Raw genomic sequence first — 54298 nt, forward strand, 5'->3', positions numbered from 1 at the left:
GCGTTGAACGCGGCCAACCTCGCCCGCTTCGACCTGGTGGTGCTCGACGAACGCGCGTGGTCGGCGCTCGGCGACGCGCCGCGAGCCGCGCTGGTCGAGGCACTGCGCGGCGGGCTGGGGGTAGTGCTGCGCGTGACCGCGGCCTTGTCGGACAACGAGCGCCGCCGGTTGCGGGCGCTGGGTTTCGCACTCGACGCCGGCCGCGACGCGGCCGTGGTGCAGCTGCCTCACACCGCGCGCGACGACGATGCCCAGCGCGCGCGCATCGGCCCGGGCACGCGCGATGCGCCGCGCAGCCGCGATGACGCGATCGCCGAAGCCCCGATGCTGACCCGGCGCGCGGTGCGCCTGGCCGCAACCGATGCCAGCCCGCTGCTGCACGATGCCACCGGCACCTGGCTGGCCGCCTGGCGCGCCGAAGGCCGCGGCCGCATCGCCGTGTCGACCCTGACCGACAGCTACCGGCTGGTGCTGGCCGGGCGCGATGACCTGCACGGCGAGTTGTGGAGCACGGTTTTCGCCACGCTCGCGCGCGCGCAATCCGAGCGCCTCGCCGTCGTCGAAGGCGAGGCCCGCCAGGGCCAGCGCGTCGCGCTGTGCGGCGTCACCGCAGCAGCGCGCGTGGTCACCCCCAGCGGCGCGGCGGTGACGCTGCTGCCCGATCCGAGCACCGGCGCGCGCGCCTGCGCCGGCTTCTGGCCGCGCGAAGCCGGCTGGCATCGGCTGCAGCAAGGCGACCGCGCACAACTGTTCGCCGTGATCGCACACGGCGATGCGCCGGGCCTGCACGCCGCCGCGCTACGCGACGCCACGCTGCGCCTTGCCGGCGCGCCGGGTGGCACGACGGCCGCCGCGCCGGCGCGCCATCCGGGGCCACGCTGGCCGTGGTGGCTGGCGTGGCTGCTGGCAAGCGCGGGCCTGTGGTGGCTGGAGCGTGCCCGCGCCGGCCACGTCGGCGACGCCTCGGCTCGGGCCGCAGATGGGTGACCGCGGAGGGGTACCTGCCGCAGCATCGCCCGGCCGTCGTTTCGTATATTGGCCAGCTGGCCTGCGCCCCGGCGGACCTTCATGCGCCCCACACGTCCGCGGCCACAGGCTGCGGCCACCTGCTCACCTTCCGGAGAAGCCCCATGTCCCGCATCGCCCTGCCCGCCGCCGTCCTGCTGCTGTCCCTTTCCGCCTGCACCAGTGCGCCGCCGGTCGCCGGTGGACCGCAGCCGCCGAGCGGCGTGTGCAATGCCGAAGGCGCGCGCTGGGCGATCGGCTCGGGCGTCAACGATGACGTGGTCAACCGCATCCTGCGCGACACCGGCAGCCGCGACGCGCGCGTGCTGCGCCCGGGCCAGGCGGTGACCATGGACTTCCGCCAGGACCGCGTCAGCATCGACGTCAACGACCGCGGCGCGATCACCGGCATCCGCTGCGGCTAAACCGCCCGCGCAGCGAGCGCGCGGCGATCGACCACGCGTGCCCGCTGCGTTGTCGGCGGCGTGATCGGCGCGGCCTGCGGTCGGGCGCCGTGTCGACGACAAACATCCACTGATGCAGGCGCCCCTGCATGGAGACCCCGATGCGCCGTCCCGTGTGGTTGATCGCCGCGATCGTGCTGCTCGGCCTGTGGGCCTGGAGCCAGCGCACCGACCGCAACGCCGTGCCTTCGCCGCCACCGGCGCCGTCGGAGGCCGTGGCAGTGCGCGACGGCGCCGCGCGCGTGCCCGCACCGGCCGAGCAAGCGCGCTACCCCGCCTTCCTCCCGCGCGAAGCCCACGACGTGCTCGCGCGCATCGCCCGCGGCGGGCCGTACGCCTACCGCCAGGACGGCGGCGTGTTCCAGAACCGCGAGCGGCGCCTGCCCAGGCAGCCGCGCGGCTACTACCGCGAGTACACCGTCGACACGCCGGGTTCGGACGACCGCGGCGCTCGCCGGCTCATCACCGGCGGCGGCATTGCGGGTGAAAGCCCGCCGGTCGAGTACTGGTACAGCGACGACCATTACCGCAGCTTCCGCCGCTTCGCCTGGCCCACCGGAGACGCACCGCCATGAACGCCACCGATTTGCGCTCGGTGCTGGCCGATGCCGAGCACAGCGGCGCCTACTTCGTCGCCGACACCGACACCGAGGCGATGGCGCAGGCCGGAGCCGCGCTTGGTTACGCGGTGCTGCGCATCGACCTGGCCGGCTGCACCGACAAGACCGAGCTGATGCGGCGCTTCGCCACGGCCGGGCAGTTTCCGGGCTGGTTCGGCGGCAACTGGGACGCGCTGGCCGACGTGCTCGGCGACCTGTCGTGGCTGCGCGGCGACGGTTACCTGGTGCTGGTCGAGCACGCCAGCGACTGGCGCGCCGCCCACGGCGAGGACTTCGACACCCTGCTCGACCTGCTCAACGAGGCCGCCTTCCGCTGGGCCGAACAGGACACCGCGTTCTGGGCGCTGCTGCCGTTCCCGGCCGAGCAGCTGGCGGCGCTGGACGACTGAGCCACGGCGAACGCCCCACCGCACGCGTCGCGGTCGTGCCCGTGCTCAGATGCGGTCGTCGATGCCTTTGACGCCGGCCTGCTTGGCGCAGTGCGCGCAGCAATAGAAGACGCCGTCGTGTTCGGCGCCGTGGCCGACGATGCGGCAATCACAGTGCGCGCAGCGCGGCGCCAGCGCGTGGATGGCGCACTCGAACGAATCGAAGGTGCCGCTGCCGCGCGGCATGGTGACGGTGAAGGCCTTGTCGTAGTCGTTGCCGCAGACATCGCACTTGGCCATGGCGCACCTCATCGACCGGGAGAGAGCCGGCAGTGTCGCGCGGGCGGGCGTGATGCCCGGTGAAACCCGGCCCGCTTGCGGCCGGTGCCGCGCCGCCGGTCGGGCGCGGTTCGCAGCGGCGAATGAATATTTTATTTTTCTAACCGTGTCGACGGTAATCGAATAATCGCTGCCGTAGAAAGGACGGGCAACACCGGGAACCGGCGGAACCGGAGGTCGGATCCGTCCACCCGCAGGCAGTGCCAGTGGACCGCTTGCACCGCACGGGTACGACGGTAGGACGACCGTTCCGGGTTCCCACCCTCTCTCATAGACAAGGACATGGATGATGAAAACGTCTTCGATACGGATGATATCTGCAGTGTTGGGCGGGGTATTGGCGTCCAGCGCGATGGCGGCATCGCCGCTGGTGCCGGAGGACCAGGCGCTGGCGACGCGCCTGCAACTCGAGGAAACCCGGCTGCGCCCGCAACGTGCCGCCTTCGCCGGCTACTTCAAGCAGGCGTACGCCCGCTACCCGGCGATCCCGGCCGGCACGCTCGAGGCGATCGCCTACGTGCAGACCCGCTGGGTGCATCTGAGCCCGACGCCGCTCGCGCAAAGCACTAACCATCACCACATGCCACAGGCCTTCGGTGTGATGGGCCTGTACCACGGCGACGGTTTCGCCGATCAGGTCGGCGACGCCGCACGCTTGCTGGCAGTACCGGTGTCGAAAGTGATCAACGACCCGCGCACCAACATCCTCGGCGCCGCGGCGTTGCTTGACCGCGACATCCGCGCCACCAGTACGGCCACGCGGCCCGGTAACGACGAGATCACGCCGGCGCTGGCGCGTTACGCCGGGTTTGCGCCGGGCGTGAGCCAGGTGCAGGACTTCGCCCGCACCGGCTTCGCCTTCGACGTGCTGCTGGCGCAGGACCGCGGCGTCAACGACCGCGGCATCCAGGTGCCCGAGCGCGCGGTGCGGTGGGAGCGTGCGTTCACGCCGAGCCAGCTGGTGCAGCAGCAGGCGCCGTTCGTGCGCCTCGATGTCGAGAACGACAACGTCCTCACCGAACAGTTTTCCATCGACCCGCGCACCGAGACCCTGCGCCGCACGGATACTGGCACCGACGGCCGCGTCCAGGCCGCCGCCACCGACATCGGCATCCTGAGCACCGACTACGGCCCGGCGATCTGGGATCCGGCCAGCGCCTCCAACTACACCGCCTCGCGCAGCCAGGCGGTCAGTGCGGTCACCATCCACACCGCACAGGGCAGCTACGCCGGCACGATCTCGTGGTTCAAGAACGCGGCCGCCAGCGTCAGCGCCCATTACGTGATCCGCAGCTCCGACGGCCAGGTCACGCAGATGGTGCGCAACGCCCACACCGCCTGGCACGTCGGCAACCACAACGGCTACACGCTGGGCATCGAGCACGAGGGCTACGTCAATAACAGCTCGTGGTACACCAGCGCGATGTACAACAGCTCGGCGGCGCTGGTGCGCTCGTTCTGCGCCACCTACAGCGCCATCCCCTGTGCCAGCGCCTACAACGGCGCCGCCAGCAGCGGCATCAATGTGCTGCCAGCCAGCACCAAGATCAAAGGTCACCAGCACTACAGCGGCCAGACCCACACCGACCCCGGCATCAACTGGGACTGGCGCCGTTACTACACCCTGCTCAACCCCGGCAGCGGCGGCACCACCAAGGTGCTCGACGGCTTCGAGAGCAGCGTCGGCCACTTCGACACCAGCCCGGCCTATTCGGGCAGCACCACCGGCATCGCCACGACGTCGACGACCACGCGCGACTGCACCACCCGCAAGAACGGCAGCTGCTCGCTGCGCGTGCTGCTCGAGGACAACAGCGCCACCACCGCCGACTGGGCCGTGCGCCTGCTCTCGTCCAGCGGCAACCCGGCCAGCAACACCGCGCTGACCCGCGCCAACGGCCGGATCGGCTTCTGGGTCTACAGCGGCGGCAGCGGCATGAGCGTGGCGGTCGGCATCGATGACAGCGACGGCACCGAGCGCTCGGTCAGCCGCGCACTGGCGGCCAACACCTGGACCTATGTCGAGTGGAACCTGACCGATGCTGCGCAGTGGGGCGCCTGGGTTGGCGGCAGTGACGGTGCGATCACCGCCGCCACGGTCAAACTCGATGCGATCTGGCTGTACCACGCGCAGACCAGCTACGACGTCAACGTCTACATCGACGACGTGCAGATCAAGAACTGAGGCATCGCCATTGCAGCGCAGGCGCCCACGCGCCTGCGCTGCTCAGGTGCCGTCGTCGCCCTGGCCGGACAGGTCGATCGGACGCGCCGCATCGCTGCGGCGTGCCTCCACCTTGCGCTCGCACCAGGCCGGGCCCGGATCGTTGGGGTGATCGGGGTGGCTGGCACACTCCGGGCGCGCGTCGACGAGCGGATTGGTGTCGTGGTACTCGACGCCACTGCAACCGGCGAGCACACCGACCACGGCACACACGACTCCCAGGCGCATCGCGCTTCTCCTGTCCCTGTCTGGCCGGCGCAGTATCGACGGACACCGGTGCCGGCGCCAAGCGGCGCTCAGGCCGGCTCGGTCGCCGCAGCCGCCGCGCTGGTCTGTGGCGTGCGCGCATAGCGCCAGGCGATCAACACCGCGACGACGAGCAGCAGCGAGGCGATCAGGAACGGCGCGCCCGGCAGGCGCACCGGCGCGCGCGTGTCGATGAAGTAACCGAAGCTGCCGGCGAAGACCGCCGGGCCGATGATGCCGGCCAGGCTGACCAGGCTCATCAGCGCGCCCTGGATGCGGCCCTGCACCTCCGGCCCGACCTGGCGCGTGATCAGCGCCTGCGTCGACGGTGCCGCCAGGCCCCACACGGCCGAGATCGGCAAGCCGACCAGGAACATCCAGCCGACCTCGGCGAAGCCATAGATCGCGAAACCCACCGCGCCGCAGCCCAGCCCGAGGATCAGCGCGCGGCGTTCGCCCAGCCAGTGCACCGCCTTGCCGACCAGGCCGGCCTGCACGATCACGCTGAACACGCCGACCAGGGCGAGCACGTAGCTGACCTCGCGCGGGCCCCAGTGGTACTGGTAGTCGGCGAACAGCACGAACACGCTCGGGTAGACGTAATGCGCCAGGTTGGCGATGAACACCACCGCTGCCAGGCCAAACACCTGCGGGTAGCGCTTGAGCAGCACCAATGAACCCAGCGGATTGGCATGCGACCAGTCGAAGCGCGCGCTGCGTTTTTCCTTCGGCAGCGATTCGGGCAACACGAACCAGCCGTAGCAGAAATTGACGATGGCCAGGCCGGCGGCAAACCAGAACGGCAGGCGCAGGTCGATCTCGCCCAGTTGCCCGCCGATCAGCGGGCCGACGATGAAGCCGACGCCGAAGGCGGCGCCGAGCAGGCCGTAGCTCTTGGCGCGCTGGTCGGCCGGGATGACGTCGGCGACGTAGGCATTGGCGGTGGTGAAACTGGCCGAGGTGATGCCGGAAATGATGCGGCCCACCAGCAGCCAGGCCAGCGACGGCGCCAGCGCCATGAACACGAAGTCCAGGCCCAGGCCCAGGCACGACAGCAGGATCACCGGGCGCCGGCCGAAGCGGTCCGACAGCGCCCCCTGGATCGGCGCGGTCACGAACTGGATCGCCGCAAACAGGAAACCGAACGCCGCCACCCAGTACGCCGCGTGCGCGGTGTCGCCGCCGGCGAACTGTTCGATCAGGTGCGGCAGCACCGGAATGATCAGTCCGAACGCGAGGACGTCGATCAGGATGGTGACGAAGATGAAAGCGAGCGCGGCACGGCGAACGCCCGGCTTGGCGGCATGGTCGGACACGGGCGGCAAGGCTCGAATGCGCGGAAACGGGCGCGCAGTCTAGCGCGTCGACGTGGGCCGCCCACCGGCGCCGTCGGGCGGGCTTCGTCCTCGCGCTGCATGCCGGTGTGACGGCGCGGCGCACGCACGTTCAATGACAGTGCGTTCACGACGCCGCATCCCGTGACCTCTTGGCCCTGCGGCGTGTCCATTGGCTGGCGCCGCGAGACTCATCGCGCAAGCGCTATCGCGATGGTTTCACGCGTTACTAAATCGCCGCGCTGGCACGCGCTTTTGCCTACGTCGATCAAATACTTAGACGTGTCTGCGGATGAATGCGCGGGTACCGGGGCGGGCAAATTGCCGCATCGCACAATTTGTGATTTAGTCGGGAAACACAGGTGGTGAAGCAGGCCGGACCGCGCAAGCGAACCGTGCTGGCGCGTCCGCGCTCGCCGGCTGTGTCCGCCAGGTTTCGTTGTCCACGATATCCCCGCTTCGGAGTCACGATGGATCAGCAGCACCGCACCGGTCCCACCGGTTTGTACGACGCCCGTGACGAACGGGACGCCTGCGGCTTCGGCCTGATCGCGCAGCTCGACGACAAACCGAGCCGTGCCCTGGTCGATCGCGCGATCGAGGCGCTGGTGCGGATGACCCACCGCGGCGGCATCGCCGCCGACGGCCTGTCCGGCGACGGCTGCGGCCTGCTGATCCGCCAGCCCGATGCGTTCCTGCGCACGCTGGCGCGCGAGGCCGGCATCGCCCTGGGCTCGCACTACGCCGCCGGCCTGGTGTTCCTGCCGCACGACGAGGCCGCCGCCGCGCACGCGCGGGCGACGTTGACGCAGGTGCTCGAGCACGAGCGCATCGCCGTCGCCGGCTGGCGCACGGTGCCGGTCGACATCAGCGCCTGCGGCGAACTGGCCAAGCGCACGATGCCGCGCATCGAGCAGGTGTTCGTCGTGCCGACGTTCGCGTTCGATGCGGCGACGTTCCAGCGCTCGCTGTTCCTCGCCCGTCGCCGCGCCGAGCAGCAGTTGCACGACTCGCCCGACTTCTACGTGGTCAGCCTGTCGGCGGCGAGCATCGGCTACAAGGGCATGGTGCTGCCCGAGCGCCTGCCGCAGCTGTACCCGGACCTGCAGCGCGCCGAACTGGCCGCCAGCGCGGTGGTGTTCCACCAGCGCTTCTCCACCAACACCACGCCGCGCTGGCCGCTGGCGCAGCCGTTCCGGCTGCTCGCCCACAACGGCGAGATCAACACCATCGCCGGCAACCGCGCCTGGGCGCAGGCACGCGCGCACGTCTGGCGCACGCCGGCGCTGGACCTGCGCGAGTTCGACCCGGTGATCACCACCCATGGTTCGGATTCGCAGTCGCTCGACAACATGCTCGAACTGCTGCAAGCCGGCGGCATGGACCTGCTCAAGGCGATGCGCATCCTGATCCCGCCGGCGACGCAATCACTGGAATACAAGGACGCCGACCTCGCCGCGTTCTACGAGTACTACGCGCTCAACACCGAGCCGTGGGACGGCCCGGCCGGGATAGTGACAGTCGACGGCCGCTACGCCGCCTGCACGCTCGACCGCAACGGCCTGCGCCCGGCGCGCTGGCTGCGTACGCGCGACCGTCATTTCCTGATCGCCTCCGAGGCCGGCGTGTGGGAGCTGCCCGCCAGCGAGATCGACGCCAAGGGCAAGCTCGGCCCCGGCGAGATGATCGCCGCCGACCTGTACTCGGGCGAGCTGCTCGACAGTGACGCGATCGACCGCATCAACCGCGCGCGTGCGCCGTACAAGCGCTGGCTGCAGCAGGGCATGACCTACCTGCAGACCGAGCTGATCGATCCGGCGCTGGCCGCCGAACCGTTCGACAGCGAGACGCTGGCGCGCTTCCAGAAACTGTTCCAGCTGACCCGCGAGGAGCGCGAGCAGGTGCTGCGCCCGCTCGCCGAGACCGAACAGGAAGGCATCGGCTCGATGGGTGACGACGTGCCGATGGCGGTGCTGAGCCAGCAGGTGCGGCCGCTGTACGACGGCTTCCGCCAGGCCTTCGCGCAGGTGACCAACCCGCCGATCGATCCGTTGCGCGAGGACTGCGTGATGTCGCTTGCGGTGCAGCTCGGCCGCGAGGGCAACGTCTTCGTCGACGGGCCGGACAACGTCCACCACGTGCACCTGAACTCGCCGCTGCTGTCGCAGCGCAAGCTTCGCCAGTTGCTGGCGATGGCGCCGTTCGAGGATGCGAACGCGCTGATCCACCTGTACTACACACCCGAGGAAGGTCTGAAAGCCGCGCTCGAGCGCATCTGCGTCGAGGCCGAAGCCGCCGCGCGCACCGGCAAGGTGCTGCTGGTGCTCAGCGACCGTTATCCCGAGCGCGACCGGCTGATGGCGCACGCGCTGCTCGCCACCGGCGCGGTGCACCAGCACCTGGTGCGCACCGGCCTGCGCTGCGAGGTCAACCTGATCGTCGAGACCGGCACCGCGCGCGACCCACACCACTTCGCCTGCCTGGTCGGCCTCGGCGCGACCGCGGTGTATCCATACCTGGCGTACCAGACGCTGCACGACCTGGGTGTGCGCGGCATCCTCAAGACCAAGCACGGCGAGGTCGCGCAGATCGGCCGCAGCTACCGCCGCGGCATCAAGAAGGGCCTGCTGAAGATCATCTCGAAAATGGGCATCAGTACCATCGGCAGCTACCGCGGCGCGCAGTTGTTCGAGATCGTCGGCCTCGACCGCGAGGTCGTCGAACTGTGCTTCACCGGCACGCCGTCGCGCATCGGCGGCGCCGGTTTCGCCGAGCTGCAGGCCGACGACGCCCGCCTCGCCGCGCACGCCTGGGACGCCTACGCGCTGCCGGAGATCGGCGGCCTGCTCAAGTACACGCCCGGCGGCGAATACCACCTGTTCAATCCCGACGTGGTCACGCGCCTGCAGCGCGCGGTCGGCAGCGGCGACTGGGCCGATTGGCAGCACTACGCCGAAGCGGTCAACGAACGCCCGACCGCGGCGCTGCGTGACCTGCTCGACCTCGACATGAGTGTCGTGACGCCGATTGCGCTGGACGAAGTCGAACCGGTCGAAGCGATCGTGCGCTGCTTCGACTCGGCGGCGATGAGCCTGGGCGCGTTGTCGCCGGAAGCACACGAGGCGCTCGCCATCGCTATGAACCGCCTCGGCGGCCGCAGCAACTCCGGCGAAGGCGGCGAAGACCCGGTGCGCTACGGCACCGACAAGGTCAGCAAGATCAAGCAAATTGCATCCGGCCGCTTCGGCGTCACCCCCGAGTACCTGGTCAACGCCGAGGTGCTGCAGATCAAGGTCGCGCAGGGTGCCAAGCCCGGCGAAGGCGGCCAGCTGCCAGGCCACAAGGTCAACGAACTGATCGCGCGGCTGCGCTACGCGATGCCCGGCATCGGCCTGATCTCGCCGCCGCCGCACCACGACATCTACTCGATCGAGGACCTGGCGCAGCTGATCTTCGACCTCAAGCAGGTCAACCCGCAGGCGCTGGTGTCGGTGAAGCTGGTCAGCCACGCCGGCGTCGGCACCATTGCCACCGGCGTCGCCAAGGCCGGCGCCGACCTGATCACGATCTCCGGCCACGACGGCGGCACCGGCGCCAGCCCGCTGTCGTCGATCCGCTACGCCGGCACGCCGTGGGAGCTGGGCCTGTCGGAGGCGCGCCAGGCGCTGCTCGCCAACGACCTGCGCGAGCGCGTGATCCTGCAGACCGACGGTGGCCTCAAGAGCGGCCTCGACGTGATCAAGGCGGCGCTGCTCGGCGCCGAGAGCTTCGGCTTCGGCACCGCGCCGATGATCGCCCTGGGCTGCAAGTACCTGCGCATCTGCCACCTCAACAACTGCGCCACCGGCGTGGCGACGCAGGACGACGGCCTGCGCCGCGACCACTTCACCGGCCTGCCCGAGCGCGTCGAGAACTTCTTCCGCATGCTCGCCGAAGAAGTGCGGCAGTGGTTGGCAAAACTGGGCGCGCGCACGCTCGGCGAGCTGGTCGGCCGCACCGATCTGCTGCTGCAGTACGACGGCGATGGCGCGCGCCAGCAGAAGCTCGACCTGGCGCCGTTGCTGGCGCGCAGCGGCCTCGGCGACGGCGGCCACTGCGGCGTGCCGCAGCCGGCGGCGGCGGTCACCGGCCTGGCCGCGCAGCTCGATGCCGAGTTGGCGCAGGCCATCGCCGACAAGCGCGGCGGTGACTACCGCTACGCCATCCGCAACACCGACCGCAGCATCGGCGCGCGCCTGTCCGGCCGCGTCGCCCGCCTGCACGGTGATCGCGGCATGAGCGACGCGCCGCTGACGCTGCGCTTCGACGGCACCGCCGGGCAGAGCTTCGGCGCGTTCAACGCCGGCGGCCTCCACTACGAACTGGTCGGCGAGGCCAACGACTACGTCGGCAAGGGCATGGCCGGCGGCCGCATCGTGATCCGCCCGCCGCAGGGCGCGCGCTATGTCGCGAACGAGACGCCGATCCTCGGCAACACCTGCCTGTACGGCGCCACCGGCGGCGAGCTGTACGCCGCCGGCCGCGCCGGCGAACGCTTCGGCGTGCGCAACTCCGGCGCCACCGCGGTGGTCGAGGGCGCCGGCGACCATTGCTGCGAGTACATGACCGGCGGCGTCGTGGCCGTGCTCGGCCGCACCGGCCTGAACTTCGGCGCCGGCTTCACCGGCGGCATGGCCTACGTGCTCGACACCGAACGCGATTTCGTCGACCGCTACAACCACGAGCTGATCGACATCCTGCGCATCGCCCCGGACGGCTTCGAGCACCACCGCTCGCACCTGCGCGAGCTGCTGGAGGCGCACGTGCAGTTGACCGGCAGCGCATGGGCGCGGGGCATCCTCGACGAGATGCGCGATTACCTGGGCAAGTTCTGGCTGGTCAAACCCAAGGCGGCGAGTCTGGAGTCGCTGGCGGAGAACCTGAGGAGAGCGGCGTGATGTCCGTGCTTCGCACGAACACCACCCCAAAGTTTGCTATGCAAACTTCGGGCCCCGCTATGTGTATCCAATCCCTGCCCCTTCGGGGCGCCCCCTTACTAAGGGGGCTTTCCTCCAGCGAAGGCAACGCCAGGTGAAAGCGTGAGCAAGATGGACAGCAACAAGCCCGTATTCGCGTTTCGCGACACGCCCCGGCAGATGCCGGCGCGCATTCCGCTGGAGTTGCGCCAGGGCGGCGACTGGGGCGAGCTGTACGGCCGCTTCGGCGAGGCCGAGGCCAAGCACCAGTCCGGCCGCTGCCTGGACTGCGGCAACCCGTACTGCGCCTGGAAGTGCCCGCTGCACAACTACATCCCGCGCTGGCTGGAGTTGGCGCGCGAGGGCCGCGTGCACGAGGCCGCGGCGCTCGCCCACGAGACCAACCCACTGCCGGAGGTATGCGGCCGCGTCTGCCCGCAGGACCGCTTGTGCGAAGGCAGCTGCACGCTCAACGACGGCTTCGGCGCGGTCACCATCGGCGCGGTCGAGAAGTACATCGTCGACCGCGCGCTGAGTGAGGGCTGGCGCCCGGACCTGTCGCGCGTGGCCGCGACCGGCAAGCGCGTGGCGGTGATCGGCGCCGGCCCGGCCGGGCTGTCGTGCGCGGACCGCCTCGCCCGAGCCGGCATCGAGGCGACGGTGTTCGACCGCTACGAGCAGATCGGCGGCCTGCTGCACTTCGGCATCCCCAGCTTCAAGCTGGAGAAGTCGGTGCTGGCGACGCGCCGCGAGGTATTGGAAGGCATGGGCGTGCAGTTCCGCCTCGGCGTCGAGATCGGCCGCGACGTGTCGCTGGACGCGCTGCTGGTCGAGTTCGACGCGGTGTTCCTCGGCCTCGGCAGTTACCGCTACACCGACGGCGGCCTGCCCGGGCAGGACCTCAAGCACGTGCTGCCGGCGCTGCCGTTCCTGGTGCACAACGGCCGCCTGGTGCACGGCGACGACGCAGCGCACGCCAAGCCGATCGCCGGCTGGGAAGACCACATCGCCCTGCCCGACCTGCGCGGCAAGCGCGTGGTCGTGCTCGGCGGCGGCGACACCGGCATGGACTGCGTGCGCAGCGCGGTGCGGCTGGGCGCGGCGCGGGTGACCTGCGCCTACCGCCGCGACGAGGCCAACATGCCCGGCTCGGTGCGCGAGGTCGCCAACGCGCGCGAGGAAGGCGTGCAGTTTTTGTTCAACCGCCAGCCGCTGGAGCTGATCGGCGACGAGGCCGTCACCGGCGTGCGCGTGGCCGAGACGCGGCTGGGCGAACCGGATGCGCGCGGCCGCCGCAACGCCGAGGCCGTGCCCGGCAGCGAGTCGGTGCTGGCCGCGGACGTGGTCATCATCGCGTTCGGCTTCCAGCCCGATCCGCCGGCGTGGCTGTCGGCCCACGGCATCGCGCTGGAGGACAACGGCCGCATCCGCGTGACGCAAGCGGCGGGCGGTTGCAGCTCACGGCGCCGGGGCAACGCCGATGACAGCGTGCCGTACCAGACCAGCCACCCGCGCGTGTTCGCCGGAGGCGACGGCGTGCGCGGGGCGGACCTGGTGGTGACGGCGGCGTACGAGGGGCGTGAGGCGGCGGCGGGGATCGTGAAGCTGTTGCTGGGGTGAGAGACCTACCCCTCTCCCTGGCGCTTCGCGCCTGTCCCTCTCCCACAAGGGGAGAGGGAGAAACCCTATGGCTGTAGTTGGTACTGGAAGCTAGCTTTCACCTCTCCCCTAGTGGGAGAGGTCGACGCGCGTGGCGCGTCGGGAGAGGGGACATCGAGCGCAGCGAGATCGCGCTTGTCCACACATCGAGGAAAACACCGGACAAGGAGCGTCCGATGCCACAACGCCTACTCGGCCATGCCAAACACATGCGCCACGCGCCTACCGCAGCGGAAGCGCTGCTTTGGCGGCATCTGCGCGCACATCGCTTCGCCGGCTTCAAGTTCAAGCGCCAGCAACCGCTGGGCCCCTACATCGTCGACTTCGTCTGCTTTGTGCGGCGACTGGTGATCGAGGTCGATGGCAGCCAGCACCTCGAGGCGATCGGATACGACATGGCACGCGCGGGCTGGTTGAACGCGCAAGGCTTCCGCGTGCTGCGGTTCTGGAATGACGAGGTGCTGGTGCGGACGGAGTTGGTGCTGGAGGCGATCTGGACGACGCTGCACGAGGCGTAAGGCGCGTCCCCTCTCCCCTGGCGCTTCAGCGCCGGTCCCTCTCCCGCAAGGGGAGAGGGAAAAGCTAGGGTTGAGAGAGTTTGCTTTTGACTTGCCCTCTCCCCTTGCGGGAGAGGGACCGGCCGCCGCAGGCGGCCAGGGAGAGGGGTGAGGCCTTACCGCCCCGGCCCCACATCAATGAACTGCAAGAACTCCGCCCGCGTCCGCGCGTCCTCGCGGAAGCTGCCGAGCATCTTCGAGGTGATCATGCTGACGCCGCGCTTGTGCACGCCGCGCGTGGTCATGCACTCGTGCGCGCCTTCGATCACCACGCCGACGCCGCGCGGCTGCAGCACATCCTGGATGACCTGGGCGATCTGCGCGGTCATCTTTTCCTGCACCTGCAGGCGACGGGCGTAGGTCTCGACCACGCGCGCCAGCTTGCTGATGCCGACGACCTTGCCGTCGGGCAGGTAGCCGACGTGGGCCTTGCCGATGATCGGCGCCATGTGGTGCTCGCAGTGGCTTTCGAATTCGATGTCGCGCAGCACGATCATCTCGTCGTAGCCCTCGACTTCCTCGAAGGTGCGCTGGAGGTAGTCGCCCGGGTCTTCGTCGTAGCCACTGAACCAGTCGCCGTAAGCCTCGACCACGCGCTTGGGAGTGTCGAGCAGGCCTTCGCGGCCCGGGTTGTCGCCCGCCCAGCTCAGCAGCGTGCGCACGGCGGCTTCGGCCTGATCGCGGGTGGGCTTGTCGTTGTCGGCCATGACGCGGGCTCGCTCGCAAGGGGGGACGGGCATCCTACTCCACCGGCGCGGAGAGGAAAAAAAACGCCACAGCGCGGGGTGAGGCGCGTCGCTTGCGAGCCACTGGCTCGCAAGCGACGAACGCCGTCGGGCTGTGCCGATGGCTGGGCGGCTTGAACAGGACCGACAAGCCGATGACGGCACGCGGGAGGGAGAGGGAGTGCGCGTCGCCATCGGCCCATCGGGCAAGCGGAAAGTCCGTGGGGTTGGGGATCAGCGCACGGCAACGTCCTCGCGCAGCGGCAGCCGCGTCGGCCAGCCGCCGGCCAGCGCCTTGTACAGCGCGACCGCGCCGGTGACGCTGCGCGTGCGGCCGTCGGCAAATGCTTCCTGCGCGGTGAGCTGGGTGCGCTCGGCATCGAGCACCTCGAACAGGTCGGCGGCGCCGGCCTCGTAGCGCACGCGGGCCAGTTGCGCGGCCGTGGCGCTGTCGAGCGCGGCGCGCTCCAGGTGCTGGTCCTCGACACGGGCGCGGGCATAGCGCACCAGCGCGTTCTCGGTGTCCTCCAGCGCCAGCAGCACCGACTGCTGGTAGCGCGCGAGTTCGCCGGCGGCGTCAGCATCGGCCGCGGCCATGCGGGCACGCACGCGCCCGATGTCGAGGAACGACCAGTCGATGCCGAGTGCCACCAGGCGGGTCTCGCTGTCGCGCTCGAACAACGCGCTGGAGTCGATCGCCTGGCTGCCGATCAGCCCGCCGAGGGTGAAACGCGGAAACAGGTCGGCGGTGGCCACGCCGATCCGCGCGGTCGCCGCGTGCAGGCGGTGCTCGGCGGCGATCACGTCCGGACGACGGCGCAGCAGTTCACCGGGGGCGCCGGGCTGCAGCCGTGCCGGCAACGACGGCAAGACCTGTTGCGGGGTGAGCTCGGCAATCAGCGCGTCCGGAGTCTGCCCGGTCAGCACGGCCAGGCGGTGCATGGTCACCGCTTCCTGCGCCTCCAGCGCCGGCACGCGCGACAGCGTCGTTTCCAGCTGCGCACGGGCACGAGAGGTGTCGAAGTCGGTGCCGCGGCCGGCACTGAAGCGCGCATCGACCAGGCGCAGGGTCTCGCGCTGGTTGTCGGCGTTGGTGCGCGCCACGCGCAAACGCTCCTGCAGGCCGCGCAGCTCGACGTAACTGCGCGTGACCTCGCCGACGATGGCAACCTGCAATGCGTCAAGGTCGGATGCGGTCGCCCAGGCTTCAGCGCGCTGTGCTTCGACGTTGCGGCGCACGCGGCCGAACAGGTCGAGTTCCCAACTCACGTCGGCGCCGAGGCTGTAGCTCTCGACGTCGCGGCCGGCGCGGTCGACGCCGGGCATCTGGTCGGCACTGGAACGCGATTCACCGGCGCTGCCACTGGCCGTCACCGTCGGGTAGCGGTCGAGCTTGGCGTTGCGCAGCAGCGCGTTGGCGCGGTCGTAGCGCGACAGGGCGATGCGCAGGTCGTGGTTGGCGCTGAGCGATTCGTCGACCAGCCGCGTCAGCAGCGGGTCGTTGAAGCTGCGCCAGAACTCGGCGTCAGCCTGCGGGGTGGCCGTTGCGTCGGCTGCCACGGCGTTGTCGCCGGTCGTGGCGGCGGGCGCTTCGTCGCGGGCGAAGGCGGCGGGCGTCGACAGCGTCGGCCGCACGTAGTCGGGACCAACCGCACAGGCAGCGAGCAAAGCCGCCGCGACGGCGAGCGTGAGCGAACGAATCACCATGGCAGCGTTTCTCCCAGATGGACGAAGCCGCCGTTCGCGCCGTCAGTGCCAAGCAGGGCCATGCTGACGCTGGTCTTGGCGCCAGTGGCCACGTCGATTTCGCCGTTGCCGGCGTTCATGTCGGTCTTGACGTAACCCGGGTGCACGGCGTTGACCTTGATCGACGTATCGCGCAACTCGTAGGCCAGGTGCACGGTCCACGAATTCACTGCGCTCTTCGACGCGTTGTAGGCCGGAATGTTCTTGAAGTCGTAGATCGGCGAGGCCGGATCGTTGTGCGCGGCCAACGAGGCGAGCAGGCTGGAAACGTTGACGATGCGCGCGGCCGGCGAGGCGTGCAGCAACGGCAGGAATGCCTGCGTCGTCGCCACCACACCGAACAAATTGGTGTCGAAGGTGTCACGCCAGACCTGCAGCGACTGCTGCGAGGGTTTCACCGCGGCGTGGTCCTCGGCGACGATGCCGGCGTTGTTGACCAGGATGTCGAGGCGGCCGTGCCTGCGCGCGACGTCGGCGGCCGCGGCCTCGATGCTGGCCGGTCGGGTGACATCGAGCTCGATCGCCTCGACCGGCAGGCCTTCGCTCTGCAGCTTCAGCGCGGCGTCGACCGCCTTGGCGCGATCGCGGCCGGCCAACAGGGTGTGCACGCCGGCCTGGGCGAGTTGGCGCACCGTCTCGAAGCCGATGCCGCGGGTGGCGCCGGTGACCAGCGCGACCTTGGAACCGTTGGAAGTGGGGGACATGGGATTACCTGTGTCTGGTGGGGGGCGGGCCATGGCCCGCCGTGGGTTTGCGCAACCGGTCTCAGGCCTGGGCGACGTGCGTGTCCATGGTCGAGTGGCCGTGGCTGACCAGTGCGCGTCCCGACAGCTTGCGCAGGGCGACGTAGAACACCGGGGTCAGGAACAGGCCGAACAGGGTCACGCCGAGCATGCCGGCGAACACGGTGATGCCGGTGGCCGAACGTATTTCCGCACCGGCGCCGTGCGACAGCACCAGCGGCACGGTGCCGGCGATGAACGCGATCGAGGTCATCACGATCGGGCGCAGGCGCAGGCGGCAGGCTTCCAGGGCGGATTCGATGATGCCCTTGCCCTGCATTTCCAGCTCGCGGGCGAACTCGACGATCAGGATCGCGTTCTTGCACGCCAGGCCCATCAGCACCACCAGGCCGACCTGCACGAACACGTTGTTGTCGCCGCCGGTCAGCCACACGCCGGCCAGCGCCGACAGCATGCACATCGGCACGATCAAGATCACCGCCAACGGCAGCGTCCAGCTTTCGTACAGCGCCGCCAGCACCAGGAAGGCAAGCAGGATGGCCAACGGGAACACGATCAGCGCGGCATTGCCCTGGCTGGCCTGCTGGTAGCTCAGGTCGGTCCATTCGATGTCCATGCCGTGCGGCAGCACCTTGGCGGCCACGTCCTTGACCACGTCCATGGCCTGCGCCGAGGACATCACGCGCGGATCGACGTCGCCGGCGATGTCCGCGGCCGGGTAGCCGTTGTAGCGCAGCACAGGATCGGGGCCGTAGGTCTGCTTGATGTTGACCATCGAGCCGATCGGCACCATTTCGCCGCGGTCGTTGCGGGTACGCAGGTTGGCAATGTCCTCGACGCCGTCGCGGAACGAACCGTCGGCCTGGGCGATCACCTGCCAGGTGCGGCCGAACTGGTTGAAGTCGTTGACGTAGGCCGAGCCCAGGTAGGTCTGCAGGGTGTCGAACAGTTCGGTCAGCGGCACGCCCTGGGCCTTGGCCTTGACGCGGTCGACTTCGGCGTCGAGCTGCGGCACGTTGGCCTGGTAGGTGCTGTTGGCGTAGCCCATGCCCGGGGTCTGCATGACCGTGCCCTGGAACGCGCTGACCGCGTTCTGCAAGGCGCCGTACCCGAGGTTGTTGCGGTCCTCGATGAACATCTGATAGCCGGCGCCGTTGCCCAGGCCGAGGATCGGCGGCGGCATCAGGGCAAAGGTGAAACCTTCCTGGAAGCCACCGATCTTCTGGTTGAGCTCGGCGGTGATCTCCGCCGCGCTGCGGCTGCGCTCGCTGAACGGCTTGAGCGGCAGGAACGCCACGCCGGTATTGGGCGTGTTGGTGAACTGCACCGCGTTCAGGCCGGGGAAGGCGATCGAATGCTCGACGCCCTCGATCTGCATCGCGACGTCGGTGACCTTCTTCAGCAAGGCATCGGTACGCGCGATCGACGCACCTTCCGGCAGCTTCACCGCCGCGATCAGGTACAGCTTGTCCTGCAGCGGGATGAAGCCGGCCGGCACGACCTTGAACATCAGGCCGGTCGCGAGCAGCAGCACCGCATACACCGCGAACACCGCACCGCGCTTGCCCAGCGTGCGCGATACCGCGCCCTGGTACTTCTGCGAGCTGGACGCGAAGAAGCGGTTGAACGGGCGGAACAGCCAGCCGAATGCACGGTCGATCAGGCGCGACGGCGCATCCTTGGCCGCGCCGTGCGGCTTGAGCAGACGCGCGGCCAGGGCCGGCGACAGGGTCAGCGAGTTGATCGCCGAGATCACCGTCGAGATGGCGATGGTGACGGCGAACTGCTTGTAGAACTGGCCGGTCACGCCGGACAGGAACGCCATTGGCACGAACACCGCGCACAGCACCAGCGCGATCGCGACGATCGGGCCGGACACTTCCTTCATCGCCTGGTGCGCCGCCGCGAGCGGGGTCAGGCCTTCCTCGATATTGCGCTCGACGTTTTCCACCACCACGATCGCGTCGTCTACCACTATCCCGATCGCCAGCACCAGGCCGAACAGGGTCAGGGTGTTGATCGAAAAACCGAGCAGGTACAAAGCAGCGAAGGTGCCGACCACCGAGACCGGGACGGCGATCAGCGGGATGATCGAGGCACGCCAGGTCTGCAGGAACAGGATCACCACCAGCACCACCAGCGCGATCGCTTCCAGCAGGGTCGTGACCACGGCCTTGATCGAGTCGCGTACGAAGATGGTGGTGTCGTAGACCGCTTCGTACTTGATGCCGTCCGGGAAGCTCTTGGACAGGCGATCCATGTTGGCGATGACCTGCTCCTGGATCTCCAGCGCGTTGGCGCCCGGCGACTGGAAGATGCCGATGCCGACCGCGTTCTTGCCGTCGAGCTGCGAACGCAGGCTGTAATCACCGGCACCCAGTTCCAGGCGGGCGACGTCGGACAGGCGCACGATCTCGCCATCGGCGCCACTCTTGACCACGATGTTGCCGAACTCCTCCTCGCTCTGCAGGCGGCCCTTGGCGTTGATCAGGGTGAGGAAGTCGCTGTTGGGCATGGGCTCGGCACCGATCTGGCCGGCCGAGACCTGCACGTTCTGCTCGCGCATGGCACGCAGCACGTCGCCGGCGGTCAGGCCGCGCGAGGCGACCTTGTCCGGGTCCAGCCACACGCGCATGGCGTAGTCGCCGCCGCCGAAGATCTGCGCATCGCCGACGCCCTGCAGGCGCGCCAATGAATCCTTGACGTGCAGACGGGCGTAGTTGCGCAGGTACAGCGTGTCGTACTTGCCGTTCGGCGAGGTCAGGTGCACCACCATCAGGAACACCGGTGACTGCTTCTGCGTGGTCACGCCCTGCCGGCGCACGTCCTCCGGCAATCGCGCCAGCGCCTGGCTGACGCGGTTCTGCACGCGCACCGCCGCGTCGTCCGGATCGGTGCCCGGGCGGAAGGTGACGGTGATCGCCAGCACGCCGTCGGAACCGGCGACCGACTTGATGTACATCATGTCCTCGACGCCGTTGATCGCTTCTTCCAGCGGCGTGGCCACGGTTTCGGCGATCACCTTGGGGTTGGCGCCGGGATAGACCGTGCGCACCATCACCGACGGCGGCACGACCTCGGGGTATTCGCTGATCGGCAGGATGGGTATCGCGATCAGGCCGGCGGCGAAGATCACGATCGACAGCACCGCGGCGAAGATCGGTCGATCGATGAAGAACCTGGAAAAGTCCATGGTGTGTTCCTTGTGCGGCCCGCAGGCCGCATGAGTCCTGGCCTCCGCCGCCCGGCGGAGGTGTTGGGTCTGGCGAGTTGTCGCGTGAACGGTTCAGTCCACGCGTCGCGGCCTTAGTGCATCGCGACCTGCGGTGCCGGTGCCGGCGCACCCATCGCGATCTGCTTTGGCGCCACCGGCATGCCGGGCATGAACACCTTCTGCACGCCGTGCACGATCACCTTGTCGGTCGGCGTCAAGCCCGAGCTGACCACGCGCAGGCCGTCGATCATCCGGCCGAGCACGACGTCCTTGCGCAGCGCGGTGTTCTTCGGGCCGAGCACGTACACGTACTTGCGGTCCTGGTCGGTGAGCACGGCCTTGTCATCGATCAGGCTGGCCTTGAACTGGCCGCTGCCCTCGATCTGCACGCGTGCGAACAGGCCCGGGGTGAACACCCGGTCCGGGTTGCGCAGCACCGCGCGCGCGCGGATGGTGCCGGTGGTCGGGTCGACCTGGTTGTCGACGAAATCGACCGTGCCCTCGTGCGGGTAGCCCTGCTCGTTGGCCAGGCCGATGCGCACCGGGTTGCTGGTGCGGGTGCGCTCGCCCTTGCGCGCCAACTCCTGGTAACGCAGGAAGCTGCGCTCGTCGCTCTCGAAGTACACGTGCACCGGGTCCAGCGAGACCAGCGTGGTCAGCAGGCTCGTGTCGGCCTGGGCGAGGTTGCCCTCGGTGACCAGGGCGCGGCCGATGCGTCCGGAGATCGGCGCCCGCACCTGGGTGAACTGCAGGTCGAGCTGGGCGTTGGCGACCGCGGCTTGCGCGGCATGCACCGCGGCGTTGCCCTGGGTGGTGGCGGCGCGGCGGGTCTCGAACTCCTCGCGCGAAATCGCCTTGGCCTCGACCAGCGCCTGCGCGCGCACGTCCTGGGTCTGCGCCAGGCGCGCTTCGGCGCGGGCGCGCTCGAGTTCGGCCTGGGCCTGGGCCAGTTGCGCCTTGTAGCGACGCTGGTCGATCACGAACAGCAGGTCGCCCTTGTTCACTTCCTGGCCTTCCTGGTAGGCGACGCGCTCGACGTAGCCGGACACGCGCGGACGCAGTTCGACGGTCTCGATCGCGCTGACGCGACCGGTGAAGTCGTCCCACTGCCGCACCTCCTTCGACAGCACGGTGGCGACGCTGACCTCCGGCGCCGGCATCGCCGCAGTGGGCTCGGCCTGGCTGCTGCACGCGGTCGCGATGGCCGCGACCAGCAGGCTCGCCGCGAGGGCGAGGACGGGAATTCCGCGGTATCCGGTGTGGGCGGCGCGGTCCATTGCTTTGCGGGAAGTCATTGGGGGGAGGGTTCCTGGTTGCGGTTCGGAGAGATCAGGTTCTTGAGCAGGGTGCGCGCATCCTGCAGACAGCGTGTTGGCAGCAGACTCGTCGGGTCGTGCGGCGACGCGACGCCGGTATCGACGGGTGCCGTCGTCGCGGATTCGACGGTGGCCTGTGAATGCGTCGATCCAGCGGCTCCGGATTCGACAGGCATGGACTCGACAAACATGGATTCGACAGGCACCGGTTCGCCCGTGGCGGCAACGGCATCGTGGTCACGCGTCGATGACAACCATGGCGGCGGCGTGTAGCGCACCACGGCGCGGGCCGGCTCGCTGGACGCGGACTGTTCGATCAGCGCCAATGCGCGCTGGCCGACCGCGAGCGCGCTCGGCCACTGCGGGCAGGCGTGCGCGCGGTTGCGCTCGGTGCAGACCGGGCTGTCGATCGCGAGCAACTGCACCCGCACCGACAGCGTGCGCGCCTCGTCGTGCAGCACGCGCGCCAGCATGCGCAGCGCCGCCTCGCCGATCGAGCGGTGGCCGTAACCGGCCCACGGGTGCTCGCTGCCGGGGCCGCCGATCAGCACGTAGCTGCCGCCGCGGTCGGCCTGCGCCAGCAGCGGCAGCAGATGACGCGCGGCGGCCAGGTGCGGCAACAGGTCTTCGTCGAGCTTGCGGCGCAGGAACGCGGCGGGGTGGTCGAGCAGGCGACCGCGCTCGGTGCTGCCGCACACCGCCGCGACCACGCCGGCCAGCGGCCGGCCGAGCTTGCGCAGCGCGCGGGCGAGCTTGGCGCCCTCGGCGTCGCTGGCGACCGAGCCGGCGAGAACGGTGATATCGGCATCGCCGTAGGCGGCGCGCAGCGCCTTGAGCTCGCCCAGTTCGCGCGCCACCGCGATCACCGGCCGGCCCGCGGCGACCGCAGCGGCGACCACGCCGCGGCCGACGCTGCCGGTGGCGCCGAGGACGACGACCGGCACCCGGGTCAGCGCAGCCTTCGCGCCACTCGGGGTCATTGTCCCGTTCCCGGGATTTTTTCTCCCAGCAGCGGGACGGTCTCGTGGCGCGTCCAATGCGTCAGCAGCGCCCCCACCACCGGCAGCAGCAGCATCGCGCCGGGCAGCGCCAGGATGAAGGCCAGCACCCAGGCGAGCAGCCAGAACTCGCCCGAACCGGCCGCAAGGCCTTGACGGAACACGACCACCGCCAGCCCGACCAGGGCCGACAAGGCGATCAGCATCAGCGGCAGGAAAGCGTAACGGGCTTGGCGGGGGGTCAACATGGCAACGGCCGGTGGGGGAGGCTGCGGCACAGACTAGGCCCACGACCGGCACTTGATTAGCCGGCAATTCAGGGAATAATTGTCCCGAAGACGGGCTAATGCCCTTCTGCCTCGCAAACCGCCCGGTCACTCGCTCCATCCCCGCCGTCATTCCCGGCGCTGCGGGGGATCCGCTTTCCGCTGCACCCGGCCTACCGAACCAGCAGATCAATCCCTACTGCGTTCGCATGAAATCCCTCCCGTCCGCCAGCCCCCAGGAGCCTCCCCCATGGCCCGCGATCTCAACGACACCCTGGTTTTCGTCAAGGTGGTCGAGCACGGCAGCTTCATCTCCGCGGCACGCGCGTTGCGCCTGCCCAAGACCACGGTCAGCCGCAAGGTGCAGGACCTGGAAACGCGCCTCGGCGCACAGCTGCTGCATCGCACGACGCGCAAGCTCGGCCTCACCGAGGCCGGCAACATCTACTTCGAACACTGCCAGCGCATCGCCCGCGAACTCGACGAGGCCGAGAGCGCGGTCGGCCAGTTGCAGGGCGGCCCGCGCGGCTGGCTGCGTTTCACCGCGCCCTACTCGGTCGGCATCACCTGGATCGCGCCGCTGCTCGGCGAGTTCCACGCGCGCCACCCGGAAGTGCGCGTGGAGATGGTGCTGACCAACGAGCCGCTCGACATCATCGACAAGGAGATCGACGTCGCCCTGCGCGTCGGCAGCCTGCCCGACTCCAACCTGGTCGCGCGCAAGCTCGCCACCTTCCGCACCCAGGTCTACGCCAGTCCCAACTACATCGCCCGCCACGGCGAGCCGCTGCACCCGGATGACCTCGAGCACCACCGCACCCTGGCGATGCCGAAGTCGCGCCGCAACGGCCAGTACCACTGGACGCTCAGCGACGGCACGCGCAGCACCGACTACCGCATCGACCCGGTGCTGGTCGCCAACGACCCGGCGCCGCTCAGCGATGCGCTGTTGTGCGGCGAGGGCCTGATGCTGGCCAGCGACGTCACCGTCAAGGCGTATGCCGAGCAGGGTTACGTGCAGCGCGTGCTGGCCGGCTGGACTGGGCCGGAGTACGAGTTCAACGCGGTGTTCCCGCGCGGCCGCGTGCAGTCGCCGAAGGTGCGCGCGTTCGTCGACTTCCTGGTCGAACGCCTCAACTTCGACGCCGACTACATGCAGGTGCTGTGCCCGAACGTGCGCTCGCGCTACGAGGCCGCCAGCAAGGCCTCGGCGGATGCCATCAGCGCCGAACTGGCCAAGGTCGCCGGACCGCCGGCGACGACGAAGAAGGCCAGGTCCAAAGCGCCGCTCGAAGCCGTTGCCGCCGACACGCACGGCAGTGAGGACGCGGAACTGGTGTAACCGCTGCCGTTGCGCGTCCGCGTTTTCCGTACCGGCGCGCGCGGGCAGCGCGCCTCAGAGCACGCCCGGAATTCTGATCGCCAGCGCGGCCGCCTCGGCCGCGCAATCGCCCGCGGGTTGAGCCGCGCGCGCCTGCAGCGCTTCGACCTCGCCGCGGGCGGCCGCGAGGTCGGCACGGAACGTCGCATCGGCCTGCAGCCTGGCGACGGCGCCGGCCGCCACCGCCCGCCCTTCCAGCACATCGCTTTGCCAGTGCGCATTGCAGACCAACCGGCTCTCGCCAAAGCTGCGGCCGCGGGCGAGCAGCGGGTTGGCACGCGCCGGCTGCAACTGGGTGAGCACCAGCGCCCAGGCCCAGCCGATCGCGGTGTGGCCCGAAGGATACGAGCCGTCCTTGCGCAACGCCGCCTCATCCGCCGGCGCGCAGGTCGATTCACGGTAATGCACGAACGGCCGCACCCGCTGATAGTGGTTCTTCGCGCTGTAGGTGGCCAACCCGGCATCGACCATCGTCCGCTGCAGCAGCAGGTACAGCCGCGGCGAATCCTGCGGGCTGATCGGAACCCCCAGCGCGCAAGCGAACGCGCCGGCCGCGTGCGCAGGGTGCAGGTCCGCATCGCTGGTCGCCAGGGCGTAGCGCGCGGTGCCGCGCAACTTCCGCGCGGCGCGGCTGATCGCCTGATCCTGCCGGAAAGCAGCGGAGCCTTCGGCCGGTGGCGGAGGCAGCAGCACCAGGCTGTCGGGCAGGTCCTTTCCGAGGTAACCGGCCGGCACGCCCGGACGCAGCTCGGGCACGGGGGTGGGCGCCGCGCGATCGGGCGATGGGGCCGAGGCGCAGCCTGCCATCAGCGCGCTGCACAGGGACGCGACGATGGCGAGCCGCAGGCGCGGCGCGGAGTACGCGGGCATTCGACGCTCCTGTGCGTGTGGCGGGCTACGGGCCGTAGCGCGGGGCACGATTCGGGACTGTGCTCACCAGGCCATCAAACCGCCGTGAACAAGCTCCGCGAGTGCAGGCGCTGCAGGCGCAGCCGGCGCCGGCTCAACGCAAGCGCCACGCCAGCCCCGACACCCGTGCCGCGTGCCGCGCCAGCGCCGCGCGCAGCACCGGCTCGCTGGCGCATACGTGCAACTCGCAGCGCGCACGGGTGACCGCCGTGTACAGCAGCTCGCGCGACAGCGTGCGCGCGTCCTGGCGTGGCAGCAGCAGCCAGACCGTGTCGAACTCCGAACCCTGCGCCTTGTGCACGGTCATCGCGAAGGCGCCGGTGTGCGCCGGCAGCGAGGCCGGGTGGAAGCCGCGCACGCCGTCGCTGCCACCGGCGAACCACGCGACGGGAATGCCGGCGGCGTCGTGCTGGCACACGCCGATGTCGCCGTTGAACAGGCCGTGGCGGTAGCTGTTCTCGGTGATCAGCAGCAACCGCCCGTGGAAGTAGGGATCGCGCTGCGGACCCGCCAGCGCGTCCTCGATGCGCTGGTTCAGCACGTTGGCGCCCTGCGCGCCGTCGCGCAGCGCCGTCAGCAGGCGCAGGCGCGCGGCGTGCTGCAGTGCGAGCGCGGGATCGCGCAGTTCCATCAGCGTGCGCCACGACGACAACAGCGCATCGCGCGACGCGCCGGCCAAGGGATCGGCCACGTCTTCGTGGAAGCGCACGCCGGCCAGTCCCTCGCGCAGCCGGCGCATCGCCGCGTCGGCGTCGCCGCTGCGCAGCGCATCGGCCAGCGGCGCCAGGTCGAGCGCTGCGGACTGGCGATAACCGCGCTGCAGCTGCACGCGATGACCCGCCAGCGGGCCACGGCCGGCGGCGATCGGTACGTCGCCCAGCAACGGCGCCAGCGACTGGGCCACGGCCGCGGGCAGTGCCTCGCCCTCGCCCGCCGCGTCGGTGATCGCGGCCAGCACGTCGCCGGCCTCCACCGACGGCAGCTGGTCGCGGTCGCCGAGCAGGATCAGCCGCGCGCCGTCCGGCACGGCTTCCACCAGCTTGCACATCAGCGGCAGATCGACCATCGAGGCCTCGTCCACCACGACCACGTCCAACGGCAGCGGGTGATTGCCGTCATGGCGGAACACGGGACGGTCGGGGATCGTGCCGAGCAGGCGATGCAGCGTGCTGGCCGCGTCCGGCAGCGCATCACACCACGCGGCATCGATGCCGTCGCTGGCGCGCAGGCGCGCACTGGCCGCACGCAGGCTCTCGGCCATGCGTTCGGCGGCGCGACCGGTGGGCGCGGCCAGTGCGATGCGCGGCGGCGCACGACCCGCCAACGCCGCCTGCGCGATGAGCAGCAGCAGCACGCGGGTGATGGTGGTGGTCTTGCCGGTGCCGGGGCCGCCGGTCACCAGCAGCAACGAACGCACCAGCGCCAGCGCGGCGGCGCGCGCCTGGCCGCCGTCGTCGGCAGTGGTGCCGTCACGTGCGCGGGGAAACAACCGCGCGAACAGCGGCGACAGGGCGTCCAGCCCGGCGCCGTCCGGCGCGGCGGCGGCAATGCGGCGCAGGCCCGCCGCCAGGCGGCGCTCGTACTCGCGATAACGGCGCAGGTACAGCATGCCCTGCTCCACCGCCAGCGGTGCCGGCACGCTGGCGGCATCGGCCTGCGGTTGCGCGACCCAGCGCGAGTCGCGCAGCGCCTGCGTCCACGTATCGGCGTCCGGCCAATCGACAGCGGCGTCGCATACCAGGTGCGGGCGCGCGAGATCGACACCGGCATGCCCCTGCGCCACCGCCGACGAAGCCAGCGCCGCGGCGACCAGCACGCGGTCGTCGGTGCCGCCGCCGTCCAGGCGGCGCAGGCTCTGTGCGAGCGCGTGATCGATCGGGCGCAACGCGCCCTGGCGCAGCAGGGCATCGAGCAGGCTCATGCGACGACCTCCGTTGGCGACGTCACGCCGCGGGCGAACAGTGCGTCGAGTTCCTCGACCAAGGCACGTGGCGGCATCCACGCGTGCACGCCGGGCGACGCTGGATCGGTGGCGTCCAGGCCGCGGCAGAACAGGTAGCGGATGCCACCGAAATGCGTGCCGTAGTCGTAGCCATCGCCCAGCCGGAAGCGCAGCCAGCGATGCAGCGCCAGCGCGTACAGCAGCGCCTGCAGCGTGTACTCGCTGTCGTCCATGGCCTGCGCAAGCGCGTCGTGGTCGTAGCCCGGCAAGCGGTTGGACTTGTAATCCAGCACGTGGAAACGCTGCGCGTGCGTGTAGACCAGGTCGATCTTGCCGGTCATCAGGCCTTCCAGGCGCTGGCGCACGCCGAACGCGTGACGCTGCCGCAGTACGCCATGCGCGTGCAGCAACGCCAGCAGGTCGGCGGTCGCGGTGGGCTGCAGGGCGAAGTGGAATTCCATCTCCGACAGGCGCTGATCGACCGGCACGTCGCACAGGCGCGCGCCTTCGGGCAGCGGCGCGGTCAGCGTGTGTCCGACCAGCGGCAGCAGCACCTCGATGCCGTCCTCGATGTCGTCCTCGACATAGCCTTCGGCGTGGAGCGCGGCGCGCAGGTGCGCGCGCTCGGCATCGGACGGCGGCACCTGCGGCCACTGCGACCAGGCGCCGAAGTCGACGCGTTCGAGCACGCCATGCAGCACGTTGCCGAAGCGGCTGCCGGAGAAGCGCAGGTCGCCGTCCACCACGGCGGGGGTCGGTTCATCCAGGGCGCCGCCCTCCTCCGCCACCGCGCGCGGCGCCGCCTCGACCGCGCCGGACGATTCGTTGGCGAGCTGGGTGAAGCTGTAGACCCACCAGTCGCGCGGCACCACGCGCCGCGCGGTACGCGCGGGCGGCACCGCCGCGGCGTGCTCCGGCGGCAATGGCGGCTGCAGCGCGAGCGGCAGCGCGGGACGCTGCACCTCGACGGCATCGCCGAGCTGGGTGGACAAGGACTCCGCGTCCACCAGCATCTTCGACAGCGGGCTCAGGTCGGCACGCTCGTTCGGCACGCTGGCCAACCACAGGGCATGACGCGCGCGGGTCAGGCCGACGTACAGCAGGCGCGCGTCCTCGCCGCGCTCCTCCTCGTCCTGCTGCGCTTTCGCGTTGTTCCAGGCCGCGGCGTCGCTCGGCGTGGCCTCGCTGCGCAGTTGCAGAACGCGCCCGGCGCCGTCGTGGAACTCGCACAGGTTGCCGTTGCCGGGCTTGCGGCCGATGCCGGCGAACGGCAGGAACACGAACGGGAACTCCAGGCCCTTGCTCTTGTGCAGGGTCAGGATCTGCACGCAGCGCGCGTCCGATTCCAGGCGCAGCTGCTGCGTCTCGTCGCTGTCGTCGGCCTCGGCGATGCGGGTACGCAGCCAGTCGACCAGGCCGTGCTCGCCGACCGCGCGCAGGTCGGCCTCCTGCAGCACTTCGGCCAGTTGCAGCGTGTTGGTCAAGCGGCGCTCGCCGTCGGGCAGCGCGAGCAGGCGCGGCGCCTGTTCGGCGCCGACGTCGCCCAGCATCGCCAGCGGTCCGTGCCGTTGCCAGCGGTCTCGCCAGGCCAGCGCGCGCAGCTGCCACTGCCGGTGCAGCGCCGCTTCGCTGTCGAAGCGCGCCAGCGTGCCGGCGTCCAGGCCGACCAGCGTCGTCGCCAGCGCGCCGCGCAGGCGCGCGTCGTCGTCCGGCCGCAGCAGGGCGTCCAGCAGCGCCAGCACCTCGCGTGCCTCGTCGGTGGAGAACAGGCTGCGCCGACCGGCCGCCACCGCCGGCACGCCACTGCGCGTGAGCGCTTCGCGCATCAGCGTGGCTTCGGCGTGGTTGCGCACGAGCACGGCGATGTCGCCGGCTTGCGGCGGGCACTCGCCGTCTTTTCCACGCATCGTTGCGCGTCCCGCGCGTGCGTCGCGCAGCAGTGCCTGGACGGCGGTGACGCAGGCCAGTGCCGCCAGCTGCCTTGCCTCGCCGACCAGCCACTGTGGCTTGCGCCGGCCGTCGTCGGGTTCGGTCAGCGCGCACAGGGTGAGCGCGGGCGCGGTGCGGCCGTCGCGCCGGAAGTCCTCGTCACGCACCTGGCCACCGGGCTGCACGTCGCGGAAGCGGATGCGCGGGTCGACGAAGGCGCCCTCGCCGGCGCGTTCGTACAGGGCGGCAATGGCGCGCAATACGGACGGCCGCGAACGGAAATTGCGGTCCAGCGCCGGCGCGCGCTGCGCGCGCTCGGCAGCGGCCAGGTAGGTGTGCACGTCGCCGCCGCGGAAGCGGTAGATGGCCTGCTTGGGGTCGCCGATCAGGAACAGCGCCGGCGGCCCGGCCTCGTCCGTACCGAACACGCGCTCGAAGATCGCCCACTGGCGTGGGTCGGTGTCCTGGAACTCGTCGACCAGCGCGTGCGCGTACTGCGCGCGCAGGCGTTCGACCAATCGCGCGCCGTGCGGGCCGTCGAGCGCCTGCGCGAGGTCGCCGATGAGGTCGTCGAAGGTCTGCTCGCGGCGCAGGCGCTTGAGCGTCACCAGGCGCCGCGTCGCTTCTTCGCGCACGCGGTGCACCAGCGCGATCCGCTGCGATGCCAGCCACGCTTCGCGTTGGCGTGCGAGGTCGAGGTACGGCGCGACCGCGTCGAACAGCGGCGATTGCGGCGCCAGCAGCGGCGGGCCTTTCTTCGCCTTGTTGGTCTTGTCGGCCAGCATCTGCGGCGTCAGGCGGTCGAGGCGCTCGTGCACCGGTGTGGCCGCATCGCCCTGCGCGCACCACTGCGCCAGCGCGCGCTGGAGCTCGGCCGGCAGGTGCTTCTTGTAGTAGGTGCCGTTGAGCACCTTTGCTTCGATGGCCGCCTCCAGCGCGGCGAAGGCGTCCTCGCCATGGACCAGGAAGGCTTCGCGCAACGTGTCGGCGGCATCGTGCAGGCGCGGCAGCGGATCGGGCGATGGCGGCGGCGACGCGGGTGCCAGCCTCGGCGCGTACAGCAACCGGCCCAGGTCCGCGGCCAGGCCGTCCGGCGCGCGCCATTGCGCCTGCAGCAACTCGGCATCGGCCGGATCGGCGCCGATGGAGCGCCACAGGTCGGTGGCGACGGCGTCGACGAGTTCGCGCTCGCTGCCGATCAGCTCCGGCGCCAGCAGCGGCTGTCCGGCCTCGACGGCGTGCTCGATCAGCGCGCGCGCGCAGAAGCCGTGGATGGTGAACACCGCGGCCAGGTCCATCTCGCGCGCGGCCTGACGCAGGCGCCGTGCCAGCGCGACCGGGTCCTCGTGGCGAGCCTGCCGTTCGATCAGTTCGCGCGTCACCGCCGCTTCGCTGTCCTCGTCCAGCGACGTCGGCATCAGCGCGACCTCGTTGGCCACGCGCGCGGCCAGCTCCAGGCGCAGCCGCAGGCGCTCGCGCAGCTCCTGCGTGGCGGCCTCGGTGTAGGTGACGGCGAGGATCTGGCCGACACGCAGGCCGCGCTCGATCACCAGCCGCGTCACCAGCGTGGCCAGGGTGAAGGTCTTGCCGGTGCCGGCGCTGGCCTCGATCAGGCGCACGCCGTCCAGTGGCAGGTCGAGGAAGTCCTGCTGCGGCAGCGTCGGCGCGCTCGTGTGAGTGCTCATGCGGGCGCTCCGGGCGGGGTCGCGCGGCCGTGCACGACCGCATCGAACAGGCGCGTGGCCACCTCGCGCAGGCGCGCGCCGTCGGCGTCATCGAGGAACGGATCGCGGCCGCGCAGGGCCAGTTGCACCGCGGGCGAATCGACCTCGCCCCATTTGCGGCGTTCGCGATTGCCGGACCACTGCTCGCGCGCGGCCTTCCATGCGGCGATCTCCTCCGCTGCGTCGGCACGCGGCGCGCTGTACCACAGCCAGGCCGAGCGCGCCTGCAGCGGCTGCGGCTCGCGCAGGCCGTCACGGCGCAGCTGCAGCAGTGTGCGCAGGGCATCGCGTGCCTGCTGCGCGGGGATGGCGTCGCGCAGGCGCACGTCGGGGCCGTCCTGCCATTGCGCCAGTTGCGCGAGGGGACGCGCATCGCCCAGCGCCGACAGCACCAGCCAGTCCAGGCCGTGGGCGATCTGCGCCGGGCCGTTGAGCGTGCCCAGCCGCGCGCGCAATGCCCCGTGCGGGTACAGGCGGTCGAGATGGCCGTACAGGCGCACGCCGTCCAGGTCGAGTTCGAACGCGCGCGTCTGCGCCTCGCCCTGCCGCCACCGCTGCAGGGCCGCGGCGAAGGGCTGCACCTGCGCTTTCAGCGCGGCCAGCTGGCGCTCGCCCAAGGGGCCGGAGGGAAGCAGCGCGCGGGCACGCAGACGCCGCGCCAAGTCGTCGGTGTCGTCGTCCGCGCAGGCATCGAACACCACCTGCTGCAGTTGCCAGCGCTCCAGGCCGCGTGCGGGCGTGGTCAGCGGATCGACGTCGTCGGCGACTTCGATCTCGTCCGGCAGCCGCAGGCCCATGCGCGTGCGCAGGAAGTGGCCGGCGGGGTCGACCAGGAAGCGCCGCAACGCCACCAGCGGCAATTCCTGCTCGGCCTCGGGCGCGGGCAGTACATCGCTGAACCACGGTCCCGGCACGGCGCGCGGACCGCTCAGCGCATCGGCGGCCGGATGCCACGCCTTCTGGTAGCTGAAACGGCGCGGGTCGGACGCGCTGCCGAACGCGCGCGGCGAGAACGGCTGCAGCGGATGGTGCAGCACCAGGTCCTCGCTCGCGTCGGCGGCGTGGTGGTAGCCCGCCGCGACATCGAGCAGCTCCGACACCAGCACCGAGGGTTCGCGCGCGCTGCCATCGCGTGGGTCGGCGCCGAGCCAGCTGACATGGAACACGTCGCCCGCCGAGGCGAACAGCTGCAGGAACAGGAAGCGGTCGTCCTCGCGCAGCGAGCGGTCGCCGAAGCGGCGCGCCGGCGTGGTCAGTTCCAGTGCCATCTTGTTGAGGCCGCCGGCCGGATCGCGGCGCGGGTAGTCGCCATCGTTCATGCCGAGCAGGCAGATCACGCGGAACGGGATCAGCCGCATCGGCACCATGCGCGCGAAGCTGACGCCTCCGGTGAGCAGCGGCGCGCGCGTGTCGGACTCGGACAGCGCCTGCTGGAAGTAGGCGCGCACCACGTCGGGCGGCACCGGCCGGTCGAACGCCGCGTCCCCGGCGCCGGTGGCGAACGCATCGACGTGGCGGCGCAGGCGTTCGATCGCGCGCTGGTCGCCGACCGCGCGCGGATGCTCGGGCAGCAGCGCGTCGAGCAGCGCGAACAGCACGTCGCGCCACTGCGCTGGCGCCATCGCACGGCCCAGCAGGCGTTCGTGCCGCGCCAGCACGCGCAGCACGCGCACCAGTGCATCCAGGGCGTCGAGCGCGCTGCCTTCCAGCGCGGTCCAGGGCGCGACGCCGTCGAGCTCGGCCTCGTCGCCGCTGGCATGGCCCAGCAGCAGCCGGTCGAGCGCGAACCGCCACGTGTAGGCGTCGTCGGCCGGCGCGTCGTGGCGCGCGCGGTGGTCGGGATCCAACCCCCAGCGCGCGCCGGACTCGTGCAGCCATCCGTGCAGGCGCTCGATGCCGGCGGCGTCCAGGCCCGCCGCCTCGGCCAGCGCCGGCGTCGCCAGCAGATCGAGCACCTCGCTCACGCCGAACCGCGAAGTCGGCAAGGCGAGCAGGCGCAGGAACACCTCGGCCAGCGGCTCGCCCGCGAGCGGGCTCAGGTCGGCCAGCGCATAGGGAATGTAGTCGCGGCTGCCGCCCTGCCCGCCGAACACGGCCTCGATGTGCGGCCGGTACGGGTCGATGTCCGGCGCCAGCACCGCGATCTCGCGCGCCTGCAGCGGCGGATCGAAGCGCTGGCCCTGCGCCAGCGCGTTGTCGAGCAGCGCGCGCAGCCGATCGTGCAGCACCTGCACTTCGCGCAGGCGCGTGTGGCAGGCGTGGAACTGCAGGCTGGCGTCGTTGCGTTCGACCGCCTTGCGCCACGGCCGCGGTGCGCGCCGGTGCAGCAGGTCGCGCTGCAGCCGGCCCAGCAGGCTGTCGCGCTCGGGTGCGTCGTCGGGCCATTCCTCCGGGTCGGCATAGCGCTCCACTTCCAGCGAGGGATGCACGACCTCGTAGCTGCCCAGCACCGCCATGAAATCGCGGCCGGCCGCACCCCAGTTGGCCAGCAGCGGGTTTTCGTCGTCGGCCGCGGCCGGGTCCTCGCGCAGGCGCTGCGCGTAGCCGGGCAGATCGCCCCAGTAGCGCCGCGACGGCGTCGGCACGTAGAAGTGCAGCGTGCCCGCGCGCGCCTGGGTGGAGATCACCCGCAACACGTCGGGCGACATGTTGAGCGTGGCGAAGGCGAACAGCCGCGGCGGCAGCCCCTGGGGAAACGGACCGTCGGGCGCGCCGAAGCGGGCCAGGTAGTCGTCGATGCGGCGCGCGCGGTGGCGGCGGCCCGCGGCGACGCGGCGCCACAGCTCGGCCTGGGCATCGCCGCCCTCGCGCGTGGTTTCCCACGCCAGCAGCCAGTCGCGCCGCCACGCCTGGTATTTCTCGAAGATCGCCGCCAGTTCGCCCGCCAGCGCCCACGGCTTGAGCGGATCGCCGCCGGCCACGTACTCGCGCAACGGCGCGAACGCGCGCCCGGCGAGCATGGCCGGATCGGACAGTTGCGCATACACGCGCCACTGCAGCGCGGCCGCGTCCAGGTCGTCGCTCGCGCCGGGCACGTTGGCGTCAAGCGCCTCGCGCACGAACTCGCCGGGGGTGAGGAAGCGCAGGTTGGCGGCGATGCCGTGGCGCTGCGCCAGCGTGGACTGCAGCCAGCGCCGCATCGCCACCTGCGGAATCAGCACCACCTCCGGCACCAGCAGCGCGCGCCCGGGCACCGGCTCGCGCAACTGCGTGGCGAGCAGTTCGGCCAGCACGTCCAGGGCGTTGGAATGGTAGAGGCGGAAGTCGGGGCGGCCGGGCATCGCGGCTATCTTGCCGGAGCGCGGTCGCAGACGCCGAGACCACGGCGCACGGCCGCTCCGCCAGGGGACAACCAGCAACGGACTGATGCCGCGATCACACAAGGCGCAGGGCCCGGGCCGGGCAAGCACGGATGAACCTGCGACAATGCGGCTCCTGTTTGCCGTTCAGCTTGCTCCGGCCAAGCTGCGCAGTCCTGGCCCGACGCCGCCCTATGTACGCCACCGCATGACGAACGACGACATCATCGTCCGCCTCGCCCATGTCCGCCTCGACCGCGGCGGGCGCACTGTGCTGCGCGACATCGACCTGGCGGTGCCGCGCGGCCGCATCGTCGCGGTGCTCGGCCCGTCCGGCAGCGGCAAGTCGACGCTGCTGGCGGCCTTGACCGGCGAACTGGCGCCGGCCGCGGGCACCGTCGAGGTGCTCGGCCAGGCCGTGCCGCAGGCCAAACGCGCGTTGCTGGAACTGCGCAAGGGCATCGGCGTGCTGCTGCAGGGCAACGGCCTGCTCACCGACCTCACCGCCGCCGAGAACGTGGCGCTGCCATTGCGTGCGCACACCGACCTGCCCGATGCGGTGATCCGCCGGCTGGTGCTGATGAAGCTGCACGCGGTCGGCCTGCGCGCCGCCGCCGACGCCTACCCGCGCGAGCTGTCCGGCGGCATGGCGCGTCGCGTGGCGCTGGCGCGCGCGCTGGCGCTGGACCCGCCGCTGATGATCTACGACGAACCGCTGACCGGCCTCGACCCGATTGCCAGCGGCGTCGTGATGGAACTGGTACGGCGCCTCAACGACACCCTGGGCCTGACCAGCATCGTCGTGACCCACCACGTCCACGAGACCCTGCCGGTGGCCGACCACGCCATCGTCATCGCCAACGGCGGCATCGTCTTCTCCGGCACCCCGGCGCAGCTGCAGGCCAGCACCGACCCGCTGGTGCACCAGTTCCTCAAGGGCGAGCCGGACGGCCCGATCGCCTTCGACGCCGTGGCCCGCACCCCGGAGGCGGCCTGATGCCCTTCGTCGCCGCGACCCGCTCGCTTGGCCGTGCCGGCCTGTTCACCTTGTCAGTACTCCGGGCCTCCAAGCCGACCCGTGACTTTTTCCACGAACTGATACGCGAAATCTACAAGATCGGCGCACGTTCGCTGCCGATCATCGCCGTTGGCGGTGCGTTCGTCGGACTTTCCGTCACCCTGCTGGGCTACCGCGCGCTCGACACCTACGGCGCCAGCAACCAGGTCAGCGCGATGCTGGGGTTGGGCCTGTACCGCGAGCTCGGCCCGGTGCTGACCGCGCTGCTGTTCATCGGCCGCGCCGGCAGCTCGATCGCCGCCGAACTGGGCCTGATGCGCGCCACCGACCAGATCACCGCGCTCGGCCTGATGGCGATCGACCCGGTCGGCAAGGCCGTGGCGCCGCGCTTCTGGGCGGCGGTGCTGTCGGTGCCGCTGCTGACCGGCTTCTTCTGCAGCCTGGCGATCAGCGCCAGCTACTTCGAGTCGGTGCACGTGATCGGCCTGGACAACGGCACGTTCTGGCAGGTGCTCAAGGACAGCGTCGACTTCGTCGACGATTTCCTGATGGCCTTCGTCAAGTCGGCGGTGTTCGGCGCCATCGCGGCGCTGGTCGCGGCCTACGTCGGCTACCACGCCGAGCCGACCATCGAGGGCACTTCGGTGGCGACCACCAAGGCCGTGGTCAACGCCTCGCTGCTGGTGCTGATGTTCAACTTCGTGATGTCGGCCTTCCTGTTTCGATGATGCGAGCCCTTCGCAAAAGCCCGCACCTCCCTGTGCGGGGATTCGACTTAAACCCGCCGCGCATCCACGCGATGACGGCGCCTGATGGAATCAAACTGGCATGAGCATTCGCGCCCCCCGTATCGAATTCGCCGTCGGCGCCTTCCTGTTGCTGGCGCTGGCCTCGCTGCTGGTGCTGGCCCTGGCCTCCACCAACGGCAAGTGGGGATTCGGCGGCGATACCTACGACTTGAAGGCCCGTTTCTCGACGATCGGCGCCCTGCGCCCGAACGCGCCGATCAAGATCGGCGGCGTCGCGATCGGCCACGTCGCCAGGATCGAGGTCGACCCGGTCAAGTTCGACACCGTGGTCACCCTGGCCATCAGCAAGCGCTACGACGCGCTGCCGGGCGACACCGCCGCCAGCATCCTGACCAGCGGCCTGCTCGGCGAGAGCTACGTCAACCTCGCCCCGGGCGGCGACCCGGAGCCGCTCAAGCCCGGCGACGAGATCTACCTGACCCAGTCGGCGGTCGACCTGATCCAGCTGGTCGGCAAGTACATGTTCAGCGGCGGTGGCGGCAAGCCCGCCGACAATGCCGCCACCGACGCCGCCCCCGCCGACAAGGCGCCCGCGGACGAGACCCCTGCCTACCTGCAGGGCCAGTAAACCCGCCCCCTTCCCGGACGAGTTCACCCTATGAAGCGCACCGCCCTCTCCCTGGTCCTTTCCGCCGCCCTGCTCGCCGTCGCGCCTGCGGTCGCGCTGGCGCAGGCCGCCACGGCCGCGACCACCGCGCCGGCCGGTTCGCCGAGCCAGCTGGTGCTGGACAACAGCACCCGCATCCTCAGCACGCTGGAGTCGCGCCGCGCCGAGTTCACCGCCAACCGCGCCGCGCTGCGCCAGTTCGTCGCCAGCGAGTTCAACACCATCTTCGACCGCGACTACGCCGCCCGCCTGGTGCTGGGCGTGCACGGCCGCGGCGCCGCCGAGGCCGACGTCAAGCTGTTCGCCGACGCCCTCGCCGACAGCCTGATGCAGCGCTACGGCTCCTCGCTGCTCGACCTCAACAGCAAGCTCAAGGTCCGCATCAAGTCGGAAACCCCGCTGCGCGGCGGCGCCATCGTCAAGGTGTCGAGCGAATACCTGCGCCAGGGCGCGGCCGCGCCGGTGCCGGTCGACTACCTGATGCGCAAGGTCGGCACGCAGTGGAAGCTGTTCGACGTGATGGTCGAGGGCGTCAGCTTCGTGCAGACGTTCCGCAACCAGTTCGACGCGCCGCTCAAGCAGAAGTCGATCGCCCAGGTCGCCGCCGACATCAAGGCCGGCAAGCTGCAGGCCCAGGCCAGCGAGTGAGCATGGCGACCGCGCACCAGGACGGTGGCACCCTCGCCTTCGCCGGCACGCTCGACCGCGCCGCCGTGGCCGGCCTGTGGACGCAGCTGCGCGCGTCGGGTGCCGGCCTGCACCGGCTCGACCTGAGCGCGGTCGACGCGGTCGACAGCGCCGGCCTGGCGCTGCTGGCCGAGCTGTGCGCCCGCGGCGAACGCCCCGATGTGATCGGCAGCCCGCCCGGCCTGGCCGAGTTGCGCGCCGCCTACCGCCTCGACCCCGACCTCGCCTTCGCCGGCTGAGCACGAACACTGCGTTCCGGAGACGGTCGCCCGTGCGCGACCGCCCCCCCCCCCCCCGACCCGAGCCCTACACTGCGACCATGCGCCCCCACGCACTCCTCCTCGCTTTCGTGCTCGTCGGCGTGCCGCTGATCGGCCACGCCCAGATCCTCACCCGGCCGTTGTCCGGCCAGCAGCGCGTCGAGTTCGAGCGCTGCATGCAGGCGGCCGGCAAGGACGCCGCGAAGATCCGTGCCTGCGTGCGCACCACCGAAGACGGGGAACCGGTGCAAGCGCCCGCAACCGTGCCGCCGAGCGAGGCCGCACCGGCACCCTCGCCTGCCGACGAAGCCACGCCGCTGCCACCCGAACCGACGCCCGCTCCGGCAACGGAGCCGGGTGCTGCATCCGCACCGGCCGACCAGCCCACCGACGCCGAACGCGATTTCAACGCGATCTATGGCAGCCCCGACGACTACGCCGATCCGACCCTGCCCGCGCCCGCCTCGCTGCCGGCCATGTACGACCCGTGGGAGGGCTACAACCGGCAGATGCACCGCTTCAACAACGCGGTCGACCGCGGCGTCGCGCGGCCGCTCGCGCGCGGCTACGTCAAGGTGGTGCCGCGGCCGTTCCGCCTGGGCGTCAGCAACTTCTTCAACAACCTCGGCCAGCCGGTGTCGGCGGTCAACGCGCTGCTGCAGGGCAAGCCCAAGCAGGCGGCGCAGTCGCTGGGCCGGTTCGCGCTCAACTCCACGCTCGGCATCGCCGGCATCTTCGACCCGGCCAGCGACGCCAAGCTGCCCAACAAGGGCGAGGACTTCGGCCAGACCCTGGGCACCTGGGGCTGGAAGACATCGCGTTATGTCGAACTGCCGCTCTTCGGCCCGCGCACCTTGCGCGATACGCTCGGCATGCTCGGCGATGCGCCGCTGAGCCCGCTGCGCCAGGTCGAGGCCGACCGCGTGCGCATCCCGTTGCAGGGCCTGCAGCTGGTCGACGTGCGCGCGCAGCTGCTGGCCACCGACAGCCTGCGCGCAGGCGCCGAGGATGACTACACGCTGGTGCGCGACGCCTGGCTGCAGCGCCGCAACTACCAGATCTTCGGCGACCGCCTCAACGGCGACGACGTCGACGCGCTGCCGGACTACCTGCGCGAGGAGTACAACCCGACCGTACCGGTGGATGCGATGCCGGTGATGCCGACGGATGGGGGCTGATCTTCAACGCTGCCGCTTCGCGGCCGTCATTCCCGCGAAGGCGGGCTCCGCTCTAACTCCGCGTTAGCCTTCTTCTCATTTCTCCTAGGGGCCGGATGAATCGCTATCTTCTTTTTGTGCTGCTTGCGATTTCATCCACAGCCAGCGCAATCGTTATCCGTAGTGACGTTGACGATGCAAAATATCGGATTCCGGCGTCTGCGTTCCCGGCACTAGCAGACATGCCCGGCGAGGGGCATGGCGTGCTCATTGCGCCCCAGTGGGTTCTAACCGCAGCTCATGCAGCGCCCATGCATGATATGGAGCAAACAGTATCCATCGGCGGCGTTGAGCGCAAAGTTGAGTCCGTCATTAACTACCCAACGTATACAAGGATGCCTGAAGCTTTGGCCAAGGAGGCGTTGGCATCTGGCGACCCCGCCAAGATTCATCAATTTCTTGCAACATCTGACGATATAGCACTGGTCAAGCTTGCGGCTCCCGTACGTGATGTCGCTCCGGTGCCGCTATATCGCGGGAACGAAGAGATCGGAAAGACCGTCCAGATCATTGGCAAAGGAGCTACCGGCAACGGAGCAGATGGGCAACTTCCCCATGGCTCGCATCGCACCATTCTGCGTCGAGCGTTCAATGCAATTACCGGGGCTGGCGCCCGCTATCTCTGGTATCAATTTGACCCTCCTCCGTCTGGCCTGCCACTTGAGGGCGTATTGGGGAGCGGCGACAGCGGCGGCCCTGTCATGATCTACAACAATGGCACCAAGCAACTCGTAGGCCTAGGATCCTGGATCAGATCTGCGCCAGGCAATGGGTTGCAAGCCGGCCTATACGGCCAAGTCGTGTACAACGTTCGTGTTTCTCGCTACGTCAAATGGATTGACAGCGTGATCCTTGACAAAGCATCTGAGGCGTTAGCCGAGCATCCAGGGACGTTGTTCTGACTGCTTGCGGTTGAAAACAGAGGCTTCCGTCCGCTGTCGCGACCGGGTCACTTTTCTTTGCTGGCTCAAAGAAAAGTAACCAAAAGAAAGCGCCTTCCTCGACAAATCAGCCCCACGGCCGGTGCGGCTAAAGGGATTTTCCGACTCGCCATCCTGGCTCGGTCGGAAAACGGCGTGCATCCATGCACGCCGCCCTTCGGGTCTGGGGACTTGGCTGGCTGATCGCAGAGACCGATCAAATCGCCCCCCACCGTTCATCCTGAGCGTAGCGACGAAGTCGCGGGGCCTGCCCTGAGCTTGTCGAAGGGTCGAAGGATGAGCGGGCCAAGAAAAACGAACCCAATCGATACGATTCGTAGAGCGGATCGAGACAGGTGCGTTGGGCCTGTCGCTCGGCCCCCTCAATCCTCGGCGTCGTCCGGCTCGGTGCCGAGCAGGCGCTGGCTCTCCTCCACCGGCAACGCCTCAACCTCGCGCAGCTTGCGCGTCAGCACGCGCGTGCGGCGCCCGGTTTCCTCGATCTTGTTACTGGCCTCGTCGAGCTTCTTCTTGACCCCGTCCAGGACCACGCCGAACTTGCCGAACTCGGTCTTGACCGCGCCCAGCGTGCGCCAGACCTCGCTGGAACGCTCCTGGATCGCCAGGGTGCGGAAGCCCATCTGGAAGCTGGTCATCAGGGCGAGCAGGGTGGTGGGGCCGGCGACGGCGATGCGCTGGTCGCGCTGCAGGGCATCGACCAGGCCGGGGCGGCGCAGCACTTCGGCGTACAGCCCTTCGGTCGGCAGGAACAGGATCGCGAACTCGGTGGTGTGCGGCGCGGCGACGTACTTCTCGCGTATACGCGAAGCCTCGTGGCGCACGCGCCGCTCCAGCGCATCTCCGGCGGCGCGCGAAGCCTCCAGCTCGCCGCGCTCCTGCGCATCGAGCAGGCGCTCGTAGTCCTCGCGCGGAAACTTGGCGTCGATCGGCAGCCACACCGGTGCCTCGCCGCTGGAACCGGGAAAACGCACCGCGAATTCCACGCGCTCGCTGCTGCCGGGCACGGTGGCGACGTTGGCGGCGTACTGGTCCGGCGCGAACACCTGCTCCAGCAGGCCGGCCAGTTGCACCTCGCCGAACACGCCGCGTGACTTCACGTTGGTCAGCACGCGCTGCAGGCCGCCGACGTCGGCGGCGAGCTTGTGCATGTCGCCCAGGCCCTGGTGCACCTGCGCCAGCATCGTGGTGACGTTGCCGAAGCTCTCGGTCAGCCGTGTTTCCAGCGTGGCGTGCAGTTTCTCGTCGACGGTGGCGCGCATCTGCTCGAGCTTGGCGGCGTTGTCGACCTGCAGCTCGCGCAGCTTCTGCTCCAGCGTCGCGCGCATCTCGCCGATGCGCAGCTCGTTGCGCTGGGTCATCTCGTTGAGGCGCTGACCCAGTGCATCGGCAAAGTGTTGCTGCAGCTGCGCGCCTTCGGTGCGGCCCTTGCGCGCGTCCTCGGTCAGCGCCTCGCGCAGCACGTCCAGGCGCTGGTCGGTGCGCACGGTGAGGTCGGTCAGGCGTGCGCCGAAGCCCTCGATGCGCTGCTCCTGCAGCGCCGACAGGCTGTCGAGCTGCTGGCGCAGCTCGCCGCGGCCATCGCGCTGTTCGTCGCGCAGCGCCTGCTCCAGCCGCGCGCGCAGGCTGTCCAGCGCGGCCTCCGGCTTGCGCAACAGCAACACGACGAGCAGGACGATCGCGATGACCACCGCGACCAGCAGGACGATGAGGAGCAGGGAGGCTTCAGGCATGGCGTCAGTGTAGCCGGCGCGGTCTCAGCGACGGCGATGGCGATGGCGATGGCGATGGCGATGGCGATGGCGATGCTCATGCCCATGCGCTGCATGCAACCGGGTGTCAGGTGCGCGGCGACAACCAATCCGGCTGCGGCTGCCAACACGCCTGCAGGAATTCGCTGAACACCCGCACCTTGGCCGGCACGTAGCGGCGTTCCGGTATCACCGCGTGCACGTCGAGGCCGGGCATCACCCAGTCGGGCATCACCGGTTCGAGCAGGCCCTCGTGCAATTCGCGGGCGACGGCGAACTCGGGCACGCGCACGATGCCGGCGCCGGCGATCGCGGCGGCCTTCAGCACCAGGCTCGAATTGGCCTCCAGGCGTGCGCCCAACGCAATGCGCACGACCTCGTCGCCGCGTGTGAACTGCCAGGTGCGGCCGACCGCGGCGAGACTGAAATGCAGGCAGTCGTGGACACCGAGCTCGTCCGGGCGGGCCGGGCGGCCGACGCGATCGAGGTAGCCCGGCGCGGCGCACAGCAGCACGCGGCTGTGGGCAAGCGTGCGCGCGACCAGGCTCGACGACTGCAGCCGGCCCAGGCGGATGGCGAGGTCGAAACTGCCCTGCACCAGGTCGTGCTCGCGGTCGTCGAGCTGCAGGTCGACGTCGACCTGCGGATGGCGCGCGAGGAACGCGCCCAGCCATGGCGCGATGTGCAGCACGCCGAAGCTCATCGGCGCCGACACGCGCAGCCGCCCCTGGGCCAGGCCGTGGGTGCCAGCGACCGCGTCCTCGGCCGCGCGTGCCTCGGCGAAGGCGGCCTGGGCGTGGCGCAGGTAGGCCTGGCCGGCCTCGGTCAGGCTGAGCCGGCGCGTGGTCCGGTGCAGCAGCTGCGTGCCCAGGCGCCGCTCCAGCGCCGACACTTGTTTGCTGACCGCGGCCTTGGACAGGCCCAGCGCGTCGGCGGCGCGGACGAAGCTGCCGAGCTCGGCGACGCGGACGAAGGCGAGCAGGCCGGGCAGGTCGGGGACGGGTAGCTTGGCGACGGGGATTGTTGACATAAGGAAACAGTCTAGCCACCAGCAGACCGATTATCCGCGGCCCGGTGCGGCGTAATTTGCGGGGCGTCCGTCCCGAAAAGCCCGCCATGACCGCCTCTGCGTACCGTCTGCTGCTTACCCTCGTCGCCGGCAGCCTGATCGGCGGCACCTACATCGTCGGCAAATTGTTGCTCGGCCAGGGGCTGTCGCCGGTGGCGGTGTCGTTCGTCCAGGTCACCGGCGCGGCCGTGCTGCTGCAGCTGGGCCTGCGCGCCCGCGGCCAGCGCGTGCCCGGCGACGGCCGCACGCGGCGCTTCTTCGTGATCGCCGCGCTGATCGCGGTGGTCGGTTCGACCCTGCTCGGCAACTGGGTGCTGGCGCGCATCCCGGCCGGCATCTTCACCCTGGTGGTGACGCTGTCGCCGCTGTTCACCTCCTGGCTCAACGCCGCGCTCGACCGCCGCTGGCCGCCGGCGACCGCACTGGCCGGCACCGCACTCGGCCTGCTCGGGGTGCTGCTGGTGCTGCTGCCGCGCGCGCAGGCGGCCGAGGCGGAGCAGGCGCTGGCGCTGTTGATCGCGCTGGCGGTGCCGGTGTTGCTGGCCACCGGCAACGTCTACCGCGCGCGCCACTGGCCGCAGGGCGTGGCCGCGCCGGTGGTCTCGGCCGGTACGTTGAGCGTGCAGGCGCTGGCGCTGCTGCCGTTGATGATCGGCCTGCAGGTGCGCGGGCAGGGCGGCAGTGCCCCGGCCGACCTCGCTGCGGCGTGGCCGTTGCTGGCGCTGCTGGTGGTGCTGACCATCGCCGCCAATGTCAGCGCCAGCGCGTTGCAGCGCGTCGCCGACAGCGTCGCGTACAGCCAGATCGGCTACGTGATCGCCCTGACCGGCATCGGCTTCGGCGCGCTGTTGTTCGGCGAGCGCCTGGGCTGGGCGTTCGCGCCGGCGGTGGGGCTGGTGTTTGCCGGCATCGTGCTGGCCAACCGCCCGGCTGCCGCGCCCCGGCGCCGGGCCGCCGTCGCCCGCAGCGCGGCCGCGCTCACGTCGCCGCGCTGATCGGCGATAGTCCGGCGCAGGGCATCGGGACGGCAGGCCTGAAGTCCCGATGCCTTCCGGCAGGTCCGCGCCCAACCCCGCAGCTGCCACCTTTGCTCATTGCACGACCGCGGAGTGCGCCGCGCGCTCCGATCTGTTCGAGGCTCGACCATGAAGCGACTGCCCGTCCTGGTGCTGCTTGCCGCGCTCTTGACCCTGCCACCGGCGACGGCGCAGCCGGCCGCGGGAACCCTGCCGGCACGCTGGCAAACGGGCGCCGCCGACTGCACTGCGGCCACACCGCCGCTGCAAGTGCACGAATACCGGCCGGGCACCTACGTCCTGCGACAAAGCCTCTGCGCGGATTTCGAGGGGCCGTTCATGTACCTGTTGATCGGCAACCGGCAGGCGCTGCTGATCGACACCGGCGCGGTCGCCGACGCGCAGTCGATGCCGCTGGCGAAGACCGTGCTCGGCCTGTTGCCGGACGACGCCCACGGCAAGCGGCCGCTGCTGGTCGTGCACACCCACGGCCACGCCGACCACCGCGCCGGCGACGCCCAGTTCGCCGGCCTGCCGGCCACGCGCATCGCCCCCACCGATCTGGCCGGGGTGCGCCGCTTCTTCGGCTTGCCGGGCTGGCCCGATGCACGCGCCAGCGTGGACCTGGGCGGCCGCAAGATCGAGGTGATCCCCACCCCCGGCCACCACGACGCGCACCTGGCGTACTACGACCCGAGCACGGGGCTGCTGTTTTCCGGGGATTTCCTGCTGCCGGGCCGGTTGCTGATCGAAGACACCGCGACCTACGCGGACAGCGCCCGCCGCGTCGCGACCTTGCTGCGCGATCGACCGGTCACGCACGTGCTCGGCGGCCACATCGAGCTCGATGCCGCCGGCCAGGCCTACCCGCACGGCGCCCAGCACCACCCCGACGAGCGCCGGCTGCAACTGGACAAGCGCGACCTGCTGGGCCTGCCGGCGGCGTTGGCGGCGTTCAACGGCTTCTACGCGCGCCAGCCCAACTACCTGCTCAGCCACCCGCTGCACAACCTGCTGGCGCTGGCGGCCGGCGCCTTGGCGGCGCTGCTGCTGGTGGCGTGGGCGCTGCGTCGGTGGTGGCGGCGACGGTCTGCGCACCGCGCAGGCGCTTGAGCCGCGACGTCAGTCGAGCACGCGGCAGAACACCGCCTTGAGGTAGCGCGACTCCGGCACCTGCGCCAGCCACGGGTGGTCGGCGCCGGCACCGGACACCTTCAGCACCTGCACGGTGCGGCCGGCGTAGAACGCCGCGCGGCGCAGCATGTCGAGGAACTGCTCCTCGCTGACCAGGCCGGTGCACGAGAACGTCGCGAACAACCCGCCCGGCTTGACCACGCCCAGCGCCAGCTTGTTCATGTCGAGGTATTTCTTCAGCGCCGGGATCACCTGCTCGCGGTCGCGGGTCATCTTGGCCGGGTCGAGGATCACCACGTCGAACTGCTCGCCGGCGTTGCCCATGTCGCGCAGCCACGGAAAGATGTCGGCCTGCACGAACTTGACCTGGGCGCCGTTGAGCTTGGCGTTGCCCTTGGCGATGGCGAGCACGTCGGCATCGATGTCGACGCCGATCACTTCCTCGGCGCCGCGCACCTTGGCGTACACGCCGAAGCCGCCGGTGTTGCAGCACAGGTCGAGCACGCGCTTGCCGGCCACCTGCTGCGACAGCCACTGCCGGTTCTCGCGCTGGTCGGCGAAGAAGCCGGTCTTGTGCGCACCGGCCGGGTCGGCGCGGAACTTCACGCCGTACTCGGTGATCACGCTCGGCGGCACCGCCTCGGTGCCACGGAAATCGAAGCTCTCCTGCTTCTGCACGTGCTCGTCGGCGAAGGCGTAGAAGCGGCAGCCCGGGAACTGCTGCTTGAGCGCGTCGTAGATCCACTCGCGGTAGCGGTACGCGCCGGCGCTGAAGAACTCCACCACCAGCAGGTCGCCGTAACGGTCGACCACCAGGCCGCTGATGCCGTCGCCCTCGCTGTGCACCACGCGCCAGGCGTCGCTGACTTCGTCGAGCTTGAGCACGTCGCGGCGCAGCGACACCGCATCGGCGATGCGGCGTGCGAACCAGCCAGCGTCGACGTCGATGTCCGGGTCGCCTTCGAGCATGCGCAGGGCGATGCGCGAGTGGCCGTTGTAGAAGCCGCGGCCGATCCAGTCGCCGTCGACGCCGAACACGTCGACGATCTGGCCCGATTTGGGGCGGGTGGCGGGCTTGTCGACGAGGCGTTGGAAGATCCAGGGGTGGGTGGACTTCCAGGCGTTCTTGAGGCGTACGGTGGGGTTGGCGATGACGTTCATCGCGGCATTTTACGGGCGCGGGGTCTCAGCCGCTCGATTCGCCTCGCACGCCGTCATCCTGCGGAGGCGGGAACCCCGCGACTTTGTCTTTCGCCCCGGGAGCCCTCGTGGGAGCCACGACACCCGCCTTCGTGGGCATGACGAGCCGCGGGTCTGGCCCATTCACGGGACGCAGAAGCCCGTCCCGCACCGGCTTGCAATCGCCGTGCAGCGGAGCAATCTGATTCCCATGCACCTGCCCACCCCCGATGCTGTCCCCGACACCCCGGCCCAGCGCGCGGCCGACCGCGGCCGCTGGCTGCGCGCCTTCAACGCCAGCCTGGCCTTCGTGCTGCTGCTGGCCGCCGTGTTCAGCGCCCAAGGCAGCTTCGACGTCGCCGCCTGGACCGTGCAGCCGTGGTCGCTGGGCGGCCTGCGCGGGCTGTTGACCGCGCCGTTGCTGCACGGTTCGTTCGAGCACCTGGCCGCCAACGCGATCGCGCTGCTGATGCTGGGCACCCTGGCCGGCGGCCTGTACCCGCGCGCGACACTGCGCGCGCTGCCGCTGATCTGGCTTGGCTCCGGCCTCGGCGCCTGGTTGCTTGGCGACCCGGGCTCGCAGCACCTGGGCGCCAGCGGGCTCAGCCATGGCCTGATGTTCCTGGTGTTCGTGCTCGGCCTGCTGCGCCGCGACCGGCCGTCGATCGCCGCGGCGATGATGGCCTTCATGTTCTACGGCGGCATGCTGCTGACGATCCTGCCGCGCGAGCCGGGCGTGTCCTGGCAGGCCCACCTCGGCGGCGCCGCGGCCGGCGTGCTGGCGGCGTGGCTGTTCCGGCGCGCCGACCCGCTGGCGCCGCGCAAGCGCTACAGCTGGGAGGACGAGGACGAAGGCCTGGTGCCGGCCCACGACCAGCTTGAACACACCGAACTGGAGCCACCGAGTCCGCGCGAGGTGCCGGTGCTGTGGCAGCGCTCGGACCCGGAGACCGGCACCGTGCTGCGGTTCCCGCCGCGCCGCGAACCCTGAGCGGCGCGCACACCTGATCGATCACAGGAGTTGGCCATGCCTGCAGCGGACGTGTTCGAGGGCGGTTGCCTGTGCGGTGACGTCCGTTACCGCACCAGCGCCGCGCCGTTACGCGGCGTGATCTGCCACTGCGCGATGTGCCGCCGGCATTCGGGCGCACCAGCGCTTGCGTTCGTGCACTTTCCGAAAGCAGCCTTCGCCTGGCTCGGCGCCGCGCCGCGCTGGTACCGCTCGTCCGCGGCCGCCGAGCGCGGCTTCTGCGCGCAGTGCGGCAGCACCGTGGCAATGCGCGAGGACGTGCTCGACGACCGCGTGCAGGTCTGCGTCGGCAGCCTCGACACGCCGGAACGGGTGCGCATCGACGACCACGTGTGGACGCGACAGCAGATCGCCTGGTTCCGCATCGACGATGCCTTGCCGCGCTTCGCCGGCAGCAGCACGGCGGTGCCGACGCGCGCCGCCAACCCGCCGTGATCGACCCGGCGGCTAGCCGGTGCCGAGCTGGCGGTCGTGCAGACGCGACCACAGCAGCAGCGACACGATCGCGCCGCACAGGCAGGTGAACATGTCCCACTGCGTGTCCCAGGCATCGCCCTGGGTGGCGAGGAACGCATCGGCGTCGCTGCCGAAAGCCAACGCCGCCCACCATTCGATCAACTCGAACAGCGCGCTGAAGCTCAGCGCCGATGCCAGCACCAGGTACACCAGCCAGCCGCCGCGGTGCAGTGGCGTGCAGCGCAGCAGCAACTCGCGCGCCAGGATCGCCGGCACGAAGCCCTGCATGAAATGGCCGATGCGGTCCCAGGGATTGCGCGTCAGGTCGAACGTGTCGCGCAGCCAGAACCCCAGCGGCGTTTCCGCGTAGGTGTAGGCGCCGCCGTAGATCAGCACCAGCGCGTGCGCGGCGAGCAGCCAGCACAGCAGCCGCGTCAACGGCAAGCCAGGCCAGGCCCACAGCACCAGCGGCAGGCCGACGATCACCCATACCACTTCCATCAACCAGGTCAGGCGGTCCTTGGGCGCGATCGCCGACGCGAGCAGGGCGCCGGCGACGAGGGCGACCAGCAACCAGGCCTCACGCCGCGTCGGTGGCCGGGCAATCGGGGTGACGGGCATCGTTGCGCTGCTCATTGGGCACTCTTCATCGCGGCACTCCTCATCGCGACGCTCCTTCGTGGCCACCGAGCATAGCCCGTGCGGCATTTGGCGCCGTCCGGCACCGGTGCTAGCGTCGCCGCTCGTCTTCCTCCGGAACGGCCGCATGCGCATAGCCGCGTCGATCAGCCTCGCCCTCCTGCTGGCCGCCTGCCAACGCGAGGCGCCCCCCGCCGCGAAGGAGCCCTACGACGCCCGCGCCGGTGCCGATGCGCGCCGCATCGAGGCCGACGTGCGCTTCTTGGCCGACGACCTGCTCGAAGGCCGCGAGGCCGGCACGCGCGGCTACGACCTGGCATCACTGTACGTGGCGCAGCGTTTCCGCGCGCTCGGCCTGGCCCCGGCCGGCGAGGACGGCAGCTACTACCAGCGCGTGCCGATGCTGCGTGGCGTAACCCTGGCCGAGGGCAATGCGCTGGTGATCCACCGCGACGGCGTCAGCCGCACGCTGGCGTTCCGCGAGCAGTTCCTGCCCGCCACCAACTTCAACGCGGCCGCGGCCGACATCGAGGCGCCGGCGGTGTTCGTGGGGCAGGGCGTGTACGCGCCCGAACTCGACCACGACGACTACGCCGGCGTCGACGTCAAGGGCAAGATCGCGGTGATGTTCGGCGGCGCGCCGGCGCGCTTCGACAACGACCGCCGTGCGTTCCATTCCTCCGGCCGCACCAAGGCGCAGGAACTGGTGCGCCGTGGCGCGGTCGGCCTGATCCTGGTGCAGACCGACGAAGAACAGCGGCGGCACCCGTGGGCGCGCATCGCCGGCCAGTGGGACCGCCCGGCGATGCGCCTGCGCGATGCCGACGGCAAGGGCGTGGACACCTGGCCGCAACTGCGCGCGATGGCCCAGGTCAGCGCCGCCAGCGCCGACGCGCTGCTCGCGACCAACGGTCGTACTACCCCGCAGCTGTTCAAGGCGCTCGCCGACGGCCAGCTGCGCGCGTTCGATCTGCCCGGCAGCGTGCGCCTGGCCGCGCGCACCGCCATCACCCCGGTCGAATCACGCAATGTGGTCGCCCGTCTCGACGGCGCCGGCAGGCAGGCCGAACACGTCGTCTTCAGTGCTCACCTCGACCACCTCGGCATCGGCGCGCCGGTCGATGGCGGCACGCAGCCGCAAGACAGGATCTACAACGGCGCGCTCGACAACGCGCTGGGCATCGCGGTGATGCTGGAGGCCGCCAACCACCTGGCGCATGCGCCGGCACCGCTGCAGCGCTCGCTGCTGTTCGTCGCGGTGACCGCCGAGGAGAAGGGCCTGCTCGGCGCCGAGTGGTTTGCCCAGCACCCGACCGTGCGCGGCTCGCTCGTCGCCAACGTCAACATGGACATGCCGATGCTGCTGGCACCGACCCGCGACGTGGTGCCGATCGGCCTCGAGCACTCCACGCTGCAGCCGCTGGTGCAGCAGGCAGCGAAGGAGATCGGCGTGGCGCTGTCGCCGGACCCGGCGCCGCAGGAGGTGGTGTTCGTGCGCAGCGACCAGTACGCCTTCGTCCGCGCCGGCGTGCCGGCGGTGTACCTCGACGCCGGTTACAGCGGCGATGCCAGGGCACTCCAGGACGCCTTCCTGCGGCAGCACTACCACCAGCCCAGCGACGACGCCACGCAACCGATCCAGTACGCCGACGCCGCGCGCCTGGCGCAGCTCAATGCCCGCATCGGCCAGCTGATCGCCGACGCGCCGCAACGACCGGCCTGGAACGCCGGCGACTTCTTCGGCGAAAAGTTCGCCAAGCCATCCCCCTGACGACACCACATGCACAGGCACTGGCACCCGTGGTTCCGACAGTGGCGGCTTGAACGCCGGCATCGTGGCGGCGCGTGGTCGCTCGCGCGCTGGACAGCGGGCCTGGCGGTCGTGATCGCGCCGCTGGTGGCGTTGGCGGACGAGGGCGCACACGCTGCGCTGGCCGGCGCGGGTCTGCGGTGGTTCGTGCATTGGCCGCTGGCGATCGGCGTGACACTGGCGATGCTGGCGCACATCGCGGTGCGCACGCGCCTGCGCCCGCTCGCGCACGAACTGCGCAGCGGCTGGTGGGCCGCCATGCCCATCGCGCCACGATCCACCACGCAGGCACTGGTCATCGTTGGCGCCGTCATCGCGCTGGTGGCGTCGCTGGCCGGTGCGCTGGTGCTGGCCTTGCTGGCGTTGGCCGCACGTTCGCCGGCTCCGTTCACCGCCGCCGTCGGTGTGCTGGTCTCGGGCATCGCCTCCGGCGCTGCGCTGGGCGTGGCGGCATCGCTGCGCCGCACACCACCCGCGCGCATCGACGGACGCCGCCGTCCGCTGTGGCGGCTGGCTGCGCTCAACGATGCGCGGCTGCCTCACCTGTTCGACTGGCAGCATCGCGCCGCCGTACTGCGATGGCGGCGCGGCAACGGCACTTCGGTGATCGCGATGGCGATGCTGCTGTTGCCTGGTGGCGCGACGCCCGCCGGCGCGTCCGGCCTGCTGTTGCTGGCGACCGTGCTGGCCTGGTTCCGTGCGGCGCTGACCGGCGCCAGCGAAGCGGCGACACAAGCGGCAGTGTTGATGCGTGCACTGCCGTTGACCCCGCACGACCGTCGGCGCGCGCTGCTGCGCTATCCGCTGTTCGCCACCGCGTGCGCGTTGTCGTGGTGCGCGCTTGCAGTCGCGCTGCTCGGACCTGGCGTGGAACTGGCGCTGCTGGTCGCCACGATGGTGCTGGCGGCGGCGTTGCGTCCGGCCGTGTCCCTGTGGCGTGCGAGCCGGTGAGGCCATGATGACCCGTCTGCGAATCGAAAACCTCGTCCACGGCTACGACGCACGGCCGGTGCTCGACGGCGTCGATCTGGAACTCCCGGCCGGCGAGTTCGTGGTGCTGATCGGCCCCAACGGCGCCGGCAAGACCACGCTGCTGCAGTGCGTGTCCGGCGTGCAGGTGCCGCGCAGCGGACGCGTGTGGATCGACGGCATCGACCTCGCCACCGATCCGGTAACCGCCAAAAGCCGCCTGGGTGTGGCCGTCGACCCGCAAAAGCTGCCGCCACTGCTGACGTCGCGCGAATGCCTGCAGCTGTTTGCTGGCGCGCGCGGGCTGCAGGCCGTGCCCGACAGCACGTGGGCGCTGTGCGATGCGCTGGCACTGACGCCACTGCTCGACCGTCAGGTCGACCAGGGCTCGCTGGGACTGCGGCAGAAGCTGGGCATCGCCCTGGGCCTGCTGGGCGAACCTGCGCTGCTGCTGCTGGACGAACCGCTGAACGGGCTCGACCCGCTCAGCGCGCACGCGCTGAAACAGTATCTGCAACGGCGCTGCCGCGAGCACGGCGACACCGTACTGCTGTCCACGCATGCACTCGATGTGGCCGAGCGTTTCGCCACGCGCGCACTGCTGCTGGTGGAAGGGCGCCTGCGCCGCACATGGTCGGATGCAGAACTGGCCCAGATCCGCCACGCACCGGACCGCTCGCTGGAGCAGGCGATGGTGCAGGCGATGTCATGAGCACACGCACGGCACACGGAGGATCGGCCTGCTCGTGCGCCCCGCCGCGCTGGCCTGGTGCCGCCGCCGGTGACCTTCGGCCGATGCGGTGATGGGCGCGGCGTCTACACTCGCCGCTTTCCCTCCCGCAAAGAGCGTCCTTCATGAGCCACTGGTACTTCGTTTCCGCCGGCAGCAGCCAGCGCATCGGCCCGCTTGATCCCGACGCCGCGCAGGCGCACGCCAAGGCCCACCCCAACGACCTGTGCTGGCGCGAGGGCCTGTCGGGTTGGCAGAAGGCGCGGGCGATGCCCGAGTTCGCCGAGGCCGTGGAGACTACCGCGCCACAGCTGCCGCCGCTGCCGTCGGCGGCGAGCCGGCGCAGCGACGAGATCGACTTCCGCATCGTCGGCAACGACATGCCGTTCGTCGAGGTCGAGCTGGACCCGGGCGAGAGCGCGATCGCCGAAGCCGGCGCGCTGATGTACAAGGACGCGCACGTGCAAATGGACACCGTGTTCGGCGACGGCTCGCACACGGGGCAGGGCGGTGGCTTCATGGACAAGCTGTTCTCGGCCGGCAAGCGCGTGCTGACCGGCGAGAGCCTGTTCACGACGATGTTCACCCACACCGGTCAGGGCAAGGCCAAGGTCGCCTTCGCCGCACCGTACCCGGGCACGGTGCTGGCGATGAAGCTCGACGAGCACGGCGGCCGCCTGATCTGCCAGAAGGACAGCTTCCTGGCCGGCGCGCGCGGCGTCACGGTCGGCATCCACCTGCAGCGCAAGATCCTCACCGGCCTGTTCGGCGGCGAGGGCTTCATCATGCAGAAGCTCGAAGGCGACGGCTGGGTGTTCGTGCACGCCGGCGGCACCCTGGTCGAGCGTGAACTGGCCTCCGGCGAACGCCTCGACGTCGACACCGGCTGCGTGATGGCCTACCACGCCACGGTCAGCATGGACGTGCGTCCGGTCGGCGGCATCAAGAGCATGCTGTTCGGCGGCGAGGGCGTGTTCCTGGCCACCCTGACCGGCCCCGGCAAGGTCTGGCTGCAGTCGCTGCCGTTCTCGCGCATGGCCGGGCGCATGCTGGCGGCGGCGCCGCAGGGCGGCGGCCAGGCCCGCGGCGAGGGCTCGGTGCTCGGCGGCCTGGGCCGCATGCTCGACGGCGACAACGGCTTCTGATTGGTCCCTTACCCGCTCCACGAGATGTTTCCGTCGTTCCCGCGAAGGCGGGAACCCATGGACGTTGCTTCGATTCTCCGGCGGCGTAAACAAAACGTCCATGGATCTTCGATCCCCGGTCATTATTGATCCGGCCCGAATTTTGTTTCATGTAGGAGCGGCCTTAGCCGCGAGCTTTTCGCGTGCCCACGGGCGTCCACCCAAAGCTCGCGGCTGAAGCCGCTCCTACAACGCTTCATTTGAGGGCCGGGTCAATAGGCATAGCCGATGACGCCCAACGCCGCGCGCAGCTAATGGCTCGCAAGCAGCGACACCTTGCCCCCGCCTTCGCGGGGATGACGGCATTGAAGGGTTCGACATGGCCCGTGGTCGTTGCTACGGCAGCAGGTAGCCCGGGTATGCCGGCGTAGCGTGTCCCGGGTGTGGCCTTACCCGGTCTACGGCAGACAGTCAGATTCGCCCGTGCGCGTAGCTGTATGCTGCGCCGCTGATCGCACCCACCATGCCTCCGATGAAGTCACTCCCTCTGCTGCTGGCCGTCCTCGTGTCCGCACTCGCCGCCTGCGGAGGCGACAACGTCAAGCCGGCCCCGCCGCCGGCGGTGGTGACGCCGCCTGCGCCGGCGCCGAAAGTCCGCATCGGCCTCGCCCTCGGTGGCGGCGCGGCCAAGGGCTTCGCCCACATCGGCGTGATCAAGATGCTGGAAGCCAACGGCCTGCAGCCCGAAGTCGTCGCCGGCACCAGCGCCGGCAGCGTGGTCGGCGCGCTGTACGCCAGCGGCATGGACGTCTTCGCGATGCAGCAGCATGCCATCGCCCTCGACGAGGCCAGCATCCGCGATGTCAGCCTGTTCTCCGGCGGCGTGGTCAAAGGCCAGAAGCTGCAGGACTACGTCAACGAACTGGTCGGCCAGCGCCCGATCGAACGCATGCCCAAGCCGTTCGTGGCAGTGGCGACCGCGCTGGAAACCGGTACCCGCACCTACTTCGTGCGCGGCAACACCGGCCAGGCGGTGCGCGCGTCGAGCAGCATCCCCGGCGTGTTCGAGCCGGTCGCGATCGGCAAGTTCCACTACGTCGACGGCGGCGTGGTCAGCCCGGTGCCGGTCGACGCCGCGCGCCAGCTCGGCGCCGACTTCGTGATCGCCGTGGACATCTCCAGCAGGGCCAGCGGCAAGAACCCCGGCAGCGTGCTCGGCAACGTCAACCAGTCGATCACGATCATGGGGCAGAAGCTTGGCCAGCAGGAACTCGCGCGCGCCGACATCGTGATCCGTCCGAAAGTGCTGGAGATCGGCGCGGCCGATTTCGAGCAGCGCCACAACGCGATCCTGCAGGGCGAGAAAGCCGCGCTGGCGGCGATGCCGCAGATACGCGCCAAGATCGCCCAACTGCAGCAGGCCCGCCTCGATGCCACCGCTGCGAACGCACGTGCGGCTCAGGCCGCCAAGCTCAAGGCGCAGTGTGCCGAGGCCGACAAGAAGTGGACCGCCAAGCTGCGGCGTGATCCCGCGTGCGTGGGTGTGAGTAACTGACGGGGCGGGGTCGGTGGATTAGGCCGCGCCTCTAAGCAGTAGTCAGCCGCCAACCGGACTTTCCATGAGACTTGTAGGAAGAATTTCCGACTGGAACGAGGACAAAGGCTACGGTTTTGTCTCGCCGCATGACGGCGGAGACCGCGCCTTTGTCCATATCAAAGCATTTCAGTTCGGATCCCGTAGGCCGGTTGACGGTGACCTCATCTCGTACTCGGAATCAAAAGATGCACGCGGCCGGGTAATCCCCCCACTTTTAGCAGTCGCCAAAAGTGGAGCTAAGCGGCCATCGCCAGCTTCATCGCCGGGGTGATGCCGCCGAGCGCCATGTTGGGGC

At 70.3% G+C, this 54298-nt stretch carries 43 protein-coding genes and 1 pseudogene (1 of these 44 only partly in view); 26 read left to right on the forward strand and 18 right to left on the reverse strand.

The window, feature by feature from the left end; genetic code table 11:
• The 4 genes from ACFOLC_RS13135 to ACFOLC_RS13150 form a co-directional block, all read left to right on the forward strand.
• A protein-coding gene (locus ACFOLC_RS13135) for a carboxypeptidase regulatory-like domain-containing protein (RefSeq protein ID WP_386759711.1) crosses the window boundary here: on the forward strand, positions 1-987 show its 3' portion. Its footprint begins 921 nt before the window's first position; only the last 987 of its 1908 coding nucleotides appear in the window; its start codon lies off the left edge, out of view; the stop codon is at positions 985-987.
• A 143-nt stretch (positions 988-1130) separates the two neighbouring features.
• Complete coding sequence (locus tag ACFOLC_RS13140; RefSeq protein WP_386759712.1) at positions 1131-1430, forward strand: I78 family peptidase inhibitor; 300 nt, start codon at positions 1131-1133, stop codon at positions 1428-1430.
• Positions 1431-1570: 140 nt separating this feature from the next.
• Positions 1571-2044 (forward strand): ribonuclease domain-containing protein, encoded by a 474-nt coding sequence (locus ACFOLC_RS13145; protein WP_386759713.1) that lies wholly within the window; start codon positions 1571-1573, stop codon positions 2042-2044.
• Positions 2041-2478, forward strand: a complete 438-nt coding sequence (locus ACFOLC_RS13150; RefSeq protein ID WP_386759714.1) for a barstar family protein — start codon at positions 2041-2043, stop codon at positions 2476-2478. The genes ACFOLC_RS13145 and ACFOLC_RS13150 overlap by 4 nt, the downstream gene beginning before the upstream one ends.
• Before the next feature lie 45 nt (positions 2479-2523).
• Here ACFOLC_RS13150 and ACFOLC_RS13155 read toward each other — a convergent pair whose 3' ends face one another.
• Positions 2524-2757 carry a hypothetical protein gene (locus ACFOLC_RS13155; protein WP_386759715.1) on the reverse strand — a complete coding sequence of 78 codons (234 nt, stop codon included), beginning with the start codon at positions 2755-2757 and terminating at the stop codon, positions 2524-2526.
• Positions 2758-3148: 391 nt separating this feature from the next.
• Between ACFOLC_RS13155 and ACFOLC_RS13160 the strand changes: the two genes are divergently transcribed.
• Complete coding sequence (locus ACFOLC_RS13160; RefSeq protein ID WP_386759716.1) at positions 3149-4981, forward strand: N-acetylmuramoyl-L-alanine amidase; 1833 nt, start codon at positions 3149-3151, stop codon at positions 4979-4981.
• 42 nt (positions 4982-5023) lie between these two features.
• Here ACFOLC_RS13160 and ACFOLC_RS13165 read toward each other — a convergent pair whose 3' ends face one another.
• Together ACFOLC_RS13165 and ACFOLC_RS13170 are read right to left on the reverse strand one after the other, a co-directional pair.
• On the reverse strand, positions 5024-5248 hold the full coding sequence (locus ACFOLC_RS13165) for a hypothetical protein (protein ID WP_386759717.1): 225 nt from the start codon (positions 5246-5248) through the stop codon (positions 5024-5026).
• 68 nt (positions 5249-5316) lie between these two features.
• Positions 5317-6591: a TCR/Tet family MFS transporter gene (locus ACFOLC_RS13170; RefSeq protein WP_386759718.1), complete on the reverse strand. Its 1275-nt coding sequence runs from the start codon at positions 6589-6591 to the stop codon at positions 5317-5319.
• Between the two features lie 479 nt (positions 6592-7070).
• On the opposite strand from ACFOLC_RS13170, the gene gltB reads away from it, so the two are divergent.
• The 3 genes from gltB (at position 7071) to ACFOLC_RS13185 (ending at position 13732) form a co-directional block, all read left to right on the forward strand.
• Positions 7071-11537 (forward strand): glutamate synthase large subunit, encoded by a 4467-nt coding sequence (gltB, locus tag ACFOLC_RS13175; RefSeq protein WP_386759719.1) that lies wholly within the window; start codon positions 7071-7073, stop codon positions 11535-11537.
• Positions 11538-11687: 150 nt separating this feature from the next.
• Positions 11688-13175 carry an FAD-dependent oxidoreductase gene (locus ACFOLC_RS13180; RefSeq protein WP_386759757.1) on the forward strand — a complete coding sequence of 496 codons (1488 nt, stop codon included), beginning with the start codon at positions 11688-11690 and terminating at the stop codon, positions 13173-13175.
• Between the two features lie 215 nt (positions 13176-13390).
• On the forward strand, positions 13391-13732 hold the full coding sequence (locus tag ACFOLC_RS13185; RefSeq protein ID WP_386759720.1) for an endonuclease domain-containing protein: 342 nt from the start codon (positions 13391-13393) through the stop codon (positions 13730-13732).
• Positions 13733-13887: 155 nt separating this feature from the next.
• Here the strand turns inward: ACFOLC_RS13185 and folE are convergent, their stop codons facing one another.
• From folE to ACFOLC_RS13220, 7 genes are all read right to left on the reverse strand, one after another.
• On the reverse strand, positions 13888-14478 hold the full coding sequence (gene folE, locus ACFOLC_RS13190; protein ID WP_386759721.1) for a GTP cyclohydrolase I FolE: 591 nt from the start codon (positions 14476-14478) through the stop codon (positions 13888-13890).
• 252 nt (positions 14479-14730) lie between these two features.
• Positions 14731-16203: an efflux transporter outer membrane subunit gene (locus ACFOLC_RS13195; RefSeq protein WP_386759722.1), complete on the reverse strand. Its 1473-nt coding sequence runs from the start codon at positions 16201-16203 to the stop codon at positions 14731-14733.
• Positions 16197-16946 (reverse strand): SDR family oxidoreductase, encoded by a 750-nt coding sequence (locus ACFOLC_RS13200; RefSeq protein ID WP_386759723.1) that lies wholly within the window; start codon positions 16944-16946, stop codon positions 16197-16199. The genes ACFOLC_RS13195 and ACFOLC_RS13200 overlap by 7 nt, the downstream gene beginning before the upstream one ends.
• Before the next feature lie 61 nt (positions 16947-17007).
• Positions 17008-20178 carry an efflux RND transporter permease subunit gene (locus ACFOLC_RS13205; RefSeq protein ID WP_386759724.1) on the reverse strand — a complete coding sequence of 1057 codons (3171 nt, stop codon included), beginning with the start codon at positions 20176-20178 and terminating at the stop codon, positions 17008-17010.
• Between the two features lie 113 nt (positions 20179-20291).
• Positions 20292-21476 carry an efflux RND transporter periplasmic adaptor subunit gene (locus ACFOLC_RS13210; protein WP_386759758.1) on the reverse strand — a complete coding sequence of 395 codons (1185 nt, stop codon included), beginning with the start codon at positions 21474-21476 and terminating at the stop codon, positions 20292-20294.
• Between the two features lie 14 nt (positions 21477-21490).
• Positions 21491-22495: an SDR family NAD(P)-dependent oxidoreductase gene (locus ACFOLC_RS13215; RefSeq protein WP_386759725.1), complete on the reverse strand. Its 1005-nt coding sequence runs from the start codon at positions 22493-22495 to the stop codon at positions 21491-21493.
• Entirely contained in the window at positions 22492-22761 is a 270-nt protein-coding gene (locus ACFOLC_RS13220; protein WP_386759726.1) for a hypothetical protein, read from the reverse strand. The genes ACFOLC_RS13215 and ACFOLC_RS13220 overlap by 4 nt, the downstream gene beginning before the upstream one ends.
• 268 nt (positions 22762-23029) lie before the next feature.
• On the opposite strand from ACFOLC_RS13220, the gene ACFOLC_RS13225 reads away from it, so the two are divergent.
• Positions 23030-24121 (forward strand): LysR family transcriptional regulator, encoded by a 1092-nt coding sequence (locus ACFOLC_RS13225; RefSeq protein WP_386759727.1) that lies wholly within the window; start codon positions 23030-23032, stop codon positions 24119-24121.
• Positions 24122-24175: 54 nt separating this feature from the next.
• Here ACFOLC_RS13225 and ACFOLC_RS13230 read toward each other — a convergent pair whose 3' ends face one another.
• The 4 genes from ACFOLC_RS13230 to recC all read right to left on the reverse strand — a co-directional run bounded on the left by ACFOLC_RS13230 (position 24176) and on the right by recC (position 33954).
• A complete protein-coding gene (locus tag ACFOLC_RS13230; RefSeq protein WP_386759728.1) occupies positions 24176-25030 on the reverse strand; it encodes an acid phosphatase in 855 nt (284 codons plus the stop codon).
• A gap of 133 nt (positions 25031-25163) precedes the next feature.
• Positions 25164-26990 carry an exodeoxyribonuclease V subunit alpha gene (gene recD / locus ACFOLC_RS13235; RefSeq protein ID WP_386759729.1) on the reverse strand — a complete coding sequence of 609 codons (1827 nt, stop codon included), beginning with the start codon at positions 26988-26990 and terminating at the stop codon, positions 25164-25166.
• Positions 26987-30625: an exodeoxyribonuclease V subunit beta gene (gene recB, locus ACFOLC_RS13240; RefSeq protein WP_386759730.1), complete on the reverse strand. Its 3639-nt coding sequence runs from the start codon at positions 30623-30625 to the stop codon at positions 26987-26989. The genes recD and recB overlap by 4 nt, the downstream gene beginning before the upstream one ends.
• Complete coding sequence (gene recC, locus ACFOLC_RS13245) at positions 30622-33954, reverse strand: exodeoxyribonuclease V subunit gamma (protein ID WP_449284300.1); 3333 nt, start codon at positions 33952-33954, stop codon at positions 30622-30624. The genes recB and recC overlap by 4 nt, the downstream gene beginning before the upstream one ends.
• Positions 33955-34171: 217 nt before the next feature.
• Between recC and ACFOLC_RS13250 the strand changes: the two genes are divergently transcribed.
• The 7 genes from ACFOLC_RS13250 (at position 34172) to ACFOLC_RS13280 (ending at position 39463) form a co-directional block, all read left to right on the forward strand.
• The gene (locus ACFOLC_RS13250; RefSeq protein WP_386759732.1) at positions 34172-34960 is read left to right on the forward strand and encodes an ABC transporter ATP-binding protein; all 789 of its coding nucleotides are present in this window, start codon (positions 34172-34174) and stop codon (positions 34958-34960) included.
• Positions 34960-35709 (forward strand): MlaE family lipid ABC transporter permease subunit, encoded by a 750-nt coding sequence (locus ACFOLC_RS13255; RefSeq protein ID WP_386759733.1) that lies wholly within the window; start codon positions 34960-34962, stop codon positions 35707-35709. Before ACFOLC_RS13250 ends, ACFOLC_RS13255 begins: the two co-directional genes overlap by 1 nt.
• A 100-nt stretch (positions 35710-35809) precedes the next feature.
• Positions 35810-36358, forward strand: coding sequence for an outer membrane lipid asymmetry maintenance protein MlaD (mlaD, locus tag ACFOLC_RS13260; protein WP_386759734.1), 549 nt, complete (start codon positions 35810-35812; stop codon positions 36356-36358).
• A 30-nt stretch (positions 36359-36388) separates the two neighbouring features.
• Positions 36389-37045: an MlaC/ttg2D family ABC transporter substrate-binding protein gene (locus ACFOLC_RS13265; RefSeq protein ID WP_386759735.1), complete on the forward strand. Its 657-nt coding sequence runs from the start codon at positions 36389-36391 to the stop codon at positions 37043-37045.
• 2 nt (positions 37046-37047) lie between these two features.
• Complete coding sequence (locus tag ACFOLC_RS13270) at positions 37048-37323, forward strand: STAS domain-containing protein (protein ID WP_386759736.1); 276 nt, start codon at positions 37048-37050, stop codon at positions 37321-37323.
• An 80-nt stretch (positions 37324-37403) separates the two neighbouring features.
• Complete coding sequence (locus ACFOLC_RS13275; protein WP_386759737.1) at positions 37404-38522, forward strand: MlaA family lipoprotein; 1119 nt, start codon at positions 37404-37406, stop codon at positions 38520-38522.
• Positions 38523-38617: 95 nt separating this feature from the next.
• A complete protein-coding gene (locus tag ACFOLC_RS13280; RefSeq protein ID WP_386759738.1) occupies positions 38618-39463 on the forward strand; it encodes a S1 family peptidase in 846 nt (281 codons plus the stop codon).
• 401 nt (positions 39464-39864) lie between these two features.
• On the opposite strand, the gene rmuC is transcribed toward ACFOLC_RS13280, so the two are convergent.
• A complete protein-coding gene (rmuC, locus tag ACFOLC_RS13285) occupies positions 39865-41232 on the reverse strand; it encodes a DNA recombination protein RmuC (RefSeq protein WP_386759739.1) in 1368 nt (455 codons plus the stop codon).
• A 106-nt stretch (positions 41233-41338) separates the two neighbouring features.
• Positions 41339-42280, reverse strand: coding sequence for a LysR family transcriptional regulator (locus ACFOLC_RS13290; RefSeq protein WP_386759740.1), 942 nt, complete (start codon positions 42278-42280; stop codon positions 41339-41341).
• 86 nt (positions 42281-42366) lie between these two features.
• On the opposite strand from ACFOLC_RS13290, the gene ACFOLC_RS13295 reads away from it, so the two are divergent.
• Together ACFOLC_RS13295 and ACFOLC_RS13300 are read left to right on the forward strand one after the other, a co-directional pair.
• Positions 42367-43314 carry an EamA family transporter gene (locus tag ACFOLC_RS13295; RefSeq protein ID WP_386759741.1) on the forward strand — a complete coding sequence of 316 codons (948 nt, stop codon included), beginning with the start codon at positions 42367-42369 and terminating at the stop codon, positions 43312-43314.
• Positions 43315-43464: 150 nt separating this feature from the next.
• Complete coding sequence (locus ACFOLC_RS13300) at positions 43465-44448, forward strand: MBL fold metallo-hydrolase (protein WP_386759742.1); 984 nt, start codon at positions 43465-43467, stop codon at positions 44446-44448.
• A gap of 9 nt (positions 44449-44457) precedes the next feature.
• On the opposite strand, the gene ACFOLC_RS13305 is transcribed toward ACFOLC_RS13300, so the two are convergent.
• Positions 44458-45630 (reverse strand): class I SAM-dependent rRNA methyltransferase, encoded by a 1173-nt coding sequence (locus ACFOLC_RS13305; protein ID WP_386759743.1) that lies wholly within the window; start codon positions 45628-45630, stop codon positions 44458-44460.
• A gap of 229 nt (positions 45631-45859) precedes the next feature.
• Here ACFOLC_RS13305 and ACFOLC_RS13310 point away from each other — a divergent pair, with 229 nt between their 5' ends.
• Both ACFOLC_RS13310 and ACFOLC_RS13315 read left to right on the forward strand, forming a co-directional pair.
• On the forward strand, positions 45860-46639 hold the full coding sequence (locus tag ACFOLC_RS13310; protein ID WP_386759744.1) for a rhomboid family intramembrane serine protease: 780 nt from the start codon (positions 45860-45862) through the stop codon (positions 46637-46639).
• Positions 46640-46675: 36 nt separating this feature from the next.
• Positions 46676-47113, forward strand: a complete 438-nt coding sequence (locus ACFOLC_RS13315; RefSeq protein WP_386759745.1) for a GFA family protein — start codon at positions 46676-46678, stop codon at positions 47111-47113.
• 12 nt (positions 47114-47125) lie between these two features.
• Here the strand turns inward: ACFOLC_RS13315 and ACFOLC_RS13320 are convergent, their stop codons facing one another.
• Entirely contained in the window at positions 47126-47770 is a 645-nt protein-coding gene (locus ACFOLC_RS13320; protein WP_386759746.1) for a DUF2238 domain-containing protein, read from the reverse strand.
• 130 nt (positions 47771-47900) lie between these two features.
• Here ACFOLC_RS13320 and ACFOLC_RS13325 point away from each other — a divergent pair, with 130 nt between their 5' ends.
• From ACFOLC_RS13325 to ACFOLC_RS13350, 6 genes and pseudogenes are all read left to right on the forward strand, one after another.
• Positions 47901-49544, forward strand: coding sequence for a M28 family metallopeptidase (locus tag ACFOLC_RS13325; protein WP_386759747.1), 1644 nt, complete (start codon positions 47901-47903; stop codon positions 49542-49544).
• Positions 49545-49553: 9 nt separating this feature from the next.
• The gene (locus ACFOLC_RS13330) at positions 49554-50534 is read left to right on the forward strand and encodes a hypothetical protein (protein WP_386759748.1); all 981 of its coding nucleotides are present in this window, start codon (positions 49554-49556) and stop codon (positions 50532-50534) included.
• Between the two features lie 7 nt (positions 50535-50541).
• Positions 50542-51264, forward strand: a complete 723-nt coding sequence (locus tag ACFOLC_RS13335; protein WP_386759749.1) for an ABC transporter ATP-binding protein — start codon at positions 50542-50544, stop codon at positions 51262-51264.
• A 143-nt stretch (positions 51265-51407) separates the two neighbouring features.
• A complete protein-coding gene (locus ACFOLC_RS13340; protein ID WP_386759750.1) occupies positions 51408-52427 on the forward strand; it encodes a TIGR00266 family protein in 1020 nt (339 codons plus the stop codon).
• A gap of 502 nt (positions 52428-52929) precedes the next feature.
• Entirely contained in the window at positions 52930-53961 is a 1032-nt protein-coding gene (locus ACFOLC_RS13345) for a patatin-like phospholipase family protein (protein ID WP_386759751.1), read from the forward strand.
• 64 nt (positions 53962-54025) lie between these two features.
• Positions 54026-54205, forward strand: a pseudogene (locus ACFOLC_RS13350) (cold-shock protein); the annotation flags it as partial.
• Between the last annotated feature and the right edge of the window lie 93 nt (positions 54206-54298).

The sequence above is a fragment of the Lysobacter cavernae genome (genome assembly GCF_042648505.1).
GTDB classification, from domain to species: Bacteria; Pseudomonadota; Gammaproteobacteria; order Xanthomonadales; family Xanthomonadaceae; genus Lysobacter_L; species Lysobacter_L cavernae.

Excerpts from the sequence above, each read along its gene's own strand:
- ACFOLC_RS13165 (WP_386759717.1), bottom strand. The coding sequence starts at position 5,248 with ATGCGCCTGGGAGTCGTGTGTGCCGTGGTCGGTGTGCTCGCCGGTTGC.
- ACFOLC_RS13255 (WP_386759733.1), top strand. The coding sequence starts at position 34,960 with ATGCCCTTCGTCGCCGCGACCCGCTCGCTTGGCCGTGCCGGCCTGTTC.
- ACFOLC_RS13200 (WP_386759723.1), bottom strand. The coding sequence starts at position 16,946 with ATGTCCCCCACTTCCAACGGTTCCAAGGTCGCGCTGGTCACCGGCGCC.
- rmuC (WP_386759739.1), bottom strand. The coding sequence starts at position 41,232 with ATGCCTGAAGCCTCCCTGCTCCTCATCGTCCTGCTGGTCGCGGTGGTC.
- ACFOLC_RS13325 (WP_386759747.1), top strand. The coding sequence starts at position 47,901 with ATGCGCATAGCCGCGTCGATCAGCCTCGCCCTCCTGCTGGCCGCCTGC.
- ACFOLC_RS13320 (WP_386759746.1), bottom strand. The coding sequence starts at position 47,770 with ATGAGCAGCGCAACGATGCCCGTCACCCCGATTGCCCGGCCACCGACG.
- ACFOLC_RS13230 (WP_386759728.1), bottom strand. The coding sequence starts at position 25,030 with ATGCCCGCGTACTCCGCGCCGCGCCTGCGGCTCGCCATCGTCGCGTCC.
- ACFOLC_RS13250 (WP_386759732.1), top strand. The coding sequence starts at position 34,172 with ATGACGAACGACGACATCATCGTCCGCCTCGCCCATGTCCGCCTCGAC.
- ACFOLC_RS13270 (WP_386759736.1), top strand. The coding sequence starts at position 37,048 with ATGGCGACCGCGCACCAGGACGGTGGCACCCTCGCCTTCGCCGGCACG.
- recD (WP_386759729.1), bottom strand. The coding sequence starts at position 26,990 with ATGAGCCTGCTCGATGCCCTGCTGCGCCAGGGCGCGTTGCGCCCGATC.
- gltB (WP_386759719.1), top strand. The coding sequence starts at position 7,071 with ATGGATCAGCAGCACCGCACCGGTCCCACCGGTTTGTACGACGCCCGT.
- ACFOLC_RS13205 (WP_386759724.1), bottom strand. The coding sequence starts at position 20,178 with ATGGACTTTTCCAGGTTCTTCATCGATCGACCGATCTTCGCCGCGGTG.
- ACFOLC_RS13335 (WP_386759749.1), top strand. The coding sequence starts at position 50,542 with ATGACCCGTCTGCGAATCGAAAACCTCGTCCACGGCTACGACGCACGG.
- ACFOLC_RS13215 (WP_386759725.1), bottom strand. The coding sequence starts at position 22,495 with ATGACCCCGAGTGGCGCGAAGGCTGCGCTGACCCGGGTGCCGGTCGTC.
- ACFOLC_RS13160 (WP_386759716.1), top strand. The coding sequence starts at position 3,149 with ATGGCGGCATCGCCGCTGGTGCCGGAGGACCAGGCGCTGGCGACGCGC.
- ACFOLC_RS13315 (WP_386759745.1), top strand. The coding sequence starts at position 46,676 with ATGCCTGCAGCGGACGTGTTCGAGGGCGGTTGCCTGTGCGGTGACGTC.
- ACFOLC_RS13340 (WP_386759750.1), top strand. The coding sequence starts at position 51,408 with ATGAGCCACTGGTACTTCGTTTCCGCCGGCAGCAGCCAGCGCATCGGC.
- ACFOLC_RS13290 (WP_386759740.1), bottom strand. The coding sequence starts at position 42,280 with ATGTCAACAATCCCCGTCGCCAAGCTACCCGTCCCCGACCTGCCCGGC.
- ACFOLC_RS13275 (WP_386759737.1), top strand. The coding sequence starts at position 37,404 with ATGCGCCCCCACGCACTCCTCCTCGCTTTCGTGCTCGTCGGCGTGCCG.
- recB (WP_386759730.1), bottom strand. The coding sequence starts at position 30,625 with ATGAGCACTCACACGAGCGCGCCGACGCTGCCGCAGCAGGACTTCCTC.
- ACFOLC_RS13140 (WP_386759712.1), top strand. The coding sequence starts at position 1,131 with ATGTCCCGCATCGCCCTGCCCGCCGCCGTCCTGCTGCTGTCCCTTTCC.
- ACFOLC_RS13155 (WP_386759715.1), bottom strand. The coding sequence starts at position 2,757 with ATGGCCAAGTGCGATGTCTGCGGCAACGACTACGACAAGGCCTTCACC.
- ACFOLC_RS13345 (WP_386759751.1), top strand. The coding sequence starts at position 52,930 with ATGCCTCCGATGAAGTCACTCCCTCTGCTGCTGGCCGTCCTCGTGTCC.
- folE (WP_386759721.1), bottom strand. The coding sequence starts at position 14,478 with ATGGCCGACAACGACAAGCCCACCCGCGATCAGGCCGAAGCCGCCGTG.
- ACFOLC_RS13280 (WP_386759738.1), top strand. The coding sequence starts at position 38,618 with ATGAATCGCTATCTTCTTTTTGTGCTGCTTGCGATTTCATCCACAGCC.
- ACFOLC_RS13300 (WP_386759742.1), top strand. The coding sequence starts at position 43,465 with ATGAAGCGACTGCCCGTCCTGGTGCTGCTTGCCGCGCTCTTGACCCTG.
- ACFOLC_RS13145 (WP_386759713.1), top strand. The coding sequence starts at position 1,571 with ATGCGCCGTCCCGTGTGGTTGATCGCCGCGATCGTGCTGCTCGGCCTG.
- ACFOLC_RS13150 (WP_386759714.1), top strand. The coding sequence starts at position 2,041 with ATGAACGCCACCGATTTGCGCTCGGTGCTGGCCGATGCCGAGCACAGC.
- ACFOLC_RS13220 (WP_386759726.1), bottom strand. The coding sequence starts at position 22,761 with ATGTTGACCCCCCGCCAAGCCCGTTACGCTTTCCTGCCGCTGATGCTG.
- mlaD (WP_386759734.1), top strand. The coding sequence starts at position 35,810 with ATGAGCATTCGCGCCCCCCGTATCGAATTCGCCGTCGGCGCCTTCCTG.
- ACFOLC_RS13185 (WP_386759720.1), top strand. The coding sequence starts at position 13,391 with ATGCCACAACGCCTACTCGGCCATGCCAAACACATGCGCCACGCGCCT.
- ACFOLC_RS13295 (WP_386759741.1), top strand. The coding sequence starts at position 42,367 with ATGACCGCCTCTGCGTACCGTCTGCTGCTTACCCTCGTCGCCGGCAGC.
- ACFOLC_RS13330 (WP_386759748.1), top strand. The coding sequence starts at position 49,554 with ATGCACAGGCACTGGCACCCGTGGTTCCGACAGTGGCGGCTTGAACGC.
- ACFOLC_RS13210 (WP_386759758.1), bottom strand. The coding sequence starts at position 21,476 with ATGGACCGCGCCGCCCACACCGGATACCGCGGAATTCCCGTCCTCGCC.
- ACFOLC_RS13180 (WP_386759757.1), top strand. The coding sequence starts at position 11,688 with ATGGACAGCAACAAGCCCGTATTCGCGTTTCGCGACACGCCCCGGCAG.
- ACFOLC_RS13305 (WP_386759743.1), bottom strand. The coding sequence starts at position 45,630 with ATGAACGTCATCGCCAACCCCACCGTACGCCTCAAGAACGCCTGGAAG.
- ACFOLC_RS13195 (WP_386759722.1), bottom strand. The coding sequence starts at position 16,203 with ATGGTGATTCGTTCGCTCACGCTCGCCGTCGCGGCGGCTTTGCTCGCT.
- ACFOLC_RS13310 (WP_386759744.1), top strand. The coding sequence starts at position 45,860 with ATGCACCTGCCCACCCCCGATGCTGTCCCCGACACCCCGGCCCAGCGC.
- ACFOLC_RS13225 (WP_386759727.1), top strand. The coding sequence starts at position 23,030 with ATGGCCCGCGATCTCAACGACACCCTGGTTTTCGTCAAGGTGGTCGAG.
- ACFOLC_RS13265 (WP_386759735.1), top strand. The coding sequence starts at position 36,389 with ATGAAGCGCACCGCCCTCTCCCTGGTCCTTTCCGCCGCCCTGCTCGCC.